The sequence below is a fragment of the Gelria sp. Kuro-4 genome (assembly GCF_019668485.1).
In the GTDB taxonomy this organism is placed as follows: domain Bacteria; phylum Bacillota; class DTU030; order DUMP01; family DUMP01; genus DUMP01.
Genome location: NZ_AP024619.1, coordinates 2,819,700 through 2,877,370, shown reverse-complemented (window position 1 = coordinate 2,877,370; position 57,671 = coordinate 2,819,700). Strand labels below are relative to the sequence as shown.

The window sequence follows — 57,671 nt, the reverse complement described above, 5'->3', positions numbered from 1 at the left end:
ATTTCACCTGGTAACGGCATACGTTGGTCCTTTGTCTGGAATGCGGCAACGGATTGTTCATCTCGGGTTTAGCCTTGCACTCACGTTCTTGGTTTATAGGAGTGAAAAAAAGGGTCTAAGAAGAATCATTGACCCACTCTTACTATTGGGTGGTGTGATCAGTTGCCTCTATTTGTTCATAGAAGATCCGCGTCTTCCTTTTAGAGCAGGTATCACAACCAGAAATGATGTCATCTTCGGGATCATCCTTCTTGTGACTTTGCTTGAGGCTAGTCGTCGAGTAATAGGTCTAGCACTTCCGCTTGTGAGCATTCTCTTCCTTGTGTATGCATATTTGGGACCCCATATGCCAGGACTATTACAGCATCGCGGCTACGACTTAGCGAGAATCGTTAGCTTAGTGTGTCTTAGTACAGAAGGTATATTTGGTGTTGCATTAGGAGTATCTGCCACTTTCATCATTCTGTTTTGCATACTGAGTGGCTTCCTGTTCGAGTCTGGGACTGCGCAACTGTTTACAGATATGGCAAGTAGCATTTTCGGGAGGGTTAGAGGAGGACCGGCAAAAATCGCCACAGTGGCAAGCTGTTTCTTTGGAACACTGAGTGGTTCTGCGGTGGCCAATGTTACATCTACAGGTACTTTCACAATTCCCATGATGATCAAAACTGGCTTTTCACCTGAGTTTGCTGGAGCCGTGGAAGCAGTGGCATCAACCGGCGGTCAGTTCATGCCACCTATCATGGCCTCGGTTGCCTTTGTAATTGCTGAAGTGCTGGGTATATCTTACTTTGAGGTTTGTAAGGTGGGTCTAATCCCCGCACTGCTTTACTATCTATCGCTTTTTATAGCGGTAGACTTGAGAGCGGCCAAACGCGGTTTAAAAGGGCTCTCTCCAGAGCAATTGCCAAAATTTGCACCGACCTTTCTTCGTAGTGGACACATGCTCGTGCCTATACTGCTTCTAATATACCTTCTTGGTGTCGCTCGATTATCTATAACCACAAGTGCCTTTTGGGCCGTAGTTGCTAGCTTTGCCGTTAGTTTTGTCAAGAAGGATACTAGACTAGATGCAGCGCGGATATGGAGCGCATTAAGACGAGGGGCAGAAGGTGTTCTCCCTGTGGCTATTGCGTGTGCCAATGTTGGAGTAATTGTAGGAACCCTTATGCTGACAGGGTTAGGATTTCGGCTCTCTGGAATTCTTGTTGAACTCTGCAAGGAAAGCATCCCGCTCCTGCTCGTTTCTAGCATGGTAGTCTGTATTCTCTTAGGTATGGGAGTACCTACCTTAGCGGTCTACCTCGTTGTGTCCATCTTCGTAGCTCCAGTTCTAATCAACCACGGTGTTTTACCAGTTGCAGTTCACATGTTCGTTTTCTACTTTGGAGTTCTCTCCTGCATAACCCCGCCTGTGGCAGTAGCAGCGTACACTGCAGCCGGGATATCTGGTGCAAGCCCAATGAGTACCGGTTTTACTGCGTTCCGACTTGCTCTTCCGTCGTTTATCATCCCCTTCATGTTTGTCTATAACCCTGCTTTACTCATGATGGGTGATCCTTTGAATATCTTGTGGTCCTTTACAACTTCCCTAATAGGCGTAGGTTTCATGGCGGCAGGGCTCGAGGGTTATCTATTGCGGCAGACGAGCGTTGTGGAAAGGGGGCTTCTCATCGCTTCTGGCCTGTGTTTGATATGGCCTGGCTTGATATCGGATGTGATTGGCCTGGCCGTTGGTGTCTCAGTCTATCTTCATGAGTACTGGGCCCGGCAAGGAAGGATATCTGCGTCCCGGATTGACGTTTGAAAGTGATGATCCATAGAAGAGTAGAGGAGGTTTGCGCAGTGATTAAAAACATTGCAGTTATCGGTGCAGGAAACGCAGGCCAGGCCATGGCGGCGGATCTCACTTTGGCCGGCTTTGACGTGCACCTGTTCGAGATGTCACAATTCGTCGACAAAATCTTACCGTTGCAGGAACACGGAAACGTGCTGGAATTGACAGGCTATGCAAGAACTGGTAAGGCCCGAATCAAGATGATTACCTCGGACATCAAAGAAGCAATGACAGATGTTAGTCACGTTATGGTAGTCACCGTTGCTCCCGCTCATAGGATTGTTGCGGAGATGCTAGTTCCTTATCTTTCACCTGGTCAAGTGATTGTCCTTCTCCCAGGGTCCTGCGGAACGCTGGAAATGGCCAAAGTTTTCAACGATGCAGGAGTTACCAAGGATGTTATCTTGGCCGAATCTCTAACCCTTCCATATGCATGCCGCATTGTAGAGCCAGGACATGTGAATGTACACCGTGTTGTGACCAGCCTTCCTTTTTCTGCCTTTCCTTCAAATCAGAACGAGTTAGTGGCGGAAGAGCTAAAGCAGCTGTACCCACAGATAACTCCATGGACAAATGTTCTTGAAGTTGGCCTACACAATCTAAATATAATATCACATCCCTTGCCTTCGCTACTTAATATTGGACGAGTTGAGTACAGCGGGGGAGAGTTCTACCTATACAAGGAAGGCTTTACGCCTTCTGTAAAAAAAGCAATGGTGGCACTCGACAATGAAAAGTGTGCAGTTCTTAAAGCACTTGGGCTAAAGTCAATTCCTTATATGGAGCTGGGTCCGCAGCTTCGAGGTTTAAGTTTTGAGGAGTTCGTACGTCGGTCTAGTAAGGGTCCGCTGTCCGCCAATCACAGGTATATAACCGAGGACATCTCCGCAGGCGTAGTACTCCTATGCTCCCTTGGCGAGATGCTGGGGGTTCCAACGCCAGTTGCCACGTCAGTTGTTACGTTAGGGAGTGTGATCAACGAGGTAGACTACATGAGTATAGGAAGAAACGTCTCTAAGATCGGTATTGACGGCATGTCAATCGAAGCGATCAATAGCTATCTAACTTATGGAGGCTCTTGTAGCTAGGCAATAGGTTGACCAGATCAAGATCGGCCAAGGGAGGTAACTTGACTGTATGATCAGAATTGCTGTGGACACAGGAGGTACCCACACCGACGTCGTGTTATTCAACGAAAAAAACGGAAATCTTGTAGTAACAAAAGTGCCGACGACGAGCGAAGACTTGGGACTCGGCGTTGTGTCAGGTTGCAAGAAAGCTTTTAACGAAGCCCATTGCCCTGCGGAGAGCGTAGCGTATTTTATGTACGGCACAACTTTCCTAACAAATATGATCGTGCAAGGCGAGGCCGAAAATGTCGCTCTAATAACCACTAAAGGTTTCAGAGATATTCTTGAGATTGGTAAGGCAGCAAGAAAGGGTAATATCTACGACATCTATTTGGACAAGCCCAGGCCATTAGTGCCACGGCACTTACGTTTCGGAGTATCAGAAAGGATTAATGCGAAGGGTGAAGTAGTTCAGGCCCTTGACGAAGACGAGTTAGAAAAAATATTTGAGGAATTGTGCAAGAAGGGTGTTGAGTCGATAGCAGTATGCTTATTACACTCCTATATAAACGATACCCATGAAACAAGGATAGCCGAAGTAGCGAAGGAAAAGTTCCCCGAACTAATGGTTTCCCTCTCAAGTGACATTGCCCGAGAGTTTAGGGAATACGGACGAACGAGTACAACTGTAATCAACGCGTACGCTAAACCGGCCGTAACGCGACACCTAGAGAAACTATCCCAACAGTTGAGACAGGCGGGTGTAGATGCCGAAACCCTTGTAATGCAAAGCAATGGGGGACTTAGCACATTTGGGGCCGCAAAGAATAAGCCCGTCAATATTGCCCACTGTGGAGTTGTCGCCGGGGTTATCGGCGGGAATTTATTTGCTAGGTTGGCAGGGTTCTCCAATGTAATTACGTTGGATATGGGTGGAACGAGCTGTGATGTTGCGATTATAGAGGACAACAAACCAAAAACTACGACTTGGTCTGAGGTACAGCAGTATCCAGTTATTACACCTACAATTGAATTTCAAACCATTGGTGCTGGTGGCGGCTCTATTGCTTGGATTGATACTGGCGGCGCCCTCAGGGTCGGACCGAAGAGTGCACAGGCTAATCCAGGTCCGGCTTGTTACGGAAAAGGCGGTTTAGAACCCACCGTTACTGACGCAAACCTTGTTCTAGGCCGGATCAACCCCGGCTTCTTCTTGGGAGGTGAAATGCATCTGCATCCAGAGAAGGCTATAGAGGCTATTAAACAAAAAGTCGCCAATCCCTTAGGAATGGATGTAGTTCAAGCAGCAAAAGGGATCATCGATATTGTGAACTCCAATATGATCAGAGCACTAAAAGTGGTCTCTACATCAAAGGGTTATGATCCGCGCGATTTTGCCCTGGTTGCTTTCGGCGGCGCTGGACCCATGCATGCCGGTGCGTTGGCCGATGAGCTGGAAATCGGTTCGGTAGTTATTCCATACTCTCCAGGCGCAGTAGCAGCTCTAGGTTTACTGAACAGTGACATTCGTTACGACTATGTTCATACCCTATTAAGCGACTCAGCAGACGTAGACCTCGATGCAGTTAACCAGTCCTTTAGAGAAATGGAGACGATGGGCTACCAGCAGCTGCAACGAGATGGGATACCTGATAGCGCCATAGCCTTTGTTAGGAGCATCGACATGAGATATCGTGGCCAGGCGTACGAGATATCCGTCCCAGTAGAAGTAAGAGCAAGTCTGAGTAGAGAGGATCTAGACCTTGTCTGTCGAGGTTTTAACGAATTGCACACAAGAGTCTACGGTTACTGCACCCCAGGGAAGCCTGTAGAAATCGTTAATCTTAGAGTTACAGCCATAGGCGGCATTCCAAAACCGCCACTCAAGGAAGAAGAGTGCGTTGATACTTCACCAGACAAGGCTTTTGCTGGAACTAGAGAAGTCTTCTTCACAGACCGATATGTTAACACCCCGGTGTATCGTACAAAACTCCTACGGGCTGGAAACGTTATTAAAGGGCCGGCAATCCTGGAGGAGTATGGTTCCACAGTGGTGGTGTTCCCAGGCCATACAGCCACTATGGATCAGTATCGTAACATTATTATCCACACCTCGTTCTGTTCGAAGAGGAGGGAGAACCAGTGGTAGATCCCATTACAGTAGAAGTAGTACGTAATGCTCTTGTCACTGTGGCGGAGCAGATGTCATCACGAATGATAAAATCTGCCTATTCCTACATTGTAAGAGAGATGGAGGATTGCTCAGCGGCACTTTTCGACGGGACCGGATCCTTGATTGCAGAGTCAGCAAATGTTCCAATTCATCTGCACTGTATAAGTCCATGTCTCGAGACAATACTAAAGCATTGCTTTTCCCAGGATATGCTTGAAGATGGAGATATTTTGATCACGAACGACCCATATGTAGCCGGAGGCTCAATGGCAGTTCATCATACGGGAGACATCATCATGTACTGCCCTGTATTCTACGAGGGCAAACTTATGGGATTCACGGCTCTCATGGCCCATTACTTGGACGTCGGCGCGATGTGGATGGGTACGCGAGGGTGGGGTGTTGAGATTTGGCAAGAGGGTATTCGAGTTCCGCCTCTTAAGCTTTATAAGAAAGGCCAGTTGAATGAGGACCTCTTTAATATGCTCGTGAATAACACCCGTGTACCTGATGTCATGGAGAACGATCTTCGGGCACAGGCTTTTGCCTGTAGAGTCGCAGCGGAGGAATTCAAGGCGGTCTTGAGAAAATACGGTCCAGATACGGTCTCCAAATGCTTTGAGGCATTACTGGACTATTCGGAGCGCAGAACGCGCGCCACAATACAGGAAATCCCGGATGGTTGCTACGAGCACACCGCGTATGTTCTCGATGATGGGTCCAAAGGCGGGCCATACCGTTTGAAGGTTACAGTAACCGTAAAAGGTTCCGATATTTGGTTTGATTTCGCTGGCACAGATCCCCAGATTAATGGTCCAATCAACGCACCTCTTTCCGCAACTTACTCGGCCGTCTACTACACCATGCGATGCCTTACAGACCCTGAGATGCCGAGCAATGCCGGCTGCAACAGACCTATTCACATTTCTGCACCGGAAGGGACGCTAGTTAACTGCAAGTCACCTGCTGCATGCTATCAGAGGATGATCGTATGTCACAGTCTGGTGGATTTGATCATGGGGGCTCTTGCAGAGGCGATCCCCGATAAAGTAATGGCAGAATCATGTGGCTGTATATATAACTACTGCAGCGCTATCACCCCTGAGAGCAACAAACGTGTAATGTGGGGTGAGGTCGTTGCAGGTGGCCTTGGCGCGCGTCCTTCTAAAGACGGATTGAGCGCTATGTCCTGCCATGTGACAAATTGCCCTACTCCTTCTATAGAAGCGACCGAGATGAGTTCGCCTGTAATGTATTTGAAACGTGAGTTATGCCCTGATTCCGGAGGTCCAGGCAAGTTTAGAGGTGGTATGGGCCAGGTATTGTCTTATCAAATTCTCGGTTTGTCTCCCCAGTTTCACCATACCTCGCAGAAGGCAAAAGTGCTTCCGCAGGGGAGGTTCGGAGGAAAGGCAGGGTCGGGAGGAAAATGGGTCATCAATGAGGGTAGAAGCGATGAGCGAACTCTAGAGTATTCAGTTGGCGATATAGAATTCCTGAATCCGGGAGATACAGTCACTCTGTATACTGCGGCGGGGGGAGGGTATGGGGATCCGCATAGCCGCGACCCGATAGCTGTCCGGGACGACGTGATTAACGGCATTGTTTCGGTCGAGAGCGCAGCGAAGGACTACGGGGTTATTATTGACCCACATACTCTTGAAATCGTAGGTATGGTGCGGAGAGAGGCAAGAACGAAGTAGATCTGCGATTGGAAGCTAAAACAAAAAGGGAGGGAAGCATAATGACGATGAAATGGAAGAAGTACGCGCTTAGAATCACAGCTCTAGCACTAGTCGTTGTCGTAGCACTAACAGCAGCTGGTTGTGGAAAAGGTCAATCAACCCAAAGTGAAAGTGGAAGCGATCAGGCTGTTGAGACGACATATGTCACCATTGGCGGAGGCTCAACAGGTGGAGCCATGTTCATTATTGCTGCAGGTATGGCAAATTTAGCCGAGAAGTACATTCCTGGGCTTAAGGCAACTTCCGAAATGACAACGGCCAGTGTAGAAAATGCGAGGAGAGTGGGACGCAACGAGCTTACATTTGGCTTGTGTACTATCGACGTCGCACTTAGCGCATTAAACGGCAATAGAGAATTTGCCAGCGAAGGAAAGTACACAGACCTTCGGTTTGTTATGCGGGGATATACTACCCTTTTCGAGGCTGTTGTTAACGAAAACTCGAGCATTAAGTCTATTGCAGATCTAAAAGGGAAAAAAGTAGCGGTTTTGGCAGGAGTTACCGCCGAGTCGTGGTGGCCGAGCATTGCTGAGGCTTATGGTCTTACCCCTGGTTCGTACAGTAGTACTATCTTGAGCAACGCGGAATGCATGGACGCTCTCAGGGATGGAGTAGTGGACGCAGCCATAACGTGGTCAGGTCTCCCCACCACTGCCATAACAGACCTTGCAACAACCAAGAACATCAGATTCTTGCCTGTGGAACCTGACAAAGCGGAAGTAATTATAAAAGACCACCCCTATTTCGCTCAGGCTGTTATTCCAGCCAATACGTACAAGAACCAAACGGAAGATGTTCCAAGTCTTAGCGTGGCAATCATCCTTGTAACAAATAACAATGTTAAGGAGGATGTCGTGTACAACTTTACGAAAACCCTCCTTGAACACCAAGAAGAGCTTGCCGCAGTGCACCCAATGGCAGGAGAATTCAATAAAGAGAATGCCGTAAAGGATTGCCTGATTCCTATGCATCCGGGGGCAGAAAAGTATTACAGAAAAATTGGACTGGTTAAGTAAGACGGCATCGCTGCCTAGCGTACTGCAAGGTTTCCTTGCCCGGCTGCCAAATGGGAAGAGATTCATGTTCACCAGCGCCTCTTTGCCCCAAGCCGCGGTGGACAAGGCTGTCGCCGCCAGCGGCGAACCCGCACCCCGCATTCTGTTCTACCCGCGTCCGAAAGCAACGTTACCCTACGTTACGGCTTAGAAATGCCCCACACAAAACACATTCTGTGGGTGCGATTGCCCGAGAAAGGAGTCAAGACGACCATGGAACTCAAGATCACTCAAGTTCTCGCCCGCGAGGTTCTCGACTGCCGCGGCAACCCGACAGTGCAGGTGGACGTAGTAGTCAATGATGAAATCCTCGGGCGGGCAGACGTCCCGGCGGGCAAGTCCACCGGCGCCCACGAGGCGCAGGAGGTGCGCGACGGCGGGAAAAGGTTCGGCGGCCTGGGCGTGCAAAAGGCCATCGCCGGCGTCACAGAGGAAATCGCCCCGGCCTTGCGGGGGAGGCGCGTAACCGACCAGCGGGCGCTGGACCAGGCGCTCATCGCCCTCGATGGCACTTCCAACAAAGCGCGCCTGGGCGCCAACGCCATCCTGGGCGTGTCCCTGGCGGCGGCGCGGGCTGCAGCCGCCGCTCTGCGCGTGCCCCTCTACAAGTACATCAACGTCAACGCCCACGTGCTGCCCGTACCGCTGCTCAACTACATCAACGGCGGCAAGCACGCCTCGAACGACCTGGAGTTCCAAGAGTTCTGCATCTTCCCGGTCGGCGCAGAGACCTTCAAAGAAGCCATGGAGATCGGCTGGGCCGTGTATGAAGAGCTCCGCACCATCATCATCGACAAATACGGCAAGATAGCCGCTAACGTGGGCGACGAGGGCGGTTTCGCCCCGCCCATCGTCAAGGTACGGGAAGCTCTGGACAACATCCTCCTCGCCGTAAAGCGCTCCGGCTACGAGGAGAAGATCGTCTACGGCCTGGACTGCGCCGCCACGCACCTCTACGACCCCGAGACCGGCAAGTACCACCTGGAAGGCAATCTCCTCAGCACCGACGAGCTCCTGGCCTTCTACAAAGACCTTCTCAAGTCCTATCCCATTGTCACCATCGAAGATCCGTTCAGCGAGGACGACGTGGACGGCTTCGTGCGGGCCACCCGGGAGCTCGGCATCCAGATTGTGGGCGACGACTTCTTCTGCACCAACCCGGCGCGCATCAAAGAGCGTGCCGCCCTCGGTGCCGGCAACGCCCTCCTTTGGAAGGTGAACCAGATCGGCACCCTGAGCGAAGCCCTGGACGCGGCGGAGCTGGCCTATCGCCACAGCTTTGGGGTAATGGTGTCCGAGCGCTCCGGCGAGACGGAAGATCCCATCATCTCCGACCTGGTCGTGGGCATCAACGCCGGGCAGATCAAGACCGGTGCTGCCGTGCGCGGCGAGCGGACGGCCAAGTACAACCGGCTGCTGCAGATTGAAGAAGAACTGGCCGGCGGCGCTGTATACGCCGGCCGGAACTTCCGGATCCCGTTCTAGAGTCGAAGACGGGCCCTAAATGAACAAGAAGCGGCCGGGAGAGTGCTCCTGGCCGCTTTTGGAGTGAAGGCGCATGAAGGAGCAGTTAGGAGGTGCAGCCCATGACCTACGTAAAAAACCGGGAACGCCTGCTTGACCATGGCAACCGGGCGGCCCGGGAAATGGCGCTGGAGATAGTCGAACGCGCCCTGGCCCAGGCCGACCCCTACCGCGCCGTCAGGCGGCTGGTGAAGCTGGAGGGCGACATCCTTACCGTAGGCTCGCACACCTTCAACCTCAGCCGGGCAGGCCGGATCTTCGTGGTGGGGGCGGGAAAGGCCACTTTTCCCATTGCCCGGGCACTGGAGGATATCCTCGGAGAGCGCATCCGGCGCGGCATCGTCATCTGCAAGTACGGGCAGGAAGGCGAGCTCACGCGGATCGAGAAGCGCCTGGCCAGCCATCCCGTCCCTGATGAATCCGGCTTTGCCGCCGCCCAGGACATCTTGGCGCTGGTCCGGGAAACCCAGCCGGGAGACATCGTCTTCGCCGCTTTCACCGGCGGGAGCTCCGCCCTCATGCCCTACCCGGTGGCGGGGGTGACCCTCGAGGAGAAGAAGCAGGTGAACCGCCTGCTGCTTTACAGCGGCGCCAATATCATCGAGATCAACGCCGTCCGCAAGCACCTCTCTCAGATTAAAGGCGGCCGCCTGGCGAGGGCCATACACCCCGGCGCCCACATTATCAACCTCACCGTTTCCGATGTCATCGGCGACCCCCTGGACTACATCACCTGCCCCACGGTGCCGGATACTTCCACCTTCGCCCAGGCGCGCGCCACCCTGACCAAGTACGGGCTGTGGGACAAGGTTCCCGCCTCTGTGCGGGAGTATCTAAAGAATGCCGGACCCGGAGAAGAGAGCCCCAAGGACCTTTCCGACCATAACCTCTACAACTTCGTCGCGGTGCCGGGCACCGCTGCCTGCCGGGGGGCGTACGCCGCCGCCCGCGAGCTCGGCCTCTCCGCCCTTATCCTTTCCACCATGCTGGAAGGGGAAAGCCGGGAAGTCGGGGGAACCTTCGCCGACATTGCCCGGGAGATCCGCGCCAGCGGGCAGCCCCTCACTCCGCCCTGCGCCGTCATCGGCGGTGGGGAGACCACCGTGCGCATCAGCGGCCACTGCGGAGAAGGCGGCCCGAACCAGGAATTCGCCCTGGGTGCGGCTTTGAGACTGGGGGAGGTGAAGAGCGCCGCTCTGGCCAGCGTAGATACCGATGGTACCGATGGTCCCACCCAGCTGGCAGGGGCGCTTGTCGACGAGACTACCCTGGCACGGGCGCAGGCGGCCGGGATCAACCTGGATGCGGCCTTGGCGGAGCACGATGTTTCGGCCGCCCTGCGCGACCTCGGCGAGGTTGTTATCACCGGTGCCACGGGCACCAACGTGAACGACCTGAAAGTGCTGGTGGTGCTGCCGTGACCGGTGCGGCGATGGGCTGGGAAGAGGTACGCTCGGCCGCCCGCGAGAAGCTGCTGGGCGTCTGTTCCCTCTGCCGTGTGTGCGACGGCCGGGTCTGTGCCGGGCAGGTGCCGGGGATGGGCGGGGTAGGTACGGGTACTTCCGCGATAAACAACTATGAGGCCCTGCGCGCCATCAAACTCAATCTACGTACACTGCACGCGGCAACTGAACCGGAACTGAGCGTTACGCTCTTCGGTAAAACGCTGGCTCTCCCGGTGCTGGGAGCTCCTGTAGCCGGTGCCAAAGTGAACTTCCAAGGGCGCATCTTAGAATGGGAGTTCACCTTGGCCCAGGTGCAGGGTGCCCGGGAGGCGGGTACCCTGGCCTGCACCGGCGACGGTGCCGAGCCTGAGGAGTATGCCATGGGTTTGAAGGCGCTTCAGGCTGTGGGCGGGCGTGGCATCCCTGTCATCAAGCCGCGCCCGGCGGAAGAAATCCTGCGGCGCATACGCCTGGCCGAGGATGCGGGGGCTGTGGCCGTAGGCATCGACGTGGACGCCGCCGGCCTCATGAGCATGCGCCGCGCCGGCGTAGCCGTCGGCCCGCTCGCACCAGATGTACTGACACGCATATGTTCCGCCACCCGACTTTCTGTAATAGTCAAAGGCGTAATGACGGCGGATGAGGCGCGTCTGGCGTACGAATGCGGCGCTGCGGGAATAGTGGTGTCCAACCACGGCGGGCGCGTGCTGGACTACACCCCCGGCACGGCCGAGGTGCTGCCCTCCGTGGCTGCAGAGGTTAAAGGGAAGCTGACCCTCTTGGCCGATGGCGGCGTGCGGAGCGGCGTGGATGTCCTCAAGTTCCTCGCTTTGGGAGCGGATGCTGTCCTCGTCGGCCGCCCTGCGGCCTGGGCGGCCTTCGGCGGCGGCGCTGAGGGCGTCCGGTTCCTTTACAGGAAACTCGCCGAAGAACTGCGCGCGGCCATGATCCTTACCGGCTGTCCCAGTCCGGCGGCCGCCGGACCGGCTCTCCTGGCATAGAGACTCTCTTACCGACGCCAGGCCTACTCGACGGGGAGAATGGCGCCTCCTCTTTACCTAAGGGCGTGGCCGCTATGCCCTCCAGGAGCAGGAAGCTTTTCCGGAGCTTCCTGCTCCTTTTATACCCCACTCGGGCTGTAAGAGAACGGCAGTTATGCTTCACGTCAGGAGAACGGGTTTAGTACCTTCATGTCGCCGTAGTTCTGCCCCGGGTTTAGGTCTTCGGACCAAACGATGCGGCAACCTAAGGTACGGGCGCTGTGCAGAATCATGGCGTCCCAGAACGAGATCTTAAAGAGTGTGCTGAGCTCAATCGCCTGTAAAATATCTACCGGCTCGGGCACGTGAACCCGCCAGCAGGCCAGGTCTCGGATAATCTGAGAAGCCAGCTCGGTCGAAAGCGGGCGGGACACCTTCTGCGTGACTGTCACATAGAATTCCTGGAGTACCTGCACGCTCAAGCAGCCTGTGCCCTTATGCCAGAACTCGGTCAGCAAAGACTTCGCCCGTTCGTGTTTTGTTCCTGCCGAGGCATCATGGGCATAAACAAGGACATTTGTATCAACAAACTGTCTGTCCCGGCTGGCGGACATGTAAGTCACCCCTGGTCCAACCGGCTTTCCCTTCCGTGCCCAGATCTAAGTTATTGAGCACAGCAAGGTGATGCTCCCTTGCCTCCACATATTCATCCTTGCTCTTTGTCGCCTCTTTCAGCAGTTGGGCGAGTAAGCCGGAAAGGGAAGTACCCTGCTCAATGGCAAGGTGCTTCGCCTGACGCAGTAACTCTTTGGGTAGAGACAGCGTGACATTCTGCGTTTCCATCGCATTCCACCTCCACGTAAATCAGTATAACACATTTTTACGTGATGAGACAGCCTTTACTTGTCAGCCGGGTCATCCTTTTGTGCAGTGCGAATGCAGCTGGCCGCCGCCGCTGCGGCTGTCAAGGACCCGGTGGCGATCGCTTTCGCCCCTGGCAGAGCGCACGGCAGCGGTGCGCGCGTTCTGTGTTTTCTTGTTTAGCTATAGGTTAACCAAGTAATTCAATAGCTTGAAATAGTTCCGGGTTAAGAATATGATTCTGTTAAGGAGGGGGAGTGACGACCGATGCGGAGGTACTGGAGCTCATCAGCAACTTAGCCCGGCAAGACCGATACGTTTTTACCCTTCACGCCAAGGAAAGGTTATTACAGAGGCACCGCAATCCGTTTCTGACCTTTGCGCCGCCTTTTGGTTGCGGGGATACGTGAAAGAGGCCTGAAATTGCCCGAGTTCCGGCAGGATTTCGCAAAAAATTCGCCAATATATGGCTCAAAGGCAGCTTGAGGAAGGGGAAATTGAGCGTGGTTTGGGATGTCGTAGTTGTCGGGGGCGGAGGAGCGGCCCTTTCGGCGGCCTTAGCCGCTGCCGGGGAAGGGGCCGAGGTATTAGTCTTATCGAAAACCACCCTAGGCTTGGGGAACTCAAGCGCCGTGTCGGGTGGGGGCTTCAGCCTCGGTTTAGGAGGCTTCCCTCCAGAAAAGCATAAGGAGAACACACTTAAGACCGGCCGTTGGGTCAATGATCCTGTCCTGGTGGACGTCTTGGTTTCGGAGGGACCGGAAGCGGTGCTGGGCCTCACCGAGTACGGGGTAAAGCTCGATGTGGGAAAAGGTCTGGCCTCGGTCGCCAAGTATGCCAAGCGTGAGGTCATCGCCGGCACCGCCCTTACCCTGCCCCTGGCCAAGGCGGTTAAAGAGCGGGGCATTGCTGTTCACGAACAGGCCATGGTCACCGAACTCCTTTTTGCTTCCGGCCGCTGCGTGGGAGTGGCATATCTAGACCTATCGAGCGGCAGGGTGGAGGAGGTGCCGGCCCGGGCGGTGGTGGTGGCCGCAGGCGGGGCAGGACAGCTCTACGCTCGGACGGACAACCCGCCCGGCACGACGGGGGACGGTTACGCCCTTCTTTACCGTGCGGGCGCAACGCTGAAGGACATGGAGTTCGTCCAGTTCTTTCCGCTCGGCTTTGCCGACCCGGAGCTGCCGGGCTGGTTCATCCCCCTCTCCTTGGCCGATGAAGTGCCGCTTACCAACGACCTGGGCGAAGAGTTCCTGCGTAAGAAGCTGCCTGAATGGGGCCTGAGCTCGATGGCGGGAGCAGAACGCTACGCGCGGGATCGCGCCGCCCAGGCGGTAGCCAAGGAGATAGCGGCCGGACGAACCGTCTACCTTCACCTTAACCGGCTTCCTGAAAAGCGGTGGCAAGGAACTCTGGTCGCCGACCTCAAGCGGATTGCCTCAAGCAGGATAAACCTGCGCGAGGAGCCGGTGGCGGTGGCGCCTACACAACACTTCTTCTGCGGCGGGGCGGCCGTCGGTCCTTCCGGCGAAACGGATGTTCCCGGTGTCTTTGCTTGTGGTGAAGTAACGGCCGGGGTACATGGGGCCAGCCGCGTGGGCGGGAACGCCTTGACTGAAGCCGTGGTCTTCGGCCGGCGCGCCGGACAGGCGGCAGCCTGTGATGCTTGGAAGACGTCTCCTCCGTCATCCCTTCCTTCTGCGGGCCTGACGCAAGAGCGCCTTAAGAGATGGCAGGAAGGACAGAGCGCCCGCCCTGCGGAACTTAAGCGCCGTCTTAAGCACGTGGCCGGCACGCACCTCGGCGTGCTGCGCACCGCAAAAGGCCTTGAGACGGCCATCCGTGATCTGGAGGATCTGGCGGCCAGGGCCCAAGACTTGAAGGCACAGACGCCGAAAGCAATCCGGGAAGCCTTAGAGGCGGAGAACCTTATCCTTGCCGGTCTTATGGTTGCCCGTTCTGCCCTCCTTAGGGAGGAAAGCCGCGGAAACCACTACCGCGAAGACTTCCCCGCCGAAGGCGGTCCCGCGTGGCGGTGCAACATCAGGGTACGCCGAGGTGAAGACGGATACCCAAGGTGCGAAAAGGACCGGCAGTAAGCGCGCTTCAGTACGCGGGTATTGGTGCTCCGGCCGGAAGAAGTGTTCGAGTTCTAAGCCTACCTTCTCGTTGCACCCGGTGGTCGCTGTTCTCCCGTCCGGGTGGGATTCCCGGGGCCGAGGCCTCCCTGTCGCAAAGCCGGCTGCCGGGAGCGGGCAAAACAAAACCTGAAAGGAGTGACAGCCTGGTTACAGGGAGGCCGGCTGCTGCGCAGAACAGTCAGCTCTTTTGAACCAGGCTGATCGATTTTATGAAGTTCATAATCCAGCCGCGGATATTCGACTTCTTTCCCGGCATAAAGGTTGTTGCTGTTGTGGCGCAGGGAGTGAACAACCACGAGGAGCGGGCGGAAGTCAACTCCCGCTGGGAAGCGACCTGGGCTGCGGCGCAGCAGGCGGCGGTCTACGGCAATGCCCAGTCGCATCCTAGGGTCCGGCCCTGGCGCGAGCGCTTCCGCGCCCTGGGGATTCCAGTCAAGCAGTATCCCAGTTCTATTGAGGCGATCCTGCGCCGGGCGCTGAAGGGCGGCGGGCCGTTCCGCATCAACCCCCTGGTGGACTTCTATAACGCCGTCTCTCTTAGCCATATGGTTCCGGCGGGAGGCTTTGATCTGGCCGCTTTGCAGGGACCGCTTGAGTTGCGGCTCACCCGGCAGGGTGACTGGTTTCTGGCTTTAGACGCGTCCGAACCGGAAGAGGTGCCTTCCGGCGAGGTGGCTTATGCCGATGGGAGTACCATTCTAACGCGCCACTTTGTCTGGCGCCAGGCGCGTACCGGGCTGATCGGGCGGGAAACGAGGAACATCATCTTAATCTCCGAGGTGCTTGGTGACCTGGAGGACGGTGCAGCCGAGGCGGTCCTTAGGGACTTTCAGGACGGCTTGAAGGATTACTTCGGCGTGGACTCGCGCGCGTTCCTGCTGGACGTTACCCACCGGGAGATTTCCTGGTAGCATCCGGCCGGCAGCGTTTGCACGGCTGAAACGGCTCTTGACTGCCGTGCAAGGCTCGCCGGCCGTTGCTGTGGAGCGGTAGGGATGGCAAAGCGCCAGGGGGTGCCCGCCTGGAAGTGGAAAAGCTGGAGGTGAAGAAGCTTCCGCGCGTGTCGCCTCAAACAAAAGGCAAATGATATAATCTTTCTCAAGGGAGGAGGTCTGTAAGAACATGCAGCAGCTTATCTGGGGCCCGACATATGAAGAGATGCTTCACCCGGAAAGGATCGCCCCTCAGGTCAGGGAGCGGGCGCTTACGGCCAGGGAGGCGGCGCCGCTCGACCCGGTGAACCTCTACAACATCACCTGGCGGTAACCCGACGGCACGCCCTGTTGCTTCGTGCTTCCGCAAGAGCTTACAGGTATCGAGGCCAATATCGTCGTCCTTTATGGACGTGATTTTCCTACCGGCTCGCACAAGGTGGGGGCCACTTACGCAGTGACTATGGAGAACCAGCTGGCGGGGAGCATCTGGCCGGGGCGAGACACGCTGGTCTATCCTTCCACCGGGAACTACGGCATCGGCGGCGTATGGGTGGCGGGGCGCATGGGTTACGATGCCGTAGTCATCTTACCCGAGAACATGAGCCGGGAACGTTTTGCCCTTATCGAACGCTATGGCGGCCGGTACATAAAAACTCCAGGTTGCGAATCCAGTGTGCGGGAGATTTACGAAAAGTGCAAGGAACTGGCGCGAAAGCCGCACATCCGCGTGCTGAATCAGTTCGAGGTGATGGCCAACTACCGCTTTCACTATTACGTCACCGGCGGCACAATTGCCGAGCTTGTTCAGGCGCTTAAGTCCCGGGGGCTGGGCGATGGTCGCTGCGCGGCCTTTGTTTCGGGGATGGGCTCGGCCGGAACCATAGCTGCCGGCGACCGGTTAAAGGAAATTTTCCCCGAGACCAAAATTGTCGGCCTGGAGCCGGTGCAGTGCCCTACTCTTTACTGCAACGGATACGGCGACCACGATATCCAGGGCATCGGCGACAAGCACGTCACGTGGATCCACAACGTCCTCAACATGGATGCCCTTGTGTGCATCGACGACATGGAGGCGAAGCTGGGGCTGCAGCTTCTCACCGATCCCGTAGGCATGGAGTACCTGACTTCGCGGGCGGGGATTCGGGAAGCTGCCGTGCGGGAGATGGCGACCATCTTCGGAATCTCGGGTGTGGCCAACGTGCTCGGGGCGATCAAAGCCGCGAAGTACTGGCGCCTGCCGGGAAGCGCCAATGTTGTCACCATCCTGACTGATTCCATTGACCGCTACCGCTCCGTAATGGCGGACTTGAACCGGCGCTTCGGGCCTCTCGACCGCGAGCAGGCCGCGGCCCGCTTCCACAGCATCTTCCGCGGGGTTAAGCTCGACTACATTCAAGAAGGCACGCGCTTCAATCGTGAGCGCTGGTTCAATCTTAAGTACTATACCTGGGTGGAGCAGCAAGGGAAAACGGTAGAAGAACTGGATGCCCAGCGCAGCCCCGGCTGGTGGGCTGAAGAACGGGCAAAGGTGGCGGCCGTCGACGCCCGGCTTCAGCGTGTTCGAGGTTAATACGAGCGCATACCCCGAGCAGTCCGCGGTCTAATTCTTTAGCGAAGCATTGGAGGAGGGAAAATCATGGAACGCTTAGGGGTGCTAACCGGCGGCGGCGATGCCCCCGGCCTTAACGCCGTGATTCGCGCAGTCACCCGCTGTGCTTTACGCCGTGGCTGGGAAGTGATCGGATTTCTAGACGGCTATGCCGGCTTAATCGAAAACCGAAGCGTTGTCCTTAGCAGCAACTATACCTCCGGTCTCCTGCACCGCGGCGGAACCATTCTCGGTTCCAACAATCGTGATAATCCCTTCCATTTTCCTGTCCAAACGGATAAAGGCATCGACTACCGTGATATGTCTGGTCAGGCCGTGGCGAACTTACAAAAAAACGGCATCGACTGTCTCATCGCCATCGGCGGCGACGGGAGCCTAGCCATTGCTTATGAGCTGGCCCAAAGAGGCGCCAGGGTAATCGGGGTCCCAAAGACCATCGACAACGACCTTTTAGCCACGGACCAAACCTTCGGCTTTGATACGGCCGTAACCACGGCCACCGAAGCACTGGATAAGCTCCACACCACTGCCGAATCGCATCACCGGGTGATGATCCTTGAGCTCATGGGTCGTGATGCCGGTTGGATCGCCTTGGTCAGCGGCATTGCCGGTGGAGCCGACGTCATACTCATTCCGGAGATACCATGGCGCTTGGACAGCGTGATCGCTAAGATCAAGGAACGGCAGCACGAAGGCAAACACTTCAGCATCATCGTAGTTGCAGAGGGAGTAAAAGATCCTGAAGGAAACTATGTTATTCGTCAGCAAATACCCACCGCCCACACTAAAATCCGGTTGGGGGGCATCGGTCCTGTCTTGGCCGGGCTAATTGAGAACGCCACCGGCATTGAGTGCCGCGCCCTCGTCTTGGGTCATCTACAGCGCGGCGGATCCCCTTCCGCTTTCGACCGGGTCCTCGCCACCCGCTACGGCGTCATGGCCGCTGAACTAGCTATGTCGGGACAGCATGGATTAATGGTTTGCCTTAAGGGACAAGACATCGAAGCCGTACCCTTGAATCTGGCCGTTCGCGGTACCCGCAGCGTTCCGCCGGAGGGCCAACTGGTGAAAACCGCCCGGGCCTTGGGCATTTCCTTAGGCGACTGACCGCCCTCCACCAGAATAGAGGCTCACCTAGCCCCTGGGGATTGGCAGCTCATCGTCCAGAGCAGCAACATTGGTAGGTAGCTGATGTCTACGAATCGTCGCCGACGATCCTACCCGGCTCCCAGGCAACGACCTTGTTTTCCGTGACGCCCTCCCACAGCCCGAGGATGTGCTTTTCCGCATGGACGCCGCCGGCCCCATGAGCATTCGCCGCGCCGGCGCAGCCGTCGGCCCCTCGCACCGGATGTACTGGCACGTATACGTTCCGCGTGCATAGTATTAATGTAAAAACCCAAGAAATTGAGTGAGGGGAAAGGAGGGTGAAAGTTGCCGACCAAGCCGCAAATATTGAGGCGAGAACCGTTCGATTGTGTCCATCAACTTCCCAGCGCCGGCGAAGGGAGACTTGTCACCTGTGAAGTCGAACCAAGCCGGATCTATCTCCACCCTGTCGCCAAGGGTAAAGTCTTGGCGTTCGGCAGGCTTGAGCTAGTTGCCTGCTATGAGAAAGCGAAGACTCCGGGCGAGTACCAACTGACCAGCGTGTACCGGAACTTCGTCCAGGAAATCGGCCTCGCGCCCAGTGAAGAAGCAACCGCAACAAGGGCGGAGGGGGGGCTTCAGGCCAGGTTTTCCGAAAATCTTACCTGTATGGTGACGGAGACGGGACTGGCCGAAGAGCGGGCGGGGGCGCCAAAAGCGAAGACGGGAGCTGTGTTTGCGAGCAGAAGATACGAGGTCGTAATACGAGGCGACATTGAGATCTTCATCCTAAGGCGGGAGGAACAGGAGAAAACGGCGCTTCCAGCGGCGGACACAGCGGCCGCGGAGAAAGTGAGTCTTCCACCTCGGCCTTACCAAGTTCCGGAGGAAACAGATGCAGGCCTTGGTCCAGCTGATGAACGAAGCCCCTTTGTTGACAAGGATCTTGTTCCTGCGGCGGAGAACATAGCCCCAGAGCTTCACCGGGCACAGAGAGCGAGCCCGGACTACCCGCCGCCGCCACTGCGGGCGTCAGGATCAATGCCGCGGATGCCGCGTGTCCTGCGCGGCGCCGAGACCATTCCACCATATGTATGGCGCATGCCGGGACGAGGCTGAGGGGATGAATCCGGCCGGGGGCCGGACTAAACGACAACCCCGGGGAAACTGATGCCCCGGGGTCTTTTTGCCCGCCGCCGGCCGGCTAATCCCACTTACCTCAGCACGTCACAACTGTGGTAGTGGGTGTAAAGCTGTTCTCCGACCAAGAGTCTTGGGTGTAGAGTTTGGTCACAGCCGCAGCCGTGAAACCGAATTGCAGGAAGTATTGCAGAACCTGCTGCGGTACAGACGACGGGGCAGCGCTACCGGCCAATACGAATCCCTCCTTCAGAGAACTGACCTCCGGTCTTGCTGCCGGCTGCCAGCCGGTTATGCCAACTTCCCTCAACCTCCGGGAGCGGGTGTGGAGGGTGGAGGCTCCTTACTGGGCGGCCACGGCGCTTCTGGGTGGTTATAGAGGCTGGCTATCGCCTCGGGTGTCAGATCGAATTGCAGAAAGTATTCCCGAACTTCCTCGGGTACGAACGGCTGGGCAACTTTGTCAGTCACTGTGATTCCCCCTTTACTATTCCAAGGGACTTTCCGGCTTCAGCGTTTTTTCGCGGTGCCGGCCCGGGCTCGTGCATTGTTAGGCGCAAAGAAGAGCAGATGTAGAGCCTGGCCGGCCGGCTAAAGGTCCACTACCATACTATGCCGGATTTTGCTTTCCGGTACCGGTCAGGGGTGCAAGTTCCGGGGCGGCCGTCACGTGCCGAATCCTACGTGAGCGGGCTTCGCAGGCTGATCAAAAGACCTCGCGCTCCAGACGCGAGGTCTTTTCACGAACGAGCAGAGGTTGGTTAACGTGCAGGGCCTCGCTCACTTCATTCTGAAAGAATGCCGGTCTTATAGAGGCTGCACAAAGATCTCTACAACCACAACGCCGGGCCGATTCTTCCAGCGGGCAACGGCGATGCCGACCTTCGTGAACTTGGGTTCCAACATGATCTCCCGGTGGGGGCTGCTCTTGACAAGCTGCTTGTGCGCCTGGTAAACGCTGCCGGCGGCTGCGAGGTCTTCTCCCAGATAGGCGTATTTGTAGCCCTCTCCGGTAAGCTGCTTACCGGCCGTGCCGTAGCCGGGAATGTTGTGCTGGATGCCGCCCAGCTCTACCAGCTTCTCGGCCCTCAACCGGGCTACGCGCACCAGCTCGGGATCAACCGTTACTACTCCCACGCCGTTCGCGGCCCGCTCCCCGTTGATATACTGCAGGAGCTCCTGCTCCTCCGGCGTAAGGTAAGTAGGAACATCTGGGTCGTTTGGCGCCGGATCGGAAGGAGCGGAAGGTTGACCGGGCGGGTTTGAGGTACCCGGCTGCGTGGGCGCGGGAACATAAGGTCTGGTGTACTGGTACTGCCGGAGGTAGTTCAGGTACCAGTCGTTGACCGACTGACCGGCGGTGGGACTGGAGTAAACCGGTGCAGTGGGGGACGTCGCCGGAGGGGTGGACGGTGGAGCTGGTGCGGCCGGTTCTGCGGGCTCACCCGGGGAGGTTGCATCCGGGTCGGTGGGGGCCGGCGGCTGGGCCGGGGTGGGCTGTGCAGGCCTGAATCGGCCGCTCGAGTACTGCTGCAGGTAGTTCAGATACCATTGCTGCGTTCCGTAACTGCTTGTTGCCAGGGCCGGGGTGGAGATGGTTAGGCTGAGGACAAGGGTTGAAGCGGCCAGGAGCGTAGCAGTTCCTTCCTTCCTTTTCACCTGGTTCCCTCCTTATACATCACAACTCTAAGCAGTATTATAAGTTGCAATTCCGGCGCCGGCAAAAGCGTAGGGCGGGTAGAGACGGGCGTCTGGCCTGATGGCGCCTGCTGCTCGGAGCGGACGTCCTTCGCACGGAAAAGTCAGCCGGGCTGGGACTAAGAGGAAGCGCCGGCCGTCATGCCTGTCATGCCTTCCAAGAAAAAAGGGATTCTCACTCTTAATTATTAACCGTTTGAGGGGCGTCTTCATATAATACATCAGCTCGAGAGGAGCAAAGGGATTAAAGCCCTGCTCAGGAAAAGGAGGAGCATATATGCCGGATGGCGTAACTTGCGAACTTGCAACATCTGTAATAGACTGCATTGAGGTCTTAAAGGTCTACGACCAGTGCATTAAAGAGGACGTTATCGTCGAGGAAGAGCCTGTTCCTGCCACCTGCCCCAACCCGCTGCCGGCCGGTGCAACAGTCCAGTGCAGCTTTGTTTTTGATATCGACCCGGCCACCGGCCTTCCCGAAACCCGCTGCGAGGTCATCAACATCGGTCCGCCGGACGCCAGGGGTTTCGCCGACGTCACTGTACGACAGCGCCTGGTCTTCGATCTCACGATCAGAGACGCGTTAGGCAACGTCCTTTGTACCGCCCGCGTCGGTCCCAAGTTCTTCTTCAACACCGTCCTGCTCTATGCGCCCAATGGAACCTTCGGCCAGTGCCGTATCGTCAACTCCCTCTGCCGTTGCGACATCATCCCCGATCCCGACAACCCGGCATTGAACGTCCTCCTCTGCACCAAGAAGCTCTGCAAAGAGATCCAGATCAAGGCTCTCGTGAAACTCTGCGTCCCGACCTTCGGCTTCTGCGTACCGGCCGTCTGCGAGGCTCGGCCGCAGCCTGAATTCCCCTGCCCGCCGACGAATCTCTTCCCGCCGCAGAAACCGCTGGTTGCAGCGCCCCTGCAAAAAGAAGAATAGGCTGCACTCCGTTCCTGATGTCCCAGTTCAACATGGGCTGCACACACAGCCGGGGAGAAGCTCGTTCGAGCTTCTCCCCGGCTGACAGATGCCCCTGTCAGAACCTCGCTTTCTCCGGTAAGTTGTAAGGCCCGCCTGCCTGTGACGAGAACACAGGGGGAGGAACCAGCCAAATATTACCGCCGGCGCCGGAAGCACACTCCGCCCCCCGGCCGTATACTGTAGCAGGGCAGGAAGTAAGCAGGGCGATCGGTTTAAAGAGCTTGCTCAGGAGGCGAAAGAGATGAGCCCGCTGGTAAAAACGGAAGTAATGGTGGGCGAGAACACCGGCCGGCTTCTCGCCGAGACTACTGTGACGCTGGCAACACCTGCCGTTAAGATTCGGAGCATCGCGGCCGACGTTACAAACCTGGTCGCAAACGTTATTGAAGATAACGTCATCCTGGAGGGGATCATCCGCCAGCATGTTTTTTATGTAGGTACCGATACCGTTGTCCACCACCAGGCTGAGGACCTCCCGTTCTGTACTTATGTGGTTATAACAGGAGCCCAACCGGGCATGAATGTGGAAGTGTTCCCGACGGTCGAGCAGGTCCTGCCGGACTTGGCGGCGGATGGGAACACCGTTACACTTAAGGCCGTATTGGAGATGTTGGTCAAGGTCGGCGATACCCGCCAGCTGAACCTGCAGGAGGGCGGCGGCGTCACGTATCTCTTCCATCAAGTACGGGGGGAAAACACCGTCCAGGAGGTGAGCAAGAGCACGGTGGCGCTGGCCGCCCCCGCCTTGAAGATCACCGATGCCACCGCACAAGTCGTTGTCACCGACAGCCATGTCATCGAAGATAAAGTCGTTGTCGAGGGACGTGTGCGCAGTCAGATTTGCTACGTGAGTCTGGACGATAACCTGGAACACCATCAGGCCGACGATATAGTTTTTTCCACGCTGGTGGACGTGCCCGGCGTGGCCCCTGGCATGACGGGCAAGGTCAACTCAAGAGTTGAGGATGTGTTGTACGAACTTTCGCCGGACGGCACGGCGCTCGCTTTCCAGGTGGCCTTCGAACTCTTTGTTAAGGTGACGGAGGATGTTGAGCTGGCGTTGGCTCCAGGCACCACCCTGATCAAAGCCGAACAGGTAGTCGGCGAGGATAAACTGCACACTCTGGTCGAGAGCACCTGTGTCCTGGCACCCACGGCACAGAGGATCAAACAGGTGACGGCCGAAGTGGGCAGCGTTGCCGCCGACGTAATTCCAGGTAAGGTCATCGTACAGGGTATCCTGCGCCAAAGGATCTACTTCACTGGGGTCGACGATATAAATTACGAACGGGAAGAAGAGGTACCCTTTATGGGTTATGTGGCCATCGGCGAGGCGGTTCCGGGCATGTCGGCTCTGGTAACCCCCAAGGTGAACGGGATTGTCCAGGAACTTTCTTCCAGCGGCGACAGCTTACGCCAGAAGGTGATGCTGGAACTTCACGTGCGGGTACTGCAGACGGTGCAGGCGGCAGTGGCTGAGGCCGCTGAATTGTGATACAGCCCTTCCCAACAAGCCCAAGAGAAGCCCAAGGAAACAGCAGGACGCGAAGAGGTAAGTCCTTCGCGTCTTTTTTCAGTTTTTCGGCCATATCTTGTTAGGAAAAGAAGTTGCTCTGAGGAGGGGTTACATGCCTGCAGGTAAGGATGCGCCGCTCGTTTACACCTGCGTGCGGGCCTTCACCCTCCCTCTGCCCCTGGTATGTTCCGTCCGCCTGCCCGAGCTGCCGTCGGACATTCTTCGGGTCACGGCAACTGTGGAGGAGATCAGCGGTGAAGTCGTTCAGGCACAGCTTGTGGTAGAGGGAAGGCTCACCACCCTGGTCCGCTACGCCGCCGCCGGCGGCCGGCTCCGGGTTCTGGAAAGAGGAAGCGCTTTCAACATTACCCTTCCGCTGCAGGAGGAGCTCCCCCCGGGCCACATTGAGCTTGTCCCGACGGTGCGGGAGGTGGCTTATCTGCTGAACACCGCACACCGTCAGGCTCAGTTGGAGGTGAGGGTTCACGGGGAAGCAGTGCTCAAGGTCATGGCAGTGCAGCCGGTCGACGGATCATCCCAGGAACTTACGTGGCTGCCTTTGCTGCTGCCTGAGATTCTTGGGGTGGAGGAGAGCACCTTTCACCGTGAACTGCTGTTGCCTCTGGACCCGCCGGCCCTAAAGATCATCCGGGTTGAAGTGCGTGAAGAAGGGGTGGAGGCGCAAATTCTGCCCCAACTGGTGGTGAGCGGCGAGGCGGAAGAAGAGGTGCTCTACCTGGGCCAGGACCGGCGCGTGCACCATCTGCGCCACGTCAGCAGCTGGAGCTACCTTTTTACCGGCCCAAGATCCTATGCCGGAGGGAGCCCCCAAGTTTCTGCCAGGGGCGAAGTGGCTGAGGAGGCGGTTCTCGCCGGCGGCTACACCTTGAGGCTCAACCTGGCAGAGAAGGTCCGGGTGCTGGTTACCAGGCCGCGACGGCTCAATGTTCTTTCCGCCGACAAACATACTCCTGCGGCAAAAAGCGTTACGGTCAAGGCACGACGGGTGGTGGCAGAGGCGTGCGGCAGCCAACTGGTTACGGCGCCTCTGCCTCTGCCGGATCCCGTCACTTACCTGGGTGCCCCGCAGGGGAGGATCCGCCGGCTTGCGGCCGAGCCCAACCCGGGACAGGTGCTGGTGAGCGGGCAGGTGGAGGCGCAGCTTCCTTATGTGGGCGCCGACGGTAAAGAACGGACGGCGCAGGCCCTGGTTCCGCTTCGCTTCTTTCTGCCGGCGGCCGCCGCTCAGCCGGGCCAGCAGGTCGAGGCGGGCGGTACGGTGGAGAACGCAGAATTCGTACGCAGCGCCGGCGGCGTGCCCGCAGTGCGGCTCCTCTGTTCTTTTCAGCTGCAGCTGCTTAAGGAGGAGGCGGTAGAGCTGGTTACAAGCCTACCGGCTCCTCACCTCAGCGTGGCAACCACCCCGGTGGCGGCAAAGGTATTGGTTGGACGGGGGCAGGCCGATCAGCTCTTTAAAAAAAGCCTCCGGCTGGCCGCAAAGGCAGAGAGCTTAAGCGAAATCAGCGTAACTCCCGGCCTGACAGAACTGCGGCTTTCATACGGACGCCTCTTGGCCTCGGGCAACCAGGAGCTGAGCGTCTACTACCTTACCGGTGACGGCAGGGAGTGCTGCGAGCACGCCGCTCTACCCTGGCAGGTCGTCCTGAACGTTCCTGCCGCGCGACCGGAGTTGGAGCCCGAGGCCGAGGTAACCGCCCATGTGCTGCCGGCCGTCCTCAGCCACGAGGGAGAGATCGTCTCGGTCCAGGGGGTTGTCACCCTGGCGGCGGCGGTTTACACCGCGGCAGAAGTTGAAGTGGTTACCGGCGTTGCAGTCAAACGGCCGGGGCCCGTGGAAGGGGAGCCCGTCCTGGGCCTGATCGAAGAAGAGGCCGAGATTGAAGCGCTGGTTGCGCTGCCGCACCCCCCGGCTGTTAAGATAGAAGAGGCTGCGGCGGAGGTGGGCCGGTGGACCTGGCGGGCGGAAGAAGAAGAGGTTGCGGGTATGGGGGAGCTCCGGTTGCGCGTGACCTACAGCGGGCGCGACGGTATCGTGCGGAGCTGGCAGGAAAAGAGGTCCTGCGCGCTCAGCTTTCCCTGCCCGGCAGCCCGGCAGGGCCTTGTTGTCCGCGGTGGGCTGCGGGTGAAAGAAGTGAGCCCCCAGCTGCTGACGGCCCACGGCCTGCCCTGGGGGCGCGAGGTGATGGCCAGGGTTGTGCTGGCCGCTGATTTGGTCCTTGTTTAGAGGACAATGTTGGTCCAGGCCAGTTTCTCGGCCTTACCGCCGTAGAGGGCGAAATGGATGCGGTCTTTGTAAAAGTAGCGCCGGGGGATGCGGGCGATGTGGTAGCCCCCGGGCAAAGGATTGCCCAAAAGGATTACCGTATGACCACGGTAATAGGCGTGGGTTATCGGGTAACCCAGCGTGAGGATAACCAGGTGGTTCTCAAAGTTCACCTCGCCGGCGAACGTTATGCCGAGCGAACTGAGTTCGCTCTGCAGAGATTCTTGGTCCCGAAACACGTACAGGGAAACCTGTTCCGGGCTGCCGCCGGGCCATTCCCGCTGCAGGGCCAGGGTGTAGGGATAGAGGGGGATGTACTCCACCGCCGGATACTTGAAGACATCCCGGTCAAAGTGCATGCAGGTCACCTCCCCAAGTACCACCGCTCCGGCATACCATATGCACCCCCCGCCGCCCAGGTGCCGCCGGGGAGGTGGAGTTTTCCCCGTTATTGTCTTATCCCGACCACCTGTCCGGCCTCGGCGACTTCCGCTTTCATACCCAGGGCGGAAAAAGCCTCCAGCGGCACGGTGGTCCTGTCCTGAACAACACCCACCGCCCCCGGGAAAGTAAGCGCCCGGCCATCTAAAGTTGCTTCGGCAGAGCCCTGGACGACCTTGAGCAGGTGCCCGCCCAGCTTCACCTCTACGCTCTTGGTGGCCTGGTCATAGGTCACCTTTCCCCCCAGGGCCTCGGCCACAGCGCGCAGCGGAACCATCACCTGGTCTCCCGCCCGGTAAGGAGCGACCGGCGCCGTAAGCGGCGACCCGTTAACCTTCAGCGAAAGGGGCCGGCCGGCCCCTTTTGCCAAGAGAGGCTCGCTGACCCCGTCCACACCCACCAGCCCCAGGATGGTGAGGAAGATTCGCTGCGGCCCGAGGTAGGCGCCCGTGGGATCAAACCACTCGCCCGGGGCGTGGCCGTTCCCGGATTTGCCCCCGCCGCCGATGGTGATCGCGGGAATGCCCAAGCTGATCGGCAGGTTGGCGTCCGTGCTGCTGGGAGAATCCAGCTTGGGGGCCTGCCCGGTGGCTTCCGCGGCCGCCCACGCCGCCTGGACGATGGCCGCCGACTCCGGCTGTCTTCCGGCCGGGCGGTCGCCCACAAGCCTGATGTCCACCGCCAGCTTGTCGCTGCCCCAACGCGCGTTTTCTTCCACGGCCGCCTGCCTGACAATGTCCAGGAACTTGGCTTCCAGCTTGAGAAGTTCTTCTTCACTGTTGGAGCGCATATCCACCTGCATCTTGGCCTCGGCGGCGATGGAGTTGACCGAAGTCCCGCCGCTCACCGTCCCCACAGTGAAGGTTGTCTTGGGTTCCTTGGGGGTTTGGAGATCGGCGATCCTGGCGATGGCGCGCCCCAGAGCGTGGATGGCGCTGGGCAGGCCGAAAGCGCCGAAGCTGTGGCCGCCCGGGCCTTGGTAGGTGATCTCGTAGCGGTGGCTGCCCGTTGCCAAATAGGTAATATCATCGGAACCGCTGCCGTCAATGGAAATAAAGCCGTCAATATCCTTGTGGTCGCGGAAAAGGGCCTTGACCCCCCGCAGGTCGCCCAACCCCTCTTCCCCGACGTTGCCGCAGAAGATTATGTCCCCTGCCGTCTTAATCCCGGTGGCGTTGAACGCGCGGACCACGGAGAGGAGAGCGGCCAGCCCGCGGGAGTCGTCGGCAATGCCGGGCGCGTACAGCCTCCCTTCCTTCTCCTTGACGGTGGTGTCCGTCCCTTCCGGGAAGACGGTATCCAGGTGCGCCGCGACCAGGAGCTTCGGCCCCCCACCTACCCCCGGGCGCACGCCGAACACGTTGCCCTCGCCGTCCATCTGCACGTCTTTCAGCCCGAGGGCGGCAAGCCTCTTTTGGTAGTCTTCCGCCCGGACCTGTTCCTTGAACGGTGGAGCCGGGATAGCGCAGATTTCTTTTTGCTCAGCCACGGTGTTGTCATGGTCGGCCTTGATGAAGTCGAGGCCTTGTTTTACGGCCGGCTGGGACATGAGTTTCTGATAGGCGTTCTGGACCGTAGGCGAGACAACGTAAGGAGCCGGCTGGGCCAGACCGGTGCCCGTGAGCAGAAATACGGCGACAATTGTCCAGGCGACGGCCGCAAACCACCTAGTTCTCCGCAACTTGGGTACCTCCTTTTTCCTGTGTTCTCTCTTAATCCCAGCTTATGCGGCCGGCTTGCCGATATTACTAAAAAGTGGCCCGACGCCGGGGAATCGCAGGCACCCAGCAATCACACGTACTTCGCTTCCGTAGCCGAATTCTCTGGACCGGGCGACGGGAAGTCCATCGGCCGCACGAATCTTATCCAGGCCAAGCGGGCCTGCAAGCTTTCCCGCGGGCTGCAGCCGTCGTTGCCTTCTTCGATCCAATCTGCGCCGGGACGCGAACGTGCGCCGGGCTTACCCGGGGGATGATCCAAGGCGGCCCCGAACCGCTCCGGTTCGGGGCCGAACGTTTCCTTATTCCGATTAAGTGTTGGCTGAGTTAACGCCGGAAGCAGCAGCAACAGAAGAGCAGAATGATGAGGATGATAATGATGAGGATCCACCACCAACCACCAAAGAAGCCTTCAGGCATATGCCATCCCCCTTTCTGGGCCGGTATTGCCTTGAGTCGGGAGTGATGCCCTACATCATTGGTATGCGGCGGTGCAGCGATGTGTTACTGCCGCGAAAAAACCGGGAACAGGCGGTGCCAACTCATGGCGATAATGGCGCTTCGGTCTTTCACGCTTGGAGGTACGACGCAGCTTTGGGACAGCTCCTTGCTCGAGGACTACATTTCCCGTTACCAAAAAGTTTTCCGCAGGCCACCGCTGGCCAACCTAAATCGCGAAGGCCGCGGGCATTGTCGGGCAAGAGGGACTTAGGATGCCCGACTTCAGGCGGAACACAGTAAGTGGCAGGAACTTAGCAAAATCTATGGAATCTTATCATAAAAGAGGATGTCTTATCGTGAGTGCCAATACTCTAATAAAAACCCTTGACTGAGTATATGTGAGGATATCGGTAGGAAGGGGAATGGAGATGGGCGGTTCTATCACCCGGGTGACGTTTGTCCCAAGAACTCCCTTGTGGACCGGTGACATAAGGCGCCAGTCAAACGAGATCAAGGAAACAGGGTTGCTGGGAAGCCTGCGCTGGTGGACGGAAGCGGTGCTGCGTGCCTTGGGGCGCTATGTCTGTGATCCAACCCATGGAAATGAAGCCGGGGTTGACCCTTGCCCTTACAAAGACCATCCGGATCATTACTGTATAGGTTGTGCCATCTTTGGTGCGACAGGGAGGCGGCGGAGCTTTCGCTTACAGGTCGGTCAGGCAGCTGAGTGGACAGGGACGGCTGTGGTTTCCCTTCCTATCAAGCCTCGAGACCGTACGCATGGTTGGACCCTCCAGCCAGGTGTAAGCAGGGATACGACCCTGGAAATCATCGGGCTGAGTCCCCACTTTGAACCGGCAGTGGTTCTTTTCCCCCTGACCATAGCAGCCCGCTGGGCGGCCATCGGGGCCAAAACGCGTCTCGGCTATGGTGTGGTGGAGCTGCTGGACCCAGCGGACCAGGGAGCGGGTCTCGAGCAGTTTCAAGAAGGTCTGGCCAAGCTTACCCAACACACTCTATTGCGCGCGGACCGGCCAGACCAACAGGCTTTGCCTAATCTCAGGGACATGTTCTTTGCCAAAGTCAGATTCAAGATCACCGATGACTGGTTATCTGGCCTGGGTGGCATGCGGAAAAAAGTGCTTGATTGGTGCCACGCGCACTCTTATTCTGCTGTACCGGTTACCCCTTTGGTAAAGAACTGGTTGAGATTTGAGCCGGAGGGTAAGAAGCTGTGGTCACCGCCGGGTGCCGTTTCTACCGGTGAGGTCGATAAATGGTTGTTCGGTTTTGCGGGCTCCCAGAAGCGACAGGCCGGCAGAATCAATGTTTCCTGGGCTTATCCGCTCGGCAAGGCCATGTGGGAGTTACGGTTGTGGGGCTGGCTGCCAAGAGGTAACACTGTTCCCTCAGGTTTCAACCGCCAACTGTTTCTCAACAAGCTTCAGACCCACCTGAAATCTCCCCAAGAGAGTGTCCTGGGCTTCATCCCGGGTGGCAGCATAACCGGGGTGGATTGGCAGGAGTGTACTGAGGGCCTGGTGGGGACTCACTTCCTGCGTCAGTTGATGAACGTTACCCAGGGTACCTCCACCGCTGTGAAGGAGGGATAGTGTGCCGCAAGAATACCTGGCTTGGCTGGCTGCGAAATATGCTGCGGAACTTGTGACAATCCAGACCCTTATAGGACGTATCGATGGAAAGGGCGTTTCAAAAGACGAGAAGCAGGGAGCTGAACGGGAACGGGCTGAGCTGACTTCGAAGGTGTTTCAAAAAGATGGGCTGTGGCCGCATTTCCTCCATTTCTACTTAACAATCATAGGTGTCGATAAAGATTGGCTTGTGGATTGGTGGCGCAAGAACTGCAGCAAAAGGGGATCGAGCTCAACTTGCTTGACGTTGTGGAATCAGCTGATTCCCGGTCCGCCTTGCCTGGCCGGATTTCCCCCGGGATCCTGGACGCTGGATTTTCACGTTACTTTGGCTAAACCTTACCTGAGCAAGGACGACAATTATTTTCATTTTCTAGACAACCCCATTAAGCGAGAAGCGGTCTTTAAACTGCCCTACATCAGCCCCGCCCAGTGGAAGGGCTCGCTGCGCGCCAGTATGGTTCGCAATTTGGTTGAGTGGTGGAACGAGCAAGGCCAGGATGCCGCTGGCGAAGAGTTCATCCGCCGGCGGCTGCAGATCGTCCGCCTCTTTGGTAACGAGAAAGAAGTTGAGTTGGAAGAACAGAAGGCAGCGGAGGGGAATGGTGCGGACCGCTTCAATGCTTATCTGGACCAAGCAGGCGGCCCTCAGTTGGCAGTGGAGTACAGGGCATATCTGCGACGAATCGCGCCCACAGGGTACCTGGCGGGACGGCTGCATTTTTACCCCACGGTTTTTGCCGAGACCGGTTTAGAGGTAATCAACCCCCATGACCGGGTATCCGGTGCTGGCACAAAACCTATCTATCTGGAGACCATTCCCAAAGGTCAGCAGGGACGATTTGCCATCTTCTATGTGCCTTTTGGGCCATGTGAAGGAAGCGGTGAAAAGTCGGTGGTTAAGGCATTGGCTGATCTGGAAGCAGTGGCTGAGGGGCTCGAGAAGATGCTCACTTTATACGGCATTGGTGCAAAAACATCTGGCGGTTTCGGCATCGTAGGTGAGGTGCTGGGGGAGGGAACTATCAGGCTCAGCACCGTACATCAAGAACTGAAACAAGGTCTTCAACAGGTTGATATTCCCGATGAGTACCGCAAATACCTTACCGCGGATAATCACGTCAGGGCGCAGTTTCTTCGTGAAGATCGACGTTTATTGAGCAACACCGAATACCGCAATGCGGCGCCCAGCGGGGGCGGTTCACTGGGCGAGTTCAAGCGTTTCCGGCGCTGGTTAGAGCAAGTGGGCCGGTCCAACTTTCCGAAATCCCAGGGAGCAGAGCCTACTCCCTCGAACGTGGTTGAGAAATCCTTCACAAGTTTTATTGAGCTCAAGCAGCGCCTCAATGAGCTTAGGAGTGAGAATTATGGTTAAGAAGATAATGCAGGATCTGGCTCAGTATCGCGAGGACGTGCTCTTGGCCTCGGCCGGTGCTTTGCTGCACAATCTAGGGAAGGTTTCCAGTGTGTTCGTACAGAGCATGCTGAACAGGGGCTCATTATGCTACTTTTTTCAACAAGTCGTCGGGCTGATCCGAGAAGTGGATTGCCCTAGCCTGGACTGCTCGGGGCTGCCAAAGGAGAAGGGGTTTGGCGGGCCTGACGATTGCACCTTAACGGTGCTACAACCTGACACCCGCCACAAACTAGCCCAGCCGCTGATCCAGCTGCCGCCGCCGTTAAATGACAGGACCTATCGGCTGGGAGATTTGCTCGAGTACCTGGGCGTGGGTCACGATTGGCAGTTCCTGTATGAGGCCGACCAAAACGGCCGATTTGGTATCGAACAGTTACGCGGTTCTACTTCCTACCTTACACACCTGATGAACGCCTGCCACGGCGGGGTCTCTGGTTCTGAGAAAGACAGCATCTCTTGCTGCCAACACCCCCTCGGTTACCCGGCGGGTAGTGATGGCTTTCGCGTCTTCTTGGCCACCCCTTTCGGATACGAAAAAGATGTTCTTGACCCCGCTATTTATGACCAGGCCAAAGATGAACTGGAGAAAGCCATTCAGGTGATGTTGGCTACCGATGAAGAGAGCTTTCGCCTCTCGAAATTTGAAAGGCAAGTCAAATCCTGGTTGCAACGGGCTCTGGCCGACACCCAGCGACCGCTTAACGACATTACTGTATGGGATGTTGGTCACTCTGGGATGGCTTTTTTGAAAGCCGGCATTTGGAGCCTTCACCAGAAGGGTTCCACGAGCCACCAGGAATTAGAGAAGCAGAAAGCGTATTGGCGGATTCTGCGCTATGGCCTCAAGGGCCTGGAGTTCCTGGACCAGGCTGTAAGCGTCCCCGACCTCGCGGCGCGGCAATGCCTTCTAAAAAACGAGTTGGACGCCATGAAGCGCTTCCTGGAGGAAGAATACCCGGTGGCGACTGAGGTTTATCGGGACGAGAATGGGAGCCTGTATGTCTTTCCAGACCTGGACTGGCAATCGGAATGGTGGACGGCAAAAACGCACTTGGATGACAAACCGAGGCAGGACCCAGTATCAGGTGGGCTCAAACTGGCGGACGTGTATGGGCTTAAGCCCCATCTTGAAGTAACACCTGGCCCCTACTACCACCGCCCGAACAGGGGTCCCCAAGGAGACTTGCCCTACATTGGCACCCAGATCCGCGAGTGGATCACGGACCCGCCGACTGCCGAGGTCCATCTCGCGGCCTTCGCCACTACCGGACAGAAGCAGGGTGAGCTTTGTCCTTACTGCGGCGTGCGCATCATAGGTGGGGGAGCCGAATTGGTAAGCGATGGTACGGTAGAGCTGCAAAGGTATTCAGAGCAGTCGCGCCAATTAAAGATGTGTTGTCCCTGCTTAAAACTAAGAGAGGGTAGAGCAGCCGATTGGGTAAAGCGTATCGCTGGTGGTGACAAGGCCTACACCATTTGGCTTAACGAAGTCGCCGACGTTAACGGACGGCTGGCCTTGGTGGTGGGCCGCTGGGATGTAGAGCAGTTCATGGAAAGGATGCACTACCCCCAAAAGGGGACGAAGAGGTTCGTTATTCTGGCCCGAGCGACTTTCTTGGGTGATGCAGTACCCTCACACGGCCAGAAGTTGCGGGTTAGGGTCCGTAGAAAGAGTGTCGACCTCGACTGGAATGCTGCCAAACAGGAACTCATTGGTATACACGAAGGTGACGAGCCAGACATTGGAAGGTTTCAGCATGACCAGTTGTCAATACAGTTGTTGGACAAAGAGGCGAGCACTCTCACGGCCACCCTTGTCGAACTTGCTCAAGAGGGGGAGGAATTGTACCTCTACCTGCAGAAAGAAGCGGCCATCACCAGCCGGTTAATACCAGAGCGCAAGGTTAAGATCTTTGGCTGTGATTTCATCGTAGTCGATAAACACACCTTAAGACCCGCTGGCATAGAGGCTAAGAAGAAGATCTTAGAAGTGTGTTGTTGGCAGAGCGATGGCTGCACCTTTTTCCTGTCGACAATTCAAACAATACCGCTTACCCCGGTGGTTCACTCCGAATCTTTCGCCCGCCTTCGGCGTGTCTGGGAAACGACACGTCAATTCTGGAAGGAGGCTATGTACGACTTCCAGCAGCGTTCGGAACCGAGCAAGTTTCGTCGGCTGGAGCTGCATAGCCGGGAACCAGGCGATTGGGCAGCCAACCAGGCCTACGAATTATTGTTAGATGGAGCTAAGCTGAGCGTGGTCTGGGATGGAGAACGGAAGTGCTTTATCACTGCAGATAATCTCGCTTACCTCAGCCAGCCGCAGCAGCTAGGCGAGGACGTCCAACACTGGTTGCAAACACATCTGGGGCAACCTCTCTCAGTGATTCAATCCACCGGCTATGGAAGTTCCGACAAGCGGGTGGGGGATTTCACTATCGAGCGGGCGGAGGACGTACAGGTTAAGAGCGAGTCCAATCACACCCCCTCCATTTCCATTCTCACCGAGCCGCAAACCTTCATGGTTTTAGTGCCGGCTCAGGCTGCCCTGGAACTGGTGCGGTCCATCAAGCAGAAGTACGAGCGCGAGATGGTCAAGGTACGCCCCCGCCTTGCCCTGCATCTCGGGGTTGTCTTTGCTTTCCGCCGTACACCGCTTCGGGTTATCCTCGACGCCGGGCGCCGGATGCTTCGCGTGTCTTCACCCCCCGCCGTCTGGGATGTGGAGAGCACTGCCACAAAGGAGGGGCGGGTCGCTCCATCTTACCTGCGTGGGGATCCCCATTTCGCTACTTGGCAAGAACTGGTTCTTCGCCGCCGCACAGATGGCCGGCGCGCCATCTGGCGAGTGCCGCTGAAGATGGGGGACGGGACGAGCGACGATAAGTGGTACCCCCTAGTTGCTCTTGAGGGCATTGCACCGCAGCGAGGGCTAGCGCATGTCAAGGTGATACAGCCGCGAGATGACATCCTGCACCACGGCATTGAGTTTATTCCTACCACGTTCGACTTTGAGTTTTTGGACACCGGCGGCCGCAGGTTTGAAATCGCCTACGATGATCAGGGCTGGCGCCGTGGCAGGCTGCGTGGGCGTCGTCCCTACCTGCTGGACGAGTGCGATGTACTTGAGGACATCTGGCGGGAACTACGCTGCGGTTTGACTCTCAACCAGATTCATATCCTGCGTGATACCATCGAGGCCAAGAGGGTGGAGTGGGGCCTCCAGGGTGAAAGCTGCCCGCAGGGGCAGACAGTATTTCTCCAGTTCTGTCGGGATATGGTGGCCGCCGCGGCCTGGAAACCGGGCACACGGCCGGATACAGAGAAACTCGCTCTCTATGCCGCCCGCGGTTGGTTGGCGGACGCGGTGGAACTTTTCCTTGAGATTCTGAAGCGAAATGATTCCCAGGTGGAAAGGGGAGACGGTGACTATGGGCTTACCGTATGAGGTGTACCGGTATTTCCTGGTAACCTTGGATCCGCTCCATGTCGGCACAGGAGGGTACCGCCTGGGTCGGGTGGACCTGAGCATCATGCGCGAGCCGGGCACCCGTTTGCCGAAGATCCCTGGCACCACACTACATGGGACGTTACGACACTATGCAGCGTACCGCTACGGCCGCCCGCAATGTGCCAAACAGGGAGAACACTGTGGTCAAGTTACCTGCCCCATCTGCTACACCTTTGGTAACGCCAAAAGCGAAGGTGGCGGTTTTGCGGGCGTGGTCAGCGTCGGCGATGCGCGCATCCTCCTTTTCCCCGTTTACTCCCGCTTAGGTCCTCTTTGGGTCACCACGCTCTCTCTCCTTCAGGAAACCGGCTTTCAGTTCAAGCTCGAGGGGGAGCAGAATGCAGAGGCCTGGACCACTGCTGCCCAGCCTGCGGGACAGGCTGCACCTAGCAACCGGTTCTTGCTCAACCTAGGCTGGCTGGCGTTAGAGGTTGCCCCCGGTGCTAAGATATCGGCCACGAACGGTAACGCTATGCCCTTTCAAGCAGTCCAGGACCGCTTGGTGATCATCCCTGAGCGGCTGTTCTCCCAGGTGGTCAACAGTAACCTTGAAGTCAGGACCTCCGTCAGCATTGACCCTGAGACCGGCGCAGCGACCGATCGCGCCCTGTTTACCTACGAAGCCATTCCCCGGGCCACGTATCTGTGGTTTGAAGCAGTAGTGGATGACTACCGAGGAGGGTTCCCTCATTACGCCCGGCTTCAGGAATGGAAGAAGGTGCTGGCTGGTAAGAACGAGCAAGAAATAACGAAGCTACTAACAGAGCGAGGCGGCTATTCCTTACCCGAGGATCAGGGTGCTCCGGGGGATGCTTTGCAAAAAGCCCGCGAGGAGTTTGCCAGCACAGTGCGAACGGCGATCCAGCAGTATGAGAGTTCGTACCTGAACAGTTGCCGCTGGCACCCAGGCAATGACAACACTCACGCTTCCAGCCGCTCTTCGCCAGTTCACGAAACACCGGCCGACGTGGTAAGGGCAGGCTTGGAGTGGGCCGAGCACTTGGGGATCGGCGGCATGGGTACGCGTGGGTTCGGCCGAGTCAAGCTGGCTGCTGAGCCACAGAAGCTCATGGACAACAGCAAGGAGGGGCTAAGCAATGAGCGCGGAAACTGCGCTTCCTAGCTTGGATTTCCTGGCAGCCGAATGCTCCCAAAAAATCAGTGCAGCAATTGATCCGACAGATGGAAACAAGAAGGCTCAAGACATGGAGAACCTCATTACCAAGGCTCTAGGGGTATTGCAGGAGCAAGGAGTGTACGCGCTCTTTCTTTTCCTCCTGTGGCGTTGCGGGAGTGGCGACGAGGGCGAAAACGATGAGAAGAGGGCAGCTGCCGTCTTGGTCAGTGAATTGTTGGTAATGCTAGGAAAGGAACCTCTGGGTGCTCTGCAGATCGGCTACCTAGATAAGATCGACAGTGCGAGCGTCTCAAAGCAAAAAACGAAAATCCTATCTCATGTGGCTGACCATATTGTTCGAAAGAACGACACCCTGTTCTTGGTCCGGGACCTCTTCGAACAAGCCCTTATCTACGCCCGTTACACCGCCAAGGCGAGCAAGAAGGGGAGGTGAGGGTATGTCTTGTCTTTGGGAGGCCTACGCGGCCTGTTTCAGGCTCCTTTCACCCCTGCACATAGGATGGCGTCGGGTAGGGAACCTCCAGCAGACCAGGCGCTACCTACCGGCCAGAAACCTATGGGGCGCCCTGACCGCCCGATTAGCCAGGCTGGCAGGTGTCAGCAGCAGTGATCAAGCTGGCTACAAACAGGTGGGAGAAAGCGTAGAACACAACTTACGGTTTTCCTATTTCTTCCCGATCAGCCTTCCTGCGGGCAAAACCTTTCCTGATCTTGACGCAAACAGCCGCCTTTCGCCTTGGCCATGGGGCGATGAAGAGAAGTTTTCTTGGTTGTTTCTCTCTTCTCAGGCGAGTACCGCCATCAATGCTGCAGGTACTGCGGAGGAAGGCAGCCTGCACGATGTAGAATTCATTGCTCCCTTCACCCGGGAAAAGGAGCCTGTGGGTTTGTTCGGGTATGTCTTTGTACGGAAAAATGCCCTACCCGACTGGCAGGTGGCTTGGCACCAGGGGTTACAATTCGGTGGGGAGCGCACCTACGGGTGGGGTAGGGTTCAAGCGCGGGATCCAGAATTGCTGCCCGTTGCACAAAGCGGCCGGGTCAGGTGTTTCGGTTACGAGGTGGATCTGACAGTACCTGAGGCCCCTATTTTCGTACTTGCCGCGGAGACGCACCTGTTGGCCCACTCCCGGGCGCAGGGCCTTGGCTGCACCGGCGCTGTTGAGTCACTTATGGTGCGTGAGACCAGAGAGGGTCATTTCTTCGGCCGTTACACAAAAGTGCTGGATGTTTGTTGGACGCCTGGAAGTAAGCTGCTTCAGCCGGCACGTCTCGCCATCGACGGCCAGGGAATCTGGTACCCTGCGGCGGGTTAACCGAAGGCAAAAACTATCTTGACATTCCATAGGACGCTAAAACGTGATTACGAAAGGGGCCACTCTGAGCGTCGGAGTGGCCCCTTTCTTATACATGGGTCCCTCAAATACCTAGAGCTTTAAATCCGTACTGGACGAAGTGATCGTCGAAAGTAACGACTTCTCGAATGTGAAGCCGTTTCATTACCACAAAAGAAGTTGCATCGGTTAGCGAGAAATCCTTATCCACGTACTTTTCTAATATCACGGTAGCTTTCTTCTCGTCTTCCCGCGTTACCCATTCTATGAGCCATGATTTATCACGTAAGAAAGCAAGGCCTGCTTGCCGGCCAAGCCGCGCAGTTAGTAGAGAATGAGATTCTGCCCGTACATAGTTGGTTATCAGAAGTCCACATTGGCCTTTTGCCAATTCAGCTAGGACCTGCTTGGCTTTGAAATGATGCTGGTCGCGCCGATTAATAGCCGCCACAATCGCAGACGTGTCCAGGAAAACGATCCGCATTATTTATCCTCCGCTAAGTACTCATCGTGCTTGGCGGAAAGGTCTTCTGGCCCTTCTTCAGAACCGATAAGTCTGAAAAACGTGCTTTCTTCGGAGAAGCGCGGAACCTCATTCTCAATGGTCTTTCGTAGTCTGATTTCATTGTCCTCCAGCGTTATTATAAGCTTCGATCCCTTGGCCAACCCCAGTTTTCTTCGAATCGCAAGTGGGAGCTTCAGCTGGCCTCCCTCTGCAAGGGTGAGAACACTATCCTTCATAAAATCACTTCCTCCCTCACTGATGGTGAAGCGCAGCACTTGTCCTGTATATACCTAGTTTTCAAGCTTAGGCATCAGTACCAACCCGCTTAATGGTTCACAACGCCTTCTTATATAACAAGTATACCACTACGAAAGGATTAGTTAAACACGAGTGACAAAGCGGGAAGCTGGGTTATCTGATTTTTCCCTGTTCAACAAGTGGGACACGTTTCCGGAACTCTCTGTTCATCCCCTTCTCTCCGGCCGAGGGGTATGCGGCCTGGGGAGAACCCGGGAGAGGGGGTGCCGCAGTGGAACTCAAGATCGGACCAATCGAAGTAGCCATTGCACCGCTGGTGGCAATCGTGCTGCTGCGGATGTACTTCCAGCACAGATCAAGAAAATAGCCCGCCAGTAAGCGGGCTAATTCAAAACCCATCTGCCCCCGGGTCGCTATGCCCTCCAGGAGCAGGAAGCTTTTCCGGAGCTTCCTGCTCCTATTATAACCCACATTGGTTGTTAGGGCAACATTGTTGAGCAACAACAAGCTGGGTTATTTGAAACAGCCCGCCGGATGTGATACTCTGATTCCAGAAACTGTTTGCGTAACGGAGAGAGGTTATATGCTCGACCGCGAGGAGTTTAAACGCTTACATCAAAAAATTCTGGACCGCGAGGCGGCTGAAGCACGCCGGCGGGAGGCGGCGGCCTGGGAGCGGGCTCGGGCTGTGGCTGCCTGGCTGCGGCGGGAGCACGGTGTCCGGCAGGTGTACCTTTATGGCTCTTTGGCCTGGGGTGGCTTCTGGGAACACTCAGACATCGATCTTTTGGTGGAGGGTTTCCCGGCCGACGGAGATTTTTGGGCTATGCAGGCGGGCGCCGATCACATCGGCGCACCCTTTCCTATCAGCATCATTGTAGAGGAAGACGCGGTGCCGTCGCTCCAGGTTAAGGCCAAAGCAAGGGGGGTTAAGCTGCTTGAAGGTCAGTGACTTTCTGGTCCTCAAAGAACGAGTGCAAGAGGAGCGTGCCAACGCCGCCCGCCTTATGGAAACCTTGCAGACCAAAGGTTACCTTAATCCAACAAGCTCGCTCACCCTCACCAAAGAGCTTCAAGACGAGTTTCACCTGCGCGCCGTGGCTTCTGTGCTGCTGGACTACTACTCGGTGGCCGAAAACATCTTTAAAGAGATTGCCAAGCGCGTGGATGGCACCCTACCCAAGGGGGATGAGTGGCATAAAGACCTGCTGCAGCAAATGAAATTCCCGCTCCCCGGTATCAGGCCGCCTGTGCTTTCCCCTGAGTCATTTGCCCGTCTGGACGAATACCGTAAGTTCTGCCATCTGGTACGCCACATCTACGGGTTCAATCTGGTCCCGACCAAGCTTCTCCCGCTCGTTGACAGCCTGCCTGAAACCGATCAGGCCTTTGCGGCCGACCTGCAGGGGTTTCTGAACGCAATGGAAGGCTTGCTGGGATACTATTCGTGAGGGAGGTTTCTGAACCTCCCTTTTCTAATGGGGAAGGAGATTAGTGGACAACGCTTGCAGGAAAAAACTGCCCGGCTGTTGAAAGCTATTTGGGATTCATTACGAAAAGGGGGAGTGCTTCTTGGACCTCAAGGGAACAAAGACGGAAAAGAACCTGCTCGCCGCCTTCGCCGGGGAATCGCAGGCACGTAACAAATACACATACTTCGCTTCCGTAGCCAAGAAAGAAGGCTACGAACAGATCGCCGGTATCTTCCTTGAGACGGCCGAGAACGAGAAGGAACACGCAAAGGTATGGGCCAAGTTTCTCGGCCTGATCGGCGACACCGCCAAGAATCTCGCAGAAGCCATCCAGGGCGAGCACTACGAATGGACCGAAATGTACAAAGAGTTTGCCCGGACGGCCCGCGAAGAAGGTTTCGAGGAAATCGCGCAGGTCATGGAAGAGATAGCCGAGGTGGAGGCCGCCCATGAGGCCCGGTACCGGCAGCTGGCGGAGCGCCTCAAAGATGGCACACTCTTTCAGCGCAGCACCCCCATCCGTTGGCGCTGCCGCAACTGCGGTTACATCTACGAGGGCACAGAGCCTCCGGCGGTGTGCCCCGCCTGCGCCCACCCGCGCGCTTTCTACGAGCCGGCCGCTGAGAATTACTAGGAACCGGCGAGTGCGTTCGCGTCGGCAGGGGTGTCCGTGACCACGAAAAGAGCCACTCTAAGCGTAAAGAGTGGCTGTCCCTTTTTATGGGCGAGGGCGGAGTAAACTTTTAGCGGCGGACAGGAGATCTTTGGCAAGAAGCGGGAATCTCAACTTGACATTAGACCTTGAAAGGTAGAGACTTTGGTGCCATTTACCATGCATGGCCCAGTCGGTAATCACGCCACAGTCTCGAGGTGAGCTCTTTCTACCTCCCGGCGTCGCTCCAGCAGATAAAATGCAGCCCCCAGCCCCAAGCCCATCAAGTCGGTGAAAGTTCCCGGCACCACCAGCAGCGCCGCCGCCAGGAGCCAGAGCCGCTCCAACACGCTCAGAGGAGTATGGTAGAAACCTCCAAAGGTGACACTGATGGCAATAATGCCTATGCTTCTTGTTACTGCGGCCTGGGCGATGGACCAGCGGGTGGCGTTAATCATGAGCAGGACCGGCTCTAGTTCCCACGCCCATCTGGACCAAAGCCGGGGCGGCCTCTGGAATTATGATGCTACCGAACAGTATATGCAGAATGTAGAGTTTCCCATTAATTAACACGCTGTTGTATAAGATGTCTTGGCTCGCGGGCAGCCACCGTGTAGCCGTCGCTTGCAGGAAAAACCTTCGGCTCGTTCAGACCAAGCCGACCCCGCCGTCGCCGAGGCTGTCCCCGAACGAGGCGCCCCGATCGAGCGGGACTTACCCTAGAAGCAACGAACCACCCCCATCCCCCTCCCCGTGGAGGGGGCGGCTCACTTCTACGGAATTTGTGTGTTATCCTGCCTGCTAACTCTTGACACTATCCTGCTACTCTGTAGAGATGGAAAAACAATAGGGAAAAGGTTATAATTAAACTGACAGGGTGCCAGAGGAGGTGTCGCTTGTGTATAGTAGGATCAGTATCGACCCACGGGTGTGCCACGGGCAGGCTTGTGTTAAGGGGACCCGTATCCCCGTTCACCAGATCATACGTATGCTGGCTAATGGAGATACGATTGAAGATTTGTGCCGGGAATACCCGGGCTTAGACCGGGAGGACATTCTTGCCTGCCTGGATTACGCGGCAGCGCTGGCAGAAGAAGTCGTGACGCCTTTGCAGGCCCAGGGGCACTAACATGCGCATACTGGTGGATGAAAACATTCCCCGCTGTACAGTACAAGCTCTTGTAGCTGCCGGACATGACGTGACCGATGTTCGTGGAACTTCGGCAGAAGGCGTCCCTGATGAGGTACTATGGTCAAAAGCATTACGAGAACACAGAACACTAGTAACTACAGACAGGGGATTTGGTCGCTACCGTGAGCAAACACACCACGGTCTGCTAATAATCTGTCTAGCTCATCCCAACCGGCACGAGATTCACCAACGGGTGATGCAGGCGATAAACGAGTTTTCGCCAGAGAAATGGCCGGGCTTAATGGTAGTTATGCGGGACAGGGTAAAGAGCGTATGGTACAAACGAGACTCCGATTAGCGTGGCGGTGTGCTGAATGTCCGCGGCAGCATGGGGCACCGAGCTCTTGGACTACTCGAACTGGCAATTGCCCCCTAATGACTCTGATGCGGCTGTACTTCCAGCACAGATCAAGAAAATAGCCCGCCAGTAAGCGGGCCAATCCAAAACTGATGTGCCCCCAGGTCGCTATGCCCTCCAGGAGCAGGAAGCTTTTCCGGAGCTTCCTGCTCCTATTATAACCCACATTGGTTGTTAGGGCAACATTGTTGAGCAACAACAGTTATAGATCATTGACGTTGCCCCGGATTTCGCGGCATCTGGGGTGGGTTGATGGCTTCCTGCGCCCTTTATATCGTTACGGATTTCCGCCTTTACTCTCAGGAAGATGTCTTGGCTCGCGGGCAGCCATAGGTTTCGTGGGCGGACATGGCACCGCCGCGGCGATCGGGGCAACCTTCGCTAGTTACGGGTGGAACGAAGCGCTCACCCGCATCGGCAGTGCCTGCACCGACCTTTTAGTTGCTTTCGGCGTTGCCTCGATCGAAATACCGCTGGTGCTGAAGTACGCTCTCCACCTGCGCGTGCTGTCCGCCACCGGGGTCGCGTTTTGGTTCTTCATGGTTCTAATCATGCCGGGAGGCACCGTTGCTTCCTGGCATTATTGCTTCTTAGTTCAGTCAGCCGGGTGGCGGGGCATTGAAATAATAAATTGATTATACCAAGCAGGAATAAACTGATAGAGCGGTGCATTCTAATAATAGAGTTGAAGTACCGAGGTCGCACCTGTTTTCTTGGAGGGAAGGACCAATCCAGAGTCAGTCCTGCCAAGGAAGAGTAATTTCCGAAAGTATAAACTATTACGAGAGGGTGAGAAGGTTATGAAAGTATCTGTACCGTACGGACGGTCCTTTTTACCCTTTGAGGCGCCGGACGGACGGCTGCGCTCCGTTCTGACGTCGCGCCTTCACGAGCTGAAGGCCGGCGCGCCTGAAAAGGATTTGGTAAGAGCGTCCCTGAACAACCCTATCGGTTCCGCTCCGCTCCGTGACTTGGCAAAAGGGAAGAAAAACGTAGTAATTATCTCCAGCGACCATACCCGCCCTGTACCGAGCGCCGTCATCATGCCCCTTCTTCTCGAAGAAGTGCGCGCTGGAAATCCCGATGCAAATATTACCATCCTTGTTGCGACCGGAGGACACCGCGCTACAACCCAGGAAGAACTTCTCACAAGGTACGGCCCCGACATTGTCAAGAACGAGCGGATCGTGGTGCACAACAGCCACGACGACGGTGTCCTTGTCCGGGTGGGGACCTTGCCTTCGGGAGGAGACCTCATTTTGAACAAGCTCGCGGTGGAGGCCGATCTTCTCGTTGCGGAGGGGTTCATTGAGCCCCACTTCTTCGCCGGATTCTCGGGAGGGCGCAAGAGCGTGCTTCCGGGGATAGCGAGCTACAAAACTGTGCTGGCCAATCACTGCGCAGAGTTCATCGCCCATGATCGTGCGCGCACGGGCATCCTGGAGGGGAACCCCATCCACGCGGATATGGTTTTTGCGGCCCGTTCCGTGAATCTGGCCTTCGTCTGCAACGTGGTCATTGATTCAGACAAGCGTATTATCGCGGCCTTCAGCGGAGAAATGGAGCAGGCCCACGAGAAGGGGTGTCAGTTCGTGGGCCGGTACGCCAGGGTGAAAGCGGTGCCTGCGGACATCGTGGTGACGAGCAATGGAGGATATCCTCTGGACCAGAATCTCTATCAGGCGGTGAAGAGCATGACCGCCGGTGAGGCCACATGTAATAAAGGCGGTGTGATCATCGTGGCGGCGGAGTGCAGCGACGGCCACGGCGGTGAGGCTTTCTACCGTACCTTCGAGCACATTCCCACGCCGGAGGGAGTTATGAACCTGATCCTGGCGCGGGGACGGGACCAGACGGAGCCGGACCAGTGGCAGATCCAGATCTTTGCCCGGGTTCTTATGGACTACACGGTTATCATGGTGACGAGTGCTCCGAAAGAAATGGTGGAGCATCTCAACATGCGGTGGGCTCCTTCCCTCGCGGAGGCCGTGTCCATGGGCGAAGATATTCTCGGCAACCCCCAGGCCTCTATTACCGTGGTCCCCGACGGTGTGGCGGTCATTGTAGATAAAGCCTAGGAAGTGGAAAGAAGCGAGTCCTTCGACATGCCTAAAGGAGGTCGGAAAATGTCCGGCAATGTCCCCATCCTTAAGACAATCCAGAAGGTTCCCGGCGGACTCATGGTTGTCTTTCTACTGCTCGGCGCTCTCGTTAACACCTTCGCTCCCCAGTCCCTCATGATCGGAAGCTTCACCACTGCGCTCTTTAAGCAAGGAGCGCTGCCTCTCATCGGAGTGCTCCTCTTCTGCAGCGGCGCCCAGATCACCATCAAAACAGCGGGAGTTGCCCTATGGAAGGGATTCCTCCTTAATACCGTCAAAGTCCTGTTCGGCATGTCAGTGGGCCTTTTCGTCGGGAGGGTAATGGGGCCGCAGGCCACCCTTTTCGGGCTTACCCCCCTCGCCCTCATCGCCGCAATGGCCAACTCCAATGGCGGCCTCTACACGGCCCTCGCCCAGAAGTACGGTGACCCCTCCGATATCGGTGCTGTAGCCATCATCTCCACCAACGACGGTCCCTTCTTTACCATGGTTGCCATGGGCATGACCGGTCTCGCCGACATCCCTATCATCGCCATGGTGGCGGTGGTGGTCCCCATCATCGTTGGCATGATTCTGGGTAACCTCGATGAGGACATGCGGAAGTTTCTTGCTCCCGGCGTAATGCTCTCGATCCCTTTTTTCTCTTTTCCTTTGGGAGCGGGGCTGAACCTGATGGATATCGCTAAGGCGGGAGGTCCGGGCATCGCCTTAGGACTTCTCACCTTGCTGGTTACAGGAATCGCTGGTTTCCTCGCCTACAAGTTCTTCATTCCCGCCAAGGACAAACGAAGCGACGCCGTGGGAGCCGCCATCGCCACCACAGCCGGAAACGCCGCCGGCACCCCCGCTGCGATTGCTGCCGTGGACCCCTCCTGGGCTCCATACGCTGCGGCCGCGACCGTCCAGATAGGTGCCTCCATCGTCATCACCGCCATTCTCTGTCCTCTTCTGGTGGACTTCCTGAACAGAGTAGTCAAGCAGCACCATGAATCCCCATCCGTTTCTTCTTGAGTTGAAAGCAGGCCTTCCCATCACCCCGCCCGCAACAGGATGTGACGAAAAGGGGGAACTGCTCGTGGGCGTGCCGTATGTGGTCATCGCCGACGACCTCACCGGGTCCAACGACACCGGTATCCAGTTTCTGAAGGCAGGATACAGTGCCTCCGTGATCTTTGACCCCGCAGTTCTTCCCACAATGGACCACAACGTGGTGGCTGTTATCGACACCGAATCGCGGAACATCCCTGCCGCCATGGCTGCAGCGCGCCTTGAAGAAGTGGCCAAGTATCTCTCCCCCTGGAAACGAAAAAGCGTTATCTACAAGAAGGTGGATTCCACCCTGCGGGGGAACATCGCTGCGGAAGTGGCTGTACTTCATGTGGCCCTTAACCTGCCCGTAATTGCCTTTGCTCCTGCCTACCCCAAAAACAAGCGGACGGTGAAGGATGGATTACTGCTCCTGGACGGAGTGCCTGTGGCTGAAACAGAGATGGGACGAGACCCCCGTAAGCCCGTCCCAACCTCATCTCTTGCCGAGATCCTTCGCGGGGAGGGCTCAACGGCTGTGCGCCACATTGCCCTTCCCGAGATCCGGGAATTGCGCATTCCGAAGATCGTGAAAGAAATGGGAGGAAAGGGAGCGTTCTCCTTCGATACGGAGCATGACCACGATCTTCAGCTCATCGTGGACGGATTGACACAAGTCCTTCCACCGCAGGACATTCTCTGGGTGGGTTCCGCCGGAATGGCAGAAGCCTTAGTGGCTCCGCCACGCCCTTTCCTCCTCGTTGTGGGAAGTGTGAGCCCCAAGAGCGCCCTGCAGGCCCGGTGTGTTCTCGCTCAAGGAGCGGCTTCCCCCCTCCTCATGGACGTGGCGGCCTGGCTCCCGAACCCCACTGCAGAAGAGGATAGACTTACTGCCGGAGCCGTGGAGTTACTCCGCACGGGCCGGAACGTCCTTATTGCATCTGCGCTGGAGGAAGAACAGCTTAACGCCGGGCGGAGCGGTCGCGCGAGCGAAGCCGTCAGCCTGAGCCTTGCCGCTGTGGTCGCCCGGGTGCTGGACGCCGTACGGGTGGGAGGACTCTTTCTCACCGGCGGAGAGGTGGCCGTTGGGGTTGCCCGCGCTCTCCACGCTGAAGGAACTGCCCTCGTGGACGAAGTAGAGCCCGGCATCCCGTTGGTTCGTCTCCTTGGAGGGAAGTTCCCCGGAATGCCCGTGGTGACCAAAGCGGGAGGCTTCGGCGAGGCAGAAACCATGGTGCACTGCCTTGCCGCTCTAAGCGAAACCAGGTGGTGCCGCAGGCCATTGAGGCGGTGCTTCCCGAAAACGCCGTTCAGGCCGCTCTGAGGGGAGAGGCCCTTAAGTCCCGTGCATGGCCCGCTCGGTACTCACGCCACAGTCTCGAGGTGAGCCCTTTGGACTTCCCGGCGTCGCTCCAGCACATAAAACGCAGCCACCAGCCCCAAGCCCATCAAGTCGGTGAAAGTTCCCGGCACCACCAGCAGCAGTGCGGCCGCCAGGAGCCAGAAGCGCTCCAACACGCTTAGAGGAGCATGGTAGAAGCCTTCAAAGGCGATGCTGAGGGCGATAACACCGATGCTCCCTGTTACGGCGGCCTGGGCGATGGACCAGGGGGTAGCGTTGATCATGAGCAAGACCGGGGAGTAGACGAAGATAAAGGGAACAAGGAAGCCTGCTCCGGCCAGCTTTACGGCCTGCCAACCGGTCTCATTGGGGTCACTGCCGGCGAGGCCGGCCGCCGTGTACGCTCCCACCGCCACCGGCGGGGTAATAGTCGCCAAGCAGCCGTAGTAGAAGACAAACATGTGCGCCGCCAGCGGCTCCACGCCCATTTGCACCAAGGCCGGGGCGGCCACGGCGCTGGTTAACACGTAGCAGGCCGTGGTAGGCACGCCCATGCCCATGAGCATCGCGACGATCATGGTGAGGAGCATGGTCAAAGGAAGAATGCCTCCGCTCAGCTTCATGACCGCTCCGGCCATGGTGAGCACGGCCCCCGTCAGAGTGAAAACGCCGATCACCACTCCTACTATGGCGCAGGCCATGGCCACCGAGAGAGCGCTTAAAGCGCCGCCCTGCAAGGCCTCCAGGAGCCTCCGGAGATTGATCCGGCTCTCCCGGCGCACAAAACTGGTAATCATGGTAACGATGATTCCCCAAAAAGCAGCGTAAAGGGCGTTGTAGCCGGAGACGAGCAGGTAAATTATGGCTACGAGCGGAAGGAACAGGTAACCCCGCTCGCGGAGGACTTTAAGAAGTGATGGGGTCTCCTTAATGCCGGCAATCCCAAGGCGCCAGGCACGCCAGTGGACGCCCGAGCCGACAGACAGAAAGTACAGCACCGCAGGTACGAAAGCGGCGGCCATGATTTTAAGATAGCTGACCCCCAGAGTATCTGCCATAATGTAGGCGGCCGAGCCCATGATCGGGGGCATGATCTGGCCGCCGCACGATGCGGCAGCTTCCACTGCACCGGCAAAGTAAGGCTGGTAACCGGTTTTTTTCATGAGCGGGATGGTAAAGGTCCCAGTAGTAACCACGTTGGCCGATGTGCTGCCGCTGACAGTGCCCATCAAAGCGCTGGAGATCACGGCCACCTTGGCCGGGCCGCCCCGCGTGCGCCCCGCAAGCGCTGTGGCCAGGTCGTTGAAGAAGGCGGATACACCAGTAACGGAGAGAAAAGCGCCGAAGAGCACGAAGAGAAAAATGTACGTAGCCGATACGCCCAGGATTTGGCCGTAAACACCCTCAGTGGTGAGGTACATCTGCTCAATGACCCGTGTGAGCGTGAAGCCGGAGTGCCCCAGGGGGCCTGGAATCCACGGACCGATGAAGGCATAAACCAGGCACAGCCCAGCGAGGATCACCAGGGGCCAGCCCACCACGCGCCGGGCGGCTTCAAACACCAAGAGGATGGTGAGAGCCCCGAAGACGTAGTCGCTGGCAATGTAGATACCGCCGGACTTGGCCAGAGAGACGTAACGCAGATAGGGATACAGGTTCCCGGCGACGGCCACCACCATGAGGAACCAGTCCAATGCACTGGGCCTGTCCAGCGGGGACTTGGGGGTAGCAGGGTAAAGGAGGAACACCAGGGCCAGCACGAACAAGAGGTGGATGGAGCGCTGTTGGAGCGGCGGCAGCAACCCTGCCGCCGCTGTATATAGTTGAAAGATGGACATAGTAACGGCCAAGAGCGAAACCAGCACTGCCAGACGTCCGGTCAGCTTCCGCCGTTTACGGGCCGGCTTTTGAGCTGCGGCCGGCTTCGGCTTCCTCGATTTCAAGAAAGGCATTGGCATAGCGCGGCCTCCTTACCTTGGTTGGCCCAGGAAGGCTCTATTTTATGGCCCCTGCTTCTTTCAGGTACTTTTCCGCTCCGGGGTGAAGCGGATAGACGACTCCGACAGTGGCATTCTCCAATGTGGTCTGCTTAAAGTAATCGTGCCGCTGCTTGAGGAAATCCAGGTTCTCAAAGATGGCCTTGGTCATCGTGTACACCGTGTCTGGATCGACATCGGCCCGCACAGTGAGTACGCCGGAGCCGGCGATGGTCTTTATTTCTTCGGCTTGGTTGGGATAGGTATTGGCCTTGATCGTCATGGGGCCGAACTCGGGATGATCCTTCAAAAGAGCGTCTGCTTTATCAGGGTCGATCGGCAGGATCTTCAGCCGTCCGGTAAGCATCACGTCGGTGATCTGGGCGCTACCGGCGCCGGTGGCGTAGATGTGTGCATCCACGCTGCCTGTCTTCAGGCCCTCAAATGTTTCCTCCTGGCTCTGGTGAATGGCTTGAAAATCTTTGGGTTCGATGCCATAAGCCTTGAGAAGGGTAAGCGCGTTGACCTCGATGCCGCTGGCGATGGGCCCCACGGCGATTTTCTTGCCTTTCAGGTCAGCGATGGAGTTGATGTTTGCATCTTTACGCACGATTACATGGAAGGGCATAAAGTACGTTGCAGTAATGGCGCGGATGTCTTCGATGGCTCCGTCCTTGAACTGACCCTGCCCTTTCTCGGCATCGGCCAGGGTGGCCGATTGGATGAGCGCCAGTTCGATGTCCTTCTTTGCCAGCAGCCGGCAGTTTTCAGCGGACCCGCCGGTGGCTTGAGCGCTGGCCTTCATATTTGGGATCTTCTCATTGAAGAGCTGGGCTAGAGCGTTTCCCATGGGGTAAAACGCGCCGCCCATGCTGGCCGTACCGATGCGTACGTACTTGGCCGGTTGGCCGCAACCGGCGAGGAGCAGCACAAGGGTGAGCAGCGCTGCCAACACCAAGCGGAGAGAGGCCTTTTTCATTCTCCAATACCCTCCTTCACAGTCACACTTGGTACAATTCGACCGTAAGTAGTCACCCCGGAATTCCTGCCGCTAGTGTTCAGGCTCCGAGACACTGTGATAGCCGAGATGATACGATATTTCACTGGAAGCTTTTACAACCTGCCTTATCGCTTCTGCAGTGACGCTGAAACGGGAAGCTGGTCCGGACAGGCCAAGCGAGGCGATCACCTTACCCTCCTGATTAAAAATGGGGGCAGCGATAGCCATCACCTCGGCGTCACGCTCGCCGCGACTTACAGCGTAACCCAGCTCTCGGATTTTGGCCAGTTCGGCGCGAAAGGCGTCCGGGTCACTTATGGTGTTAGCCGTCAGGGGTTTCAGCTTTGTCGCATTAATAACCTTTTCTACGAACGGCGCCTCCTGCCAAGCCAGCAGCGCCTTGCCCGCCGCACCACAATAAGCCGGGATTTTTTGCCCCAAATGGACCACCTGCCGTACGAGATGAGGCGCCTCCACCTTTTGAATGCACACGCGCTCGATGCCGTCCAGCACGTACAGGTTCACTGTCTCTCCACAGGCGTCCCGCAGCCTTTCCATCTCCGGCTGGGCGACCCGCTCCAGGTTCATGGTGCTGCGCGCGACGGCCCCGAGGTGAAAAAGCCGCACGCTCAAACGGTACTTTGACGTCTTAAGATCTTGGCACACGAACCCTTCTTCCTCCAGCACCTGTAACAAGCGGTGGACGGTGCTCTTAGGCAAGTCCACCTTACGTGCCAGTTCGCTCACTCCAACCTCCGGTTCCTCCAGCGAAAAAGCGCACAGCACCCGCAGAGCCCGGCGAATCGGTTCGCCCCCATTACCTTCAGGCATCAGTTCACCTCCCTCCCAGGCTCGGTTAAGCGTCAATGGTGCTCCGCCGCCGCACTGGCCAGTCCTTCCCGACCGCCGTAGCGTAAAGCGATCTCTTCTTCCGTGAGGTAGCGGGCTTCCAGCTCCCGGATTTTATCGAGGCCTACCAGGTCCGTGAACTCTGCGAAACTCAGCACCCCTTCAAGATCACGAATGCTCCCATGGGCCTTGATATACTCCAGCGCCTGTTTAACACCGTAGGCGGCGGCCATAACTGTGGTCACAGGAATGCTTACCCGGGCCGCTCCCCACTCCTCAAGTTCCTGAATTGTCACCAGCGGCGTCCGGCCGCCCTGAAGCAGGTTGATCGAAACGGGCGCATCAATCTCCCTGATGACGCGCTTGATTCCCTCCACAGAGAGCGGGGCTTCCACGAAAATCAGATCGGCCCCGGCTTTAGCGTACAGATTACCCCGGCGTATCGCCTCTTCAATTCCCGCGACTCCGTACGCATCGGTGCGCGCGTTGATCACGAAGTCCGGGTCACCGGCGGCCTCCCGCGCTGCCTGGATCTTGAGAACCATCTCTTCTGCCGGAATGATTTGTTTCCCCGTGATGTGCCCGCAGCGCTTGGGGCTCACCTGGTCTTCCAGGTTGATGCCGGCTGCGCCTGCCGCCTCGAACTCGCGCACAGTATAGTGGGTGTTAACCGGGTTGCCGAAGCCATTATCACCATCCGCCATCACGGGGATGTCCACCGCGTGGCAGATGTTCCGCGTGAGCTCCAGCATTTGGCTGGAACTCAAGATGCCGATGTCCGGCAGGCCCAAGAACGACGCGGCAAAACCGAACCCCGAACACTGTACAGCCCTAAATCCGGCTGCTTCGATCAAACGTGCCGAAAGAACATCGTAGGCTCCAGGCATAACCAAGATTTCGGGATCGTTGATCAACTTCTTGAGTAAGGTTGTCTTGCGCATAACCCCAAGTCTCCTTTAGCTGTTCCGTATTATGGACCGATGTTCCGACAAAAGGGTAGGAAACAACTCTGCAGGACGAAAAGCCTACTGCTGGTCTTACTCCGCTATCCCCCCCTTAGCTTTGCGGCGTTCCGTAACATGGAACACAATTCCATATCTTTGCTATGTTATGTATTCTTCACGTACCTTGGAATTCCTCCTAACCACAAAGAAAAAAGCACACACAAAATGATGGAAGGAGCGGTCGGCACCGCTCCTTTGTTACTACGGAACTATGCGTACAGAGGTGGTAACGTACTTATTTCGGCTCGAACGTAACCTTTACTACCCGGCCAAAGATGTGGAGGGTCTTCTTATCTTCTCCTTGAAAGAGGATGGGTCTGTGTGCCAGGTTGTCCGTTTCCGACTGCAGAATAATGGTATCATCTTGGAAGTAAACTCGTTTCACAGTAGCGTTTTCCCTGTCCACGGCTACTACGGCGATTTCACCGTCGTTGACGAAGTCTTGCTGTCTCACAAGAACCAGGTCGTCTGGGTAGATCCGAGCTCTGGTCATACTGTCAGTGCCCACCCGAAAAAAGAAGTATTCGGCGCCACCAAGCTCAGTTACGGGTACTGTTTTGTACCCTTCTATTTGTTCACAAGTATCAACTGGCACGCCAGCTCGGATGCTACTCAGTACAGGAACTCGTACCATCGAACGAGCAGTCATGGCGCCTGGCGGCAGGTACGTGCCATGTGGATCACTAGTGCGGCAAAGCAAATAATCAGTCGATACCTCAAAAAGGTCAGCCAGGCGCTTTAACATCTCAGGATCTAGGTTTGTTCGGCCTATTTCCCAGTTAGCTAGAGTACCACGAGCGACATTGAGACGTTTGGCCAACTCTTCCTGCGTCAAACCTTCTTTCTGTCGTAGCAGGTGTATCCGCTGCCCTAATGTGCTCATTTGCCACACCTCCACTCCCAGGGTAATGGATGGGTGTGTCATATTTCAACATGAGTGCTGAAATATATACAAAATCCTGCCTAAACCACTTGACAGTGCTAGGATAGCACAGTATAATTGTGTTAACGTAGCACAAGGACCAGGAGTGAACCTTATGCGCTGCGAACTGATACGAGCTCGGAAGAAAGCGAGGCTGACACAAAAACAGCTGGCAGAATTAGTAGGTATAGAACGGTCGACCTACGCCCACATTGAAAGAGGTAGATCACCTTCCTTTCAGGTTGCCCTGGCAATTGCGGGTGTTCTTAGGCGACCGGTAGAGGATCTTTTTTTACCCCACCGTGTGCTTAAGGACAACAAAAGATAAGTAAGAGCTGCCCAAAAAGGTTCGCTTGAAGGCGGTCTTGAAAGCAGAACTTCTATTCCTGGTCCACGTGCGGACAGCTCTCAAGATTCGGACGAAGGGGGGGGTACAACAAGCACCGATTCAGAAAACCGCTCTAGCCAGGGAAGAGAAAAGTTTCGAGAGTCTATCAGAAGAAGGGTGGAATTACCATGGAAAACAGGATCAAGTACATGACTTGGACAGAGTTTGATAAGCGCAGAAAGGAAACCAAGACAGTAATAATTCCTTCAGGTGCTATTGAAGTGTACGGCCCACATCTTCCCCTAGGTAGCGACATTATTGTCGCAGAGAAAGTCGCACAATTAGTTGCTGAAAAGGTCAATGCTATAGTTGGACCTTCGGTGGAAATCGGTGAGTCGGCCGCGCTGTACGCATTTCCAGGTACCTTAGTAACTGAACCTGAGAACCTTAAGGCTGTCTACAGGGATATCTGCAAGAGCTTTATTAAGTGGGGCTTTGATAAGATATTCATTTTAAATACCCATCTCGGTAACACGGTGCCGCTGAATCAGCTTCTTCAGGAGCTTCAAGATACGTATGGGGTTAAGTGTGCATCTATTGGCTGGTGGCAGTATATTCCACATCTGTCCCAGGACATTTTCACAACACCTGCTCCACATGGGCATGCGAGCGAGGCGGGCACTTCTGTACTTCTCTATCTCTGCCCTGAACACGTTGATATTTCGCAAGCCCCCTGTAATTATTCTCTTTACCAGGACCCGTACCCACATATTACCAAATTCCTGAGCTTTGACAAGTTCACTAGCAATGGTACCATCGGCGATGCTACAGCGGGCTCCGCTGAAAAAGGTAAGCAAGTTGTTGAGAGAGCAGTTACCGAAATCGCCGAGTTCATCAAGAATGTTTTGGAAAAGTAACATGCCAGCAGAAGAATTTTAAAAGAAGGGAGAAACAAAGATGGGCAGATTAATAAGGGTTGCCGTTGCTCAAAGAAGCGCGGCTGGTACAACTCAACAGAACCTGACGGGCATGATAGATATGGTAAAAGAGGCTGTAAGTAATAGGAGCAACCTCGATGTTATTGTTTTCCCGGAGTATTCGTACTATGCTCCAACGAATATAGAAGAATCCAGAAAGGTGGCGGAAGACGTACCAGGTCCTCTAACTGAGACAATGGGGGAGCTTGCCAGAAAGTACAGCGTTAACATTATCCCTGGAAGTTTTGTTGAAAAAGCCGAGGGCGGAAAGGTTCACAACACTTGCGTTTTTATTAACCGGGACGGCAAAATTGTTGGTAAGTACCGCAAAATCCATCTCATGGATGCCATTGGTTACAAAGAGTCAGACTACGTCGAAGCAGGCAAACAGATGTGCGTCATTGATACGGACATCGGAAAGGTTGGAATCATGGTCTGCTACGACCTTCGTTTTCCAGAGCTTGCGAGAAGCATGGTGCTACAAGGATCAGACATTTTGTTTGTTCCTTCGGAATTTCCATCAGGAAATCCGCTTCCTCCCAGAACAGATCATTGGGATATACTTGTCAGAAGTACTGCGCTATACAATCTTACTTATGTGGTTGCGGCCAACCAGTTTGGTCCGTTGCACAACGATAACCCTTTCGGCCGTTCTTGCGTCGTTGATCCCTGGGGGACTATTATATCATCGGCAAGTGGCCGTCAGGATATTATTTACGCTACGCTGGATATGGATTATCAAAAGTACGTTAGAGACAGTGTTGCCACCTGGGTTAACAGAAAACCTGAAATCTATGCTCTATAGGAATATCTCTCTGCCTGAACTTTGGTAGCAGCACATCTGGAGTAAAAATGTGCCTCACTCAACTTTGCCCGCCACTCCTTTCCCTGAGAGTGGCGGGTTGAGTAAAAAAGTGAAGATAATTGTTACCAGACATGTCCCTGTTCTGAGCGGGACCTTGATGATTATATACATTTTAGAATTGGTGTTGCCAAAATGACGATCGTAATCTATGTGGACTGAGAAGGAGGGTTATCATGCGAAGAGTACTGATCTCCTTACTAGTATTCGTCATGATCATTAGTGTTGTGGGAGGATGTGGAAACCCAGGTCCTTCTACTCCTCCATCATCCGGAACCAATGAATCAGGAGAAACGTATCAAAAGTTGAAGATAAAACTAAGCACTTCTGGAACCGATCTTGGCGTTGATTCCCTGGCTGCAGTTAAATTCGCCGAATTAGTAAAAGAGGAAAGTGATGGTAATATTGAGGTGACAGTTTTTCCGAATTGTCAGCTTTCGGGTGGCAGTATGCCAATGAACGTCGAGCTCTTAGCCCAAGGCGGTCACTACGAGATGGCTGTTCTCTCTGCTTCTGTCTTGAGCAATCTCGACGAGAGATTCCTGTCGATGTCAGTTCCATTTACGTTCGCGAACTACGAAGAAGTAAATGAGAAACTTGACGGTACAGGTGGAGAATGGCTTAGCAGGATGCTTGATTCGAAGGGGCTTGTTTATCTTTCCGGTATGCACAATGGCCTGAAGCAAATTACCAATAGTAAACGCGAAATCAGGACACCAGAGGATATTAGAGGGCTTAAGATTAGAATTCCAGGTGGCGAAGTAGGCATGATGACGTTCAAGGCGTTTGGGGCAGACCCCGTGGCCATGAGTTGGAGCGAAGTGTTCACAGCTTTGCAGCAGGGCACGATTGATGGCCATGAGAACAGCTACCAAACAATTGATTCGGCTAATATATACGAGGTGCAGAAATACTTAACAGAATGGAACTACAGTTATGATGGCTACTTCTTTATAGCCAACAAAAAGTTTTGGGACGGCCTTAATGATCGAACAAAAGTTCTTCTTCAGGACAAGGCGGTTGAAGCCGCACAGTGGGGTAGGGACTATTTGGAGGACGGCGAAGAGAATCTAAAGAAGAAGTTCAAAGATGCAGGGATGGTTATTACCGAACTGAGTCCCGAAGAGCTACAAGCTTTTATCGATGTTGTAAAACCTGTACAGGAATACTTCATTGATAAATTTGGAGAAGAGGCTTGCTCTGCTTGGGGGCTCAAGAAATAATTTGCCGAAGTACTCAGCTATATTGGGTTTATGTTGAATTAACCCGGTAGGCAACTGCTTGCCTACCGGGTTTGCCCAGAAGGGGTTCCTTTATGTTACAGATGTGGCACCATCGCTGCTCCGTTGGTACTAGGTGAGTAAGATAATATGGGTTTAGAAAGTGCAGGCGGGTTCCCAATTGCGAACAACGGAGGCTCAATCCAGGGGGGACAGAAGCTATGAGAAAAATATTAGCAAACTTTGAAGATAAGGTTTCAGCCGTTGTGTTGACTATTATGTTGACACTAACATTTGTAAATGTTATTGCCAGGTACTGCTTTACCGCATCCATCTCTTACACTGAAGAAATCACGACCATGCTTTTCGTACTGCTGTGCACGCTTGGTTCAGCGATTGCGGCTAAACGCAGGGCCCATCTAGGGTTAAGCATAGTGACAGACATGTTGCCAGAAAGTCTCCAGAGATATACAGGGTTTTTCACAAACATGCTTGGTGCTGTTTTTAGTTTAATCCTTGTGTATACCGGAGTTCTCATGGTCATCCATGAGTATGAGATAGGGCAGATTTCTATTGGCTTACAATGGCCACAGTGGATCTATGGAACTTTTATCCCAATTGGAGGCGTAGCGATGGTGTATCGTTTTGCGAAAACCGCGATTCATTCTTTAAGGCGTTTGAACTAGCCCAGCAGTAAAACAAAAGGGGGGAAACAGTCGATATGACGGCCACAGTACTTTTTTTGTCCTTTACGATGTTAATCCTCTTAAACGTTCCGATTGGCGTTTGCCTTGCTTGTTCAAGCCTTTTAGCCTTAGCTCAATTGAACATGAAATTTGACATACTTCCTAATATTTTCTTTGCGTCCTCCAGCAAATTCGTTCTTTTAGCCATCCCTTTCTTTATTCTTGGTGGTAATATTATGGAGAAAGCTGGTATTTCAGGGAAGCTCATTAATTTAGCGCAAGCGTTTGTGGGACATATTAAAGGCGGACTCGCAATCGTTTGTGTTGCAGTTGCGTGTTTTTTCGCCGCCATCTCAGGCTCCGGTCCAGCAACAGTTGCTGCGCTTGGTATGATCATTATCCCTGCAATGGTGGAGGTTGGCTACAAGCCAGCAACCGCCGCAGCACTTATAGCTACTGCCGGCGGCATTGGTGTTATCATACCTCCCTCGATTTCGTTCGTCATATATGGATCCATTACCGGTGTCTCTATTGGTAAATTATTCATGGCAGGTGTTATCCCTGGTCTCCTCATGGGCCTTGGCTTGGTGATAGCTACTTTTCTTTTAACTAGAAACTCTGAATTGCAGAGGTTACCCAAGGCAAGTAGCAAAGAACGTTGGAATGCCTTTAAGGACGCTTTTTGGGGTCTTTTAATGCCGGCTATCATCTTGGGCGGTATTTACGGGGGTGTTTTCACACCAACTGAAGCAGCTGCTGTCGCTGCAGTATACGGCCTCTTTGTCGGAGTTTTTGTTTATAAGTCTATAACATGGCGACACTTCTACGATATAGTTGTAACCTCAGCATCTCAGACCGCTGTTGTTATGTTTATCGTTGCAACCGCAAACTTATTCGCTTGGATTATTACAATGGAAGGCATTGCAACTGCAGCTAGTAATTTTCTCCTTAATCTGGCGGGAGGAAACCTAATATTATTCCTCATTATCGTGAACGCAATCCTTCTTATGGCGGGCTGTGTAATTGACGGTACCTCTGCACTATACATCTTGACGCCTATCTTACTGCCGGTTGCTCAAAAGCTTGGATATGACCCCTTGGTGCTCGGCGTTGTTATGGTTATGAACCTGGCAATTGGAATGGTTACTCCACCGGTTGGTGTTAACTTATATGTTGCCTGCGGATTAGCCGATGTTTCCTTTAAAGATAT

Annotated in this window: 52 protein-coding genes (2 of these 52 cut by a window edge); 38 read left to right on the top strand and 14 right to left on the bottom strand. The window is 55.9% G+C overall.

What is annotated here, in order from left to right; all coding sequences use genetic code 11:
* From K5554_RS14305 to K5554_RS14270, 8 genes are all read left to right on the top strand, one after another.
* On the top strand, positions 1 to 1,807 hold the 3' portion of the coding sequence (locus K5554_RS14305; RefSeq protein ID WP_221039127.1) for a TRAP transporter permease. It extends 119 nt beyond the left edge of the window; 1,807 of the gene's 1,926 nt are visible here — the last part of the coding sequence; its start codon lies beyond the left edge, outside the window; the stop codon is at positions 1,805 to 1,807.
* 38 nt (positions 1,808 to 1,845) lie between these two features.
* Positions 1,846 to 2,925 (top strand): NAD/NADP-dependent octopine/nopaline dehydrogenase family protein, encoded by a 1,080-nt coding sequence (locus K5554_RS14300; RefSeq protein WP_221039126.1) that lies wholly within the window; start codon positions 1,846 to 1,848, stop codon positions 2,923 to 2,925.
* A 49-nt stretch (positions 2,926 to 2,974) separates the two neighbouring features.
* Positions 2,975 to 5,056, top strand: a complete 2,082-nt coding sequence (locus K5554_RS14295; RefSeq protein WP_221039125.1) for a hydantoinase/oxoprolinase family protein — start codon at positions 2,975 to 2,977, stop codon at positions 5,054 to 5,056.
* Positions 5,050 to 6,783, top strand: coding sequence for a hydantoinase B/oxoprolinase family protein (locus K5554_RS14290; protein WP_221039124.1), 1,734 nt, complete (start codon positions 5,050 to 5,052; stop codon positions 6,781 to 6,783). The genes K5554_RS14295 and K5554_RS14290 overlap by 7 nt, the downstream gene beginning before the upstream one ends.
* Before the next feature lie 41 nt (positions 6,784 to 6,824).
* A complete protein-coding gene (locus K5554_RS14285) occupies positions 6,825 to 7,841 on the top strand; it encodes a TAXI family TRAP transporter solute-binding subunit (protein WP_221039123.1) in 1,017 nt (338 codons plus the stop codon).
* Between the two features lie 252 nt (positions 7,842 to 8,093).
* Entirely contained in the window at positions 8,094 to 9,365 is a 1,272-nt protein-coding gene (gene eno / locus K5554_RS14280) for a phosphopyruvate hydratase (protein ID WP_221039122.1), read from the top strand.
* 101 nt (positions 9,366 to 9,466) lie between these two features.
* Positions 9,467 to 10,825, top strand: a complete 1,359-nt coding sequence (locus K5554_RS14275; protein WP_221039121.1) for a glycerate kinase — start codon at positions 9,467 to 9,469, stop codon at positions 10,823 to 10,825.
* Entirely contained in the window at positions 10,822 to 11,850 is a 1,029-nt protein-coding gene (locus K5554_RS14270) for an alpha-hydroxy-acid oxidizing protein (protein ID WP_255565433.1), read from the top strand. Before K5554_RS14275 ends, K5554_RS14270 begins: the two co-directional genes overlap by 4 nt.
* Positions 11,851 to 12,014: 164 nt before the next feature.
* On the opposite strand, the gene K5554_RS14265 is transcribed toward K5554_RS14270, so the two are convergent.
* The gene (locus K5554_RS14265) at positions 12,015 to 12,443 is read right to left on the bottom strand and encodes a PIN domain-containing protein (protein WP_221039120.1); all 429 of its coding nucleotides are present in this window, start codon (positions 12,441 to 12,443) and stop codon (positions 12,015 to 12,017) included.
* A complete protein-coding gene (locus K5554_RS14260) occupies positions 12,412 to 12,672 on the bottom strand; it encodes a DUF6364 family protein (RefSeq protein ID WP_221039119.1) in 261 nt (86 codons plus the stop codon). The genes K5554_RS14265 and K5554_RS14260 overlap by 32 nt, the downstream gene beginning before the upstream one ends.
* Before the next feature lie 521 nt (positions 12,673 to 13,193).
* Between K5554_RS14260 and K5554_RS14255 the strand changes: the two genes are divergently transcribed.
* From K5554_RS14255 to K5554_RS14235, 5 genes are all read left to right on the top strand, one after another.
* Positions 13,194 to 14,789 carry an FAD-binding protein gene (locus tag K5554_RS14255; protein WP_255565636.1) on the top strand — a complete coding sequence of 532 codons (1,596 nt, stop codon included), beginning with the start codon at positions 13,194 to 13,196 and terminating at the stop codon, positions 14,787 to 14,789.
* 251 nt (positions 14,790 to 15,040) lie between these two features.
* Complete coding sequence (locus K5554_RS14250) at positions 15,041 to 15,742, top strand: B3/4 domain-containing protein (RefSeq protein WP_221039117.1); 702 nt, start codon at positions 15,041 to 15,043, stop codon at positions 15,740 to 15,742.
* Between the two features lie 211 nt (positions 15,743 to 15,953).
* Entirely contained in the window at positions 15,954 to 16,097 is a 144-nt protein-coding gene (locus tag K5554_RS14245; protein ID WP_221039116.1) for a hypothetical protein, read from the top strand.
* Positions 16,098 to 16,121: 24 nt separating this feature from the next.
* Positions 16,122 to 17,336 carry a PLP-dependent cysteine synthase family protein gene (locus K5554_RS14240; protein ID WP_255565432.1) on the top strand — a complete coding sequence of 405 codons (1,215 nt, stop codon included), beginning with the start codon at positions 16,122 to 16,124 and terminating at the stop codon, positions 17,334 to 17,336.
* Between the two features lie 66 nt (positions 17,337 to 17,402).
* Complete coding sequence (locus K5554_RS14235) at positions 17,403 to 18,482, top strand: 6-phosphofructokinase (RefSeq protein ID WP_221039114.1); 1,080 nt, start codon at positions 17,403 to 17,405, stop codon at positions 18,480 to 18,482.
* A gap of 88 nt (positions 18,483 to 18,570) precedes the next feature.
* On the opposite strand, the gene K5554_RS14230 is transcribed toward K5554_RS14235, so the two are convergent.
* Positions 18,571 to 18,738, bottom strand: a complete 168-nt coding sequence (locus K5554_RS14230; protein WP_221039113.1) for a hypothetical protein — start codon at positions 18,736 to 18,738, stop codon at positions 18,571 to 18,573.
* A gap of 71 nt (positions 18,739 to 18,809) precedes the next feature.
* Between K5554_RS14230 and K5554_RS14225 the strand changes: the two genes are divergently transcribed.
* Positions 18,810 to 19,583: a hypothetical protein gene (locus K5554_RS14225; protein ID WP_221039112.1), complete on the top strand. Its 774-nt coding sequence runs from the start codon at positions 18,810 to 18,812 to the stop codon at positions 19,581 to 19,583.
* A gap of 828 nt (positions 19,584 to 20,411) precedes the next feature.
* Here K5554_RS14225 and K5554_RS14220 read toward each other — a convergent pair.
* Positions 20,412 to 21,263 carry a CAP domain-containing protein gene (locus tag K5554_RS14220; protein WP_221039111.1) on the bottom strand — a complete coding sequence of 284 codons (852 nt, stop codon included), beginning with the start codon at positions 21,261 to 21,263 and terminating at the stop codon, positions 20,412 to 20,414.
* Between the two features lie 316 nt (positions 21,264 to 21,579).
* Here K5554_RS14220 and K5554_RS14215 point away from each other — a divergent pair, with 316 nt between their 5' ends.
* The 3 genes from K5554_RS14215 (at position 21,580) to K5554_RS14205 (ending at position 26,039) form a co-directional block, all read left to right on the top strand.
* Positions 21,580 to 22,236 carry a hypothetical protein gene (locus tag K5554_RS14215; RefSeq protein ID WP_221039110.1) on the top strand — a complete coding sequence of 219 codons (657 nt, stop codon included), beginning with the start codon at positions 21,580 to 21,582 and terminating at the stop codon, positions 22,234 to 22,236.
* A 283-nt stretch (positions 22,237 to 22,519) separates the two neighbouring features.
* The gene (locus K5554_RS14210; protein WP_221039109.1) at positions 22,520 to 23,773 is read left to right on the top strand and encodes a DUF3794 domain-containing protein; all 1,254 of its coding nucleotides are present in this window, start codon (positions 22,520 to 22,522) and stop codon (positions 23,771 to 23,773) included.
* A 133-nt stretch (positions 23,774 to 23,906) separates the two neighbouring features.
* Positions 23,907 to 26,039, top strand: a complete 2,133-nt coding sequence (locus tag K5554_RS14205; RefSeq protein ID WP_221039108.1) for a hypothetical protein — start codon at positions 23,907 to 23,909, stop codon at positions 26,037 to 26,039.
* Here K5554_RS14205 and K5554_RS14200 read toward each other — a convergent pair.
* Both K5554_RS14200 and K5554_RS14195 read right to left on the bottom strand, forming a co-directional pair.
* On the bottom strand, positions 26,036 to 26,437 hold the full coding sequence (locus K5554_RS14200) for a hypothetical protein (RefSeq protein ID WP_221039107.1): 402 nt from the start codon (positions 26,435 to 26,437) through the stop codon (positions 26,036 to 26,038). The genes K5554_RS14205 and K5554_RS14200 overlap by 4 nt on opposite strands.
* An 89-nt stretch (positions 26,438 to 26,526) precedes the next feature.
* The gene (locus K5554_RS14195; RefSeq protein ID WP_221039106.1) at positions 26,527 to 28,200 is read right to left on the bottom strand and encodes a M20/M25/M40 family metallo-hydrolase; all 1,674 of its coding nucleotides are present in this window, start codon (positions 28,198 to 28,200) and stop codon (positions 26,527 to 26,529) included.
* Positions 28,201 to 29,100: 900 nt separating this feature from the next.
* On the opposite strand from K5554_RS14195, the gene cmr1 reads away from it, so the two are divergent.
* The 6 genes from cmr1 (at position 29,101) to K5554_RS14165 (ending at position 37,712) form a co-directional block, all read left to right on the top strand.
* A complete protein-coding gene (cmr1, locus tag K5554_RS14190; RefSeq protein ID WP_221039105.1) occupies positions 29,101 to 30,291 on the top strand; it encodes a type III-B CRISPR module RAMP protein Cmr1 in 1,191 nt (396 codons plus the stop codon).
* Between the two features lies 1 nt (position 30,292).
* Positions 30,293 to 31,705: an RAMP superfamily CRISPR-associated protein gene (locus K5554_RS14185; RefSeq protein WP_221039104.1), complete on the top strand. Its 1,413-nt coding sequence runs from the start codon at positions 30,293 to 30,295 to the stop codon at positions 31,703 to 31,705.
* The gene (locus K5554_RS14180) at positions 31,698 to 35,195 is read left to right on the top strand and encodes a hypothetical protein (protein ID WP_221039103.1); all 3,498 of its coding nucleotides are present in this window, start codon (positions 31,698 to 31,700) and stop codon (positions 35,193 to 35,195) included. Before K5554_RS14185 ends, K5554_RS14180 begins: the two co-directional genes overlap by 8 nt.
* Entirely contained in the window at positions 35,179 to 36,381 is a 1,203-nt protein-coding gene (gene cmr4, locus K5554_RS14175; RefSeq protein WP_221039102.1) for a type III-B CRISPR module RAMP protein Cmr4, read from the top strand. Before K5554_RS14180 ends, cmr4 begins: the two co-directional genes overlap by 17 nt.
* A complete protein-coding gene (locus K5554_RS14170; protein ID WP_221039101.1) occupies positions 36,356 to 36,829 on the top strand; it encodes a hypothetical protein in 474 nt (157 codons plus the stop codon). The genes cmr4 and K5554_RS14170 overlap by 26 nt, the downstream gene beginning before the upstream one ends.
* A 196-nt stretch (positions 36,830 to 37,025) precedes the next feature.
* Positions 37,026 to 37,712 carry a hypothetical protein gene (locus K5554_RS14165; protein WP_221039100.1) on the top strand — a complete coding sequence of 229 codons (687 nt, stop codon included), beginning with the start codon at positions 37,026 to 37,028 and terminating at the stop codon, positions 37,710 to 37,712.
* Positions 37,713 to 37,815: 103 nt separating this feature from the next.
* On the opposite strand, the gene K5554_RS14160 is transcribed toward K5554_RS14165, so the two are convergent.
* Together K5554_RS14160 and K5554_RS14155 are read right to left on the bottom strand one after the other, a co-directional pair.
* Positions 37,816 to 38,214, bottom strand: a complete 399-nt coding sequence (locus K5554_RS14160) for a type II toxin-antitoxin system VapC family toxin (protein ID WP_221039099.1) — start codon at positions 38,212 to 38,214, stop codon at positions 37,816 to 37,818.
* A complete protein-coding gene (locus K5554_RS14155; protein ID WP_221039098.1) occupies positions 38,214 to 38,471 on the bottom strand; it encodes an AbrB/MazE/SpoVT family DNA-binding domain-containing protein in 258 nt (85 codons plus the stop codon). Before K5554_RS14155 ends, K5554_RS14160 begins: the two co-directional genes overlap by 1 nt.
* Before the next feature lie 605 nt (positions 38,472 to 39,076).
* On the opposite strand from K5554_RS14155, the gene K5554_RS14150 reads away from it, so the two are divergent.
* From K5554_RS14150 to rbr, 3 genes are all read left to right on the top strand, one after another.
* Positions 39,077 to 39,445 carry a nucleotidyltransferase family protein gene (locus K5554_RS14150; RefSeq protein WP_221039097.1) on the top strand — a complete coding sequence of 123 codons (369 nt, stop codon included), beginning with the start codon at positions 39,077 to 39,079 and terminating at the stop codon, positions 39,443 to 39,445.
* Positions 39,432 to 39,944 carry a hypothetical protein gene (locus K5554_RS14145; protein WP_221039096.1) on the top strand — a complete coding sequence of 171 codons (513 nt, stop codon included), beginning with the start codon at positions 39,432 to 39,434 and terminating at the stop codon, positions 39,942 to 39,944. Before K5554_RS14150 ends, K5554_RS14145 begins: the two co-directional genes overlap by 14 nt.
* Before the next feature lie 121 nt (positions 39,945 to 40,065).
* Positions 40,066 to 40,599: a rubrerythrin gene (gene rbr, locus K5554_RS14140; RefSeq protein ID WP_221039095.1), complete on the top strand. Its 534-nt coding sequence runs from the start codon at positions 40,066 to 40,068 to the stop codon at positions 40,597 to 40,599.
* Between the two features lie 218 nt (positions 40,600 to 40,817).
* On the opposite strand, the gene K5554_RS14135 is transcribed toward rbr, so the two are convergent.
* A complete protein-coding gene (locus K5554_RS14135; RefSeq protein ID WP_221039094.1) occupies positions 40,818 to 41,075 on the bottom strand; it encodes a hypothetical protein in 258 nt (85 codons plus the stop codon).
* 440 nt (positions 41,076 to 41,515) lie between these two features.
* On the opposite strand from K5554_RS14135, the gene K5554_RS14130 reads away from it, so the two are divergent.
* The 6 genes from K5554_RS14130 to K5554_RS14105 all read left to right on the top strand — a co-directional run bounded on the left by K5554_RS14130 (position 41,516) and on the right by K5554_RS14105 (position 46,619).
* A complete protein-coding gene (locus K5554_RS14130) occupies positions 41,516 to 41,746 on the top strand; it encodes a DUF433 domain-containing protein (RefSeq protein ID WP_221039093.1) in 231 nt (76 codons plus the stop codon).
* Position 41,747: 1 nt separating this feature from the next.
* Positions 41,748 to 42,107 carry a DUF5615 family PIN-like protein gene (locus K5554_RS14785; protein WP_221039092.1) on the top strand — a complete coding sequence of 120 codons (360 nt, stop codon included), beginning with the start codon at positions 41,748 to 41,750 and terminating at the stop codon, positions 42,105 to 42,107.
* Positions 42,108 to 42,505: 398 nt separating this feature from the next.
* On the top strand, positions 42,506 to 42,802 hold the full coding sequence (locus K5554_RS14120; RefSeq protein ID WP_221039091.1) for a hypothetical protein: 297 nt from the start codon (positions 42,506 to 42,508) through the stop codon (positions 42,800 to 42,802).
* A 165-nt stretch (positions 42,803 to 42,967) separates the two neighbouring features.
* Entirely contained in the window at positions 42,968 to 44,245 is a 1,278-nt protein-coding gene (gene larA, locus K5554_RS14115; RefSeq protein ID WP_221039090.1) for a nickel-dependent lactate racemase, read from the top strand.
* A 48-nt stretch (positions 44,246 to 44,293) separates the two neighbouring features.
* The gene (locus K5554_RS14110; RefSeq protein WP_221039089.1) at positions 44,294 to 45,280 is read left to right on the top strand and encodes a 2-keto-3-deoxygluconate permease; all 987 of its coding nucleotides are present in this window, start codon (positions 44,294 to 44,296) and stop codon (positions 45,278 to 45,280) included.
* Positions 45,281 to 45,344: 64 nt separating this feature from the next.
* On the top strand, positions 45,345 to 46,619 hold the full coding sequence (locus K5554_RS14105) for a four-carbon acid sugar kinase family protein (protein WP_221039088.1): 1,275 nt from the start codon (positions 45,345 to 45,347) through the stop codon (positions 46,617 to 46,619).
* Positions 46,620 to 46,660: 41 nt separating this feature from the next.
* On the opposite strand, the gene K5554_RS14100 is transcribed toward K5554_RS14105, so the two are convergent.
* The 5 genes from K5554_RS14100 to K5554_RS14080 form a co-directional block, all read right to left on the bottom strand.
* Positions 46,661 to 48,595, bottom strand: a complete 1,935-nt coding sequence (locus tag K5554_RS14100) for a TRAP transporter permease (protein ID WP_221039087.1) — start codon at positions 48,593 to 48,595, stop codon at positions 46,661 to 46,663.
* Positions 48,596 to 48,632: 37 nt separating this feature from the next.
* Complete coding sequence (locus K5554_RS14095) at positions 48,633 to 49,592, bottom strand: TAXI family TRAP transporter solute-binding subunit (RefSeq protein ID WP_221039086.1); 960 nt, start codon at positions 49,590 to 49,592, stop codon at positions 48,633 to 48,635.
* 72 nt (positions 49,593 to 49,664) lie between these two features.
* Positions 49,665 to 50,444 carry an IclR family transcriptional regulator gene (locus tag K5554_RS14090; RefSeq protein ID WP_221039085.1) on the bottom strand — a complete coding sequence of 260 codons (780 nt, stop codon included), beginning with the start codon at positions 50,442 to 50,444 and terminating at the stop codon, positions 49,665 to 49,667.
* Between the two features lie 32 nt (positions 50,445 to 50,476).
* Positions 50,477 to 51,403: an oxaloacetate decarboxylase gene (locus tag K5554_RS14085; RefSeq protein WP_221039084.1), complete on the bottom strand. Its 927-nt coding sequence runs from the start codon at positions 51,401 to 51,403 to the stop codon at positions 50,477 to 50,479.
* A gap of 298 nt (positions 51,404 to 51,701) precedes the next feature.
* Entirely contained in the window at positions 51,702 to 52,349 is a 648-nt protein-coding gene (locus K5554_RS14080) for a LexA family transcriptional regulator (RefSeq protein WP_221039083.1), read from the bottom strand.
* A gap of 154 nt (positions 52,350 to 52,503) precedes the next feature.
* On the opposite strand from K5554_RS14080, the gene K5554_RS14075 reads away from it, so the two are divergent.
* From K5554_RS14075 to K5554_RS14050, 6 genes are all read left to right on the top strand, one after another.
* Positions 52,504 to 52,716 carry a helix-turn-helix transcriptional regulator gene (locus K5554_RS14075; RefSeq protein ID WP_221039082.1) on the top strand — a complete coding sequence of 71 codons (213 nt, stop codon included), beginning with the start codon at positions 52,504 to 52,506 and terminating at the stop codon, positions 52,714 to 52,716.
* A 188-nt stretch (positions 52,717 to 52,904) separates the two neighbouring features.
* The gene (locus K5554_RS14070; RefSeq protein ID WP_221039081.1) at positions 52,905 to 53,633 is read left to right on the top strand and encodes a creatininase family protein; all 729 of its coding nucleotides are present in this window, start codon (positions 52,905 to 52,907) and stop codon (positions 53,631 to 53,633) included.
* Between the two features lie 40 nt (positions 53,634 to 53,673).
* On the top strand, positions 53,674 to 54,498 hold the full coding sequence (locus tag K5554_RS14065) for a carbon-nitrogen hydrolase family protein (RefSeq protein WP_221039080.1): 825 nt from the start codon (positions 53,674 to 53,676) through the stop codon (positions 54,496 to 54,498).
* Between the two features lie 233 nt (positions 54,499 to 54,731).
* On the top strand, positions 54,732 to 55,778 hold the full coding sequence (locus tag K5554_RS14060) for a DctP family TRAP transporter solute-binding subunit (RefSeq protein ID WP_221039079.1): 1,047 nt from the start codon (positions 54,732 to 54,734) through the stop codon (positions 55,776 to 55,778).
* Positions 55,779 to 55,996: 218 nt separating this feature from the next.
* On the top strand, positions 55,997 to 56,461 hold the full coding sequence (locus K5554_RS14055) for a TRAP transporter small permease (RefSeq protein WP_221039078.1): 465 nt from the start codon (positions 55,997 to 55,999) through the stop codon (positions 56,459 to 56,461).
* Positions 56,462 to 56,496: 35 nt separating this feature from the next.
* A protein-coding gene (locus K5554_RS14050) for a TRAP transporter large permease (RefSeq protein ID WP_221039077.1) crosses the window boundary here: on the top strand, positions 56,497 to 57,671 show its 5' portion. It continues 103 nt past the right edge of the window; only the first 1,175 of its 1,278 coding nucleotides appear in the window; its start codon is at positions 56,497 to 56,499; its stop codon lies beyond the right edge, outside the window.

Bases quoted from the DNA above. Each gene is read 5' to 3' on its own strand.
- K5554_RS14295 (WP_221039125.1), top strand. From the start codon at position 2,975: ATGATCAGAATTGCTGTGGACACAGGAGGTACCCACACCGACGTCGTG.
- K5554_RS14285 (WP_221039123.1), top strand. From the start codon at position 6,825: ATGACGATGAAATGGAAGAAGTACGCGCTTAGAATCACAGCTCTAGCA.
- eno (WP_221039122.1), top strand. From the start codon at position 8,094: ATGGAACTCAAGATCACTCAAGTTCTCGCCCGCGAGGTTCTCGACTGC.
- K5554_RS14275 (WP_221039121.1), top strand. From the start codon at position 9,467: ATGACCTACGTAAAAAACCGGGAACGCCTGCTTGACCATGGCAACCGG.
- K5554_RS14265 (WP_221039120.1), bottom strand. From the start codon at position 12,443: ATGTCCGCCAGCCGGGACAGACAGTTTGTTGATACAAATGTCCTTGTT.
- K5554_RS14260 (WP_221039119.1), bottom strand. From the start codon at position 12,672: ATGGAAACGCAGAATGTCACGCTGTCTCTACCCAAAGAGTTACTGCGT.
- K5554_RS14250 (WP_221039117.1), top strand. From the start codon at position 15,041: ATGAAGTTCATAATCCAGCCGCGGATATTCGACTTCTTTCCCGGCATA.
- K5554_RS14245 (WP_221039116.1), top strand. From the start codon at position 15,954: ATGCAGCAGCTTATCTGGGGCCCGACATATGAAGAGATGCTTCACCCG.
- K5554_RS14235 (WP_221039114.1), top strand. From the start codon at position 17,403: ATGGAACGCTTAGGGGTGCTAACCGGCGGCGGCGATGCCCCCGGCCTT.
- K5554_RS14215 (WP_221039110.1), top strand. From the start codon at position 21,580: ATGCCGGATGGCGTAACTTGCGAACTTGCAACATCTGTAATAGACTGC.
- K5554_RS14210 (WP_221039109.1), top strand. From the start codon at position 22,520: ATGAGCCCGCTGGTAAAAACGGAAGTAATGGTGGGCGAGAACACCGGC.
- K5554_RS14205 (WP_221039108.1), top strand. From the start codon at position 23,907: ATGCCTGCAGGTAAGGATGCGCCGCTCGTTTACACCTGCGTGCGGGCC.
- K5554_RS14200 (WP_221039107.1), bottom strand. From the start codon at position 26,437: ATGCACTTTGACCGGGATGTCTTCAAGTATCCGGCGGTGGAGTACATC.
- cmr1 (WP_221039105.1), top strand. From the start codon at position 29,101: ATGGAGATGGGCGGTTCTATCACCCGGGTGACGTTTGTCCCAAGAACT.
- K5554_RS14180 (WP_221039103.1), top strand. From the start codon at position 31,698: ATGGTTAAGAAGATAATGCAGGATCTGGCTCAGTATCGCGAGGACGTG.
- cmr4 (WP_221039102.1), top strand. From the start codon at position 35,179: ATGGGCTTACCGTATGAGGTGTACCGGTATTTCCTGGTAACCTTGGAT.
- K5554_RS14170 (WP_221039101.1), top strand. From the start codon at position 36,356: ATGAGCGCGGAAACTGCGCTTCCTAGCTTGGATTTCCTGGCAGCCGAA.
- K5554_RS14160 (WP_221039099.1), bottom strand. From the start codon at position 38,214: ATGCGGATCGTTTTCCTGGACACGTCTGCGATTGTGGCGGCTATTAAT.
- K5554_RS14155 (WP_221039098.1), bottom strand. From the start codon at position 38,471: ATGAAGGATAGTGTTCTCACCCTTGCAGAGGGAGGCCAGCTGAAGCTC.
- K5554_RS14150 (WP_221039097.1), top strand. From the start codon at position 39,077: ATGCTCGACCGCGAGGAGTTTAAACGCTTACATCAAAAAATTCTGGAC.
- K5554_RS14135 (WP_221039094.1), bottom strand. From the start codon at position 41,075: ATGATTAACGCCACCCGCTGGTCCATCGCCCAGGCCGCAGTAACAAGA.
- K5554_RS14785 (WP_221039092.1), top strand. From the start codon at position 41,748: ATGCGCATACTGGTGGATGAAAACATTCCCCGCTGTACAGTACAAGCT.
- larA (WP_221039090.1), top strand. From the start codon at position 42,968: ATGAAAGTATCTGTACCGTACGGACGGTCCTTTTTACCCTTTGAGGCG.
- K5554_RS14110 (WP_221039089.1), top strand. From the start codon at position 44,294: ATGTCCGGCAATGTCCCCATCCTTAAGACAATCCAGAAGGTTCCCGGC.
- K5554_RS14100 (WP_221039087.1), bottom strand. From the start codon at position 48,595: ATGCCAATGCCTTTCTTGAAATCGAGGAAGCCGAAGCCGGCCGCAGCT.
- K5554_RS14095 (WP_221039086.1), bottom strand. From the start codon at position 49,592: ATGAAAAAGGCCTCTCTCCGCTTGGTGTTGGCAGCGCTGCTCACCCTT.
- K5554_RS14090 (WP_221039085.1), bottom strand. From the start codon at position 50,444: ATGCCTGAAGGTAATGGGGGCGAACCGATTCGCCGGGCTCTGCGGGTG.
- K5554_RS14085 (WP_221039084.1), bottom strand. From the start codon at position 51,403: ATGCGCAAGACAACCTTACTCAAGAAGTTGATCAACGATCCCGAAATC.
- K5554_RS14080 (WP_221039083.1), bottom strand. From the start codon at position 52,349: ATGAGCACATTAGGGCAGCGGATACACCTGCTACGACAGAAAGAAGGT.
- K5554_RS14075 (WP_221039082.1), top strand. From the start codon at position 52,504: ATGCGCTGCGAACTGATACGAGCTCGGAAGAAAGCGAGGCTGACACAA.
- K5554_RS14070 (WP_221039081.1), top strand. From the start codon at position 52,905: ATGGAAAACAGGATCAAGTACATGACTTGGACAGAGTTTGATAAGCGC.
- K5554_RS14065 (WP_221039080.1), top strand. From the start codon at position 53,674: ATGGGCAGATTAATAAGGGTTGCCGTTGCTCAAAGAAGCGCGGCTGGT.
- K5554_RS14060 (WP_221039079.1), top strand. From the start codon at position 54,732: ATGCGAAGAGTACTGATCTCCTTACTAGTATTCGTCATGATCATTAGT.
- K5554_RS14055 (WP_221039078.1), top strand. From the start codon at position 55,997: ATGAGAAAAATATTAGCAAACTTTGAAGATAAGGTTTCAGCCGTTGTG.